65 protein-coding genes and 1 pseudogene (2 of these 66 only partly in view) are annotated in these 56074 nt (G+C 44.0%); 50 read left to right on the top strand and 16 right to left on the bottom strand.

The annotated features are described in order from the left end of the window. The 3 genes from F0229_RS10930 to F0229_RS10920 form a co-directional block, all read left to right on the top strand. A protein-coding gene (locus F0229_RS10930) for a putative 2-aminoethylphosphonate ABC transporter permease subunit (RefSeq protein ID WP_171732834.1) crosses the window boundary here: on the top strand, nucleotides 1-605 show its end. Its footprint begins 1120 nt before the window's first position; only the last 605 of its 1725 coding nucleotides appear in the window; the start codon falls outside the window, past its left edge; the stop codon is at nucleotides 603-605. 68 nt (nucleotides 606-673) lie between these two features. Then, nucleotides 674-1378, top strand: coding sequence for a phosphonate utilization transcriptional regulator PhnR (gene phnR / locus F0229_RS10925; protein WP_171732833.1), 705 nt, complete (start codon nucleotides 674-676; stop codon nucleotides 1376-1378). 160 nt (nucleotides 1379-1538) lie between these two features. Continuing rightward, the gene (locus F0229_RS10920) at nucleotides 1539-2441 is read left to right on the top strand and encodes a multidrug transporter (protein ID WP_171732832.1); all 903 of its coding nucleotides are present in this window, start codon (nucleotides 1539-1541) and stop codon (nucleotides 2439-2441) included. Nucleotides 2442-2575: 134 nt separating this feature from the next. Here the strand turns inward: F0229_RS10920 and F0229_RS10915 are convergent, their stop codons facing one another. The 3 genes from F0229_RS10915 to F0229_RS10905 all read right to left on the bottom strand — a co-directional run bounded on the left by F0229_RS10915 (nucleotide 2576) and on the right by F0229_RS10905 (nucleotide 6823). Continuing rightward, the gene (locus F0229_RS10915) at nucleotides 2576-3358 is read right to left on the bottom strand and encodes a siderophore-interacting protein (RefSeq protein WP_171732831.1); all 783 of its coding nucleotides are present in this window, start codon (nucleotides 3356-3358) and stop codon (nucleotides 2576-2578) included. Between the two features lie 200 nt (nucleotides 3359-3558). After that, entirely contained in the window at nucleotides 3559-5037 is a 1479-nt protein-coding gene (locus F0229_RS10910) for a peptide MFS transporter (protein WP_367613540.1), read from the bottom strand. A gap of 415 nt (nucleotides 5038-5452) precedes the next feature. Continuing rightward, nucleotides 5453-6823: an L-serine ammonia-lyase gene (locus F0229_RS10905; protein ID WP_171732830.1), complete on the bottom strand. Its 1371-nt coding sequence runs from the start codon at nucleotides 6821-6823 to the stop codon at nucleotides 5453-5455. 356 nt (nucleotides 6824-7179) lie between these two features. Here F0229_RS10905 and F0229_RS10900 point away from each other — a divergent pair, with 356 nt between their 5' ends. Beyond that, complete coding sequence (locus F0229_RS10900) at nucleotides 7180-8058, top strand: YdcF family protein (RefSeq protein ID WP_017064809.1); 879 nt, start codon at nucleotides 7180-7182, stop codon at nucleotides 8056-8058. 130 nt (nucleotides 8059-8188) lie between these two features. Here the strand turns inward: F0229_RS10900 and F0229_RS10895 are convergent, their stop codons facing one another. Beyond that, nucleotides 8189-8449, bottom strand: a complete 261-nt coding sequence (locus F0229_RS10895) for a DUF333 domain-containing protein (RefSeq protein ID WP_017059521.1) — start codon at nucleotides 8447-8449, stop codon at nucleotides 8189-8191. Between the two features lie 302 nt (nucleotides 8450-8751). Between F0229_RS10895 and F0229_RS10890 the strand changes: the two genes are divergently transcribed. Then, nucleotides 8752-9270: an NUDIX hydrolase gene (locus tag F0229_RS10890; RefSeq protein WP_017079685.1), complete on the top strand. Its 519-nt coding sequence runs from the start codon at nucleotides 8752-8754 to the stop codon at nucleotides 9268-9270. A 30-nt stretch (nucleotides 9271-9300) separates the two neighbouring features. Here the strand turns inward: F0229_RS10890 and F0229_RS10885 are convergent, their stop codons facing one another. After that, nucleotides 9301-10371 (bottom strand): tyrosine-type recombinase/integrase, encoded by a 1071-nt coding sequence (locus F0229_RS10885; protein WP_171732829.1) that lies wholly within the window; start codon nucleotides 10369-10371, stop codon nucleotides 9301-9303. 131 nt (nucleotides 10372-10502) lie between these two features. Here F0229_RS10885 and F0229_RS10880 point away from each other — a divergent pair, with 131 nt between their 5' ends. After that, on the top strand, nucleotides 10503-10883 hold the full coding sequence (locus F0229_RS10880) for a hypothetical protein (protein WP_171732842.1): 381 nt from the start codon (nucleotides 10503-10505) through the stop codon (nucleotides 10881-10883). 77 nt (nucleotides 10884-10960) lie between these two features. On the opposite strand, the gene F0229_RS10875 is transcribed toward F0229_RS10880, so the two are convergent. Both F0229_RS10875 and F0229_RS10870 read right to left on the bottom strand, forming a co-directional pair. Further along, complete coding sequence (locus F0229_RS10875; RefSeq protein ID WP_171732828.1) at nucleotides 10961-12220, bottom strand: LlaJI family restriction endonuclease; 1260 nt, start codon at nucleotides 12218-12220, stop codon at nucleotides 10961-10963. A gap of 9 nt (nucleotides 12221-12229) precedes the next feature. Then, a complete protein-coding gene (locus tag F0229_RS10870; protein ID WP_367613539.1) occupies nucleotides 12230-13906 on the bottom strand; it encodes an AAA family ATPase in 1677 nt (558 codons plus the stop codon). Nucleotides 13907-13979: 73 nt separating this feature from the next. Here F0229_RS10870 and dcm point away from each other — a divergent pair, with 73 nt between their 5' ends. Beyond that, nucleotides 13980-15275 (top strand): DNA (cytosine-5-)-methyltransferase, encoded by a 1296-nt coding sequence (dcm, locus tag F0229_RS10865; RefSeq protein ID WP_171732826.1) that lies wholly within the window; start codon nucleotides 13980-13982, stop codon nucleotides 15273-15275. Between the two features lie 308 nt (nucleotides 15276-15583). Then, nucleotides 15584-16291: an HAD family phosphatase gene (locus F0229_RS10860; RefSeq protein WP_171732825.1), complete on the top strand. Its 708-nt coding sequence runs from the start codon at nucleotides 15584-15586 to the stop codon at nucleotides 16289-16291. Here F0229_RS10860 and F0229_RS10855 read toward each other — a convergent pair. Both F0229_RS10855 and F0229_RS10850 read right to left on the bottom strand, forming a co-directional pair. Beyond that, on the bottom strand, nucleotides 16265-17233 hold the full coding sequence (locus F0229_RS10855) for a hypothetical protein (RefSeq protein ID WP_171732824.1): 969 nt from the start codon (nucleotides 17231-17233) through the stop codon (nucleotides 16265-16267). The two genes, F0229_RS10860 and F0229_RS10855, sit on opposite strands and share 27 nt — an antisense overlap. A 12-nt stretch (nucleotides 17234-17245) precedes the next feature. Next, a complete protein-coding gene (locus tag F0229_RS10850; RefSeq protein WP_171732823.1) occupies nucleotides 17246-17872 on the bottom strand; it encodes a phage repressor protein CI in 627 nt (208 codons plus the stop codon). 97 nt (nucleotides 17873-17969) lie between these two features. Here F0229_RS10850 and F0229_RS10845 point away from each other — a divergent pair, with 97 nt between their 5' ends. The 9 genes from F0229_RS10845 to F0229_RS10805 all read left to right on the top strand — a co-directional run bounded on the left by F0229_RS10845 (nucleotide 17970) and on the right by F0229_RS10805 (nucleotide 22510). Further along, nucleotides 17970-18182, top strand: a complete 213-nt coding sequence (locus F0229_RS10845; protein ID WP_076666784.1) for a hypothetical protein — start codon at nucleotides 17970-17972, stop codon at nucleotides 18180-18182. 114 nt (nucleotides 18183-18296) lie between these two features. Then, nucleotides 18297-18836, top strand: coding sequence for a phage regulatory CII family protein (locus F0229_RS10840; RefSeq protein WP_171732822.1), 540 nt, complete (start codon nucleotides 18297-18299; stop codon nucleotides 18834-18836). A gap of 11 nt (nucleotides 18837-18847) precedes the next feature. Beyond that, on the top strand, nucleotides 18848-19072 hold the full coding sequence (locus F0229_RS10835) for a hypothetical protein (RefSeq protein WP_171732821.1): 225 nt from the start codon (nucleotides 18848-18850) through the stop codon (nucleotides 19070-19072). A gap of 20 nt (nucleotides 19073-19092) precedes the next feature. Then, nucleotides 19093-19380 (top strand): hypothetical protein, encoded by a 288-nt coding sequence (locus tag F0229_RS10830; RefSeq protein WP_171732820.1) that lies wholly within the window; start codon nucleotides 19093-19095, stop codon nucleotides 19378-19380. Beyond that, complete coding sequence (locus tag F0229_RS10825; RefSeq protein ID WP_171732819.1) at nucleotides 19380-19607, top strand: hypothetical protein; 228 nt, start codon at nucleotides 19380-19382, stop codon at nucleotides 19605-19607. The genes F0229_RS10830 and F0229_RS10825 overlap by 1 nt, the downstream gene beginning before the upstream one ends. After that, nucleotides 19604-19789, top strand: a complete 186-nt coding sequence (locus F0229_RS10820) for a hypothetical protein (protein ID WP_065107088.1) — start codon at nucleotides 19604-19606, stop codon at nucleotides 19787-19789. Before F0229_RS10825 ends, F0229_RS10820 begins: the two co-directional genes overlap by 4 nt. A gap of 3 nt (nucleotides 19790-19792) precedes the next feature. Further along, a complete protein-coding gene (locus F0229_RS10815) occupies nucleotides 19793-21883 on the top strand; it encodes a hypothetical protein (protein WP_171732818.1) in 2091 nt (696 codons plus the stop codon). 105 nt (nucleotides 21884-21988) lie between these two features. Beyond that, nucleotides 21989-22207: a hypothetical protein gene (locus tag F0229_RS10810; protein WP_171732817.1), complete on the top strand. Its 219-nt coding sequence runs from the start codon at nucleotides 21989-21991 to the stop codon at nucleotides 22205-22207. A gap of 60 nt (nucleotides 22208-22267) precedes the next feature. Beyond that, nucleotides 22268-22510 (top strand): ogr/Delta-like zinc finger family protein, encoded by a 243-nt coding sequence (locus F0229_RS10805; protein WP_171732816.1) that lies wholly within the window; start codon nucleotides 22268-22270, stop codon nucleotides 22508-22510. A gap of 28 nt (nucleotides 22511-22538) precedes the next feature. Here F0229_RS10805 and F0229_RS10800 read toward each other — a convergent pair whose 3' ends face one another. Beyond that, nucleotides 22539-23657 carry a M35 family metallopeptidase gene (locus F0229_RS10800; protein ID WP_171732815.1) on the bottom strand — a complete coding sequence of 373 codons (1119 nt, stop codon included), beginning with the start codon at nucleotides 23655-23657 and terminating at the stop codon, nucleotides 22539-22541. A 348-nt stretch (nucleotides 23658-24005) separates the two neighbouring features. Here F0229_RS10800 and F0229_RS10795 point away from each other — a divergent pair, with 348 nt between their 5' ends. The 11 genes from F0229_RS10795 (at nucleotide 24006) to F0229_RS10745 (ending at nucleotide 31443) form a co-directional block, all read left to right on the top strand. Beyond that, complete coding sequence (locus F0229_RS10795; RefSeq protein ID WP_102371035.1) at nucleotides 24006-25196, top strand: DNA circularization N-terminal domain-containing protein; 1191 nt, start codon at nucleotides 24006-24008, stop codon at nucleotides 25194-25196. Further along, complete coding sequence (locus tag F0229_RS10790; RefSeq protein ID WP_171732814.1) at nucleotides 25193-26131, top strand: phage tail protein; 939 nt, start codon at nucleotides 25193-25195, stop codon at nucleotides 26129-26131. The genes F0229_RS10795 and F0229_RS10790 overlap by 4 nt, the downstream gene beginning before the upstream one ends. Further along, nucleotides 26124-26723, top strand: coding sequence for a phage baseplate assembly protein V (locus F0229_RS10785; RefSeq protein ID WP_102371037.1), 600 nt, complete (start codon nucleotides 26124-26126; stop codon nucleotides 26721-26723). The genes F0229_RS10790 and F0229_RS10785 overlap by 8 nt, the downstream gene beginning before the upstream one ends. Further along, complete coding sequence (locus tag F0229_RS10780; RefSeq protein ID WP_102371038.1) at nucleotides 26720-27121, top strand: phage GP46 family protein; 402 nt, start codon at nucleotides 26720-26722, stop codon at nucleotides 27119-27121. Before F0229_RS10785 ends, F0229_RS10780 begins: the two co-directional genes overlap by 4 nt. Then, entirely contained in the window at nucleotides 27118-28161 is a 1044-nt protein-coding gene (locus tag F0229_RS10775; RefSeq protein WP_171732813.1) for a baseplate J/gp47 family protein, read from the top strand. The genes F0229_RS10780 and F0229_RS10775 overlap by 4 nt, the downstream gene beginning before the upstream one ends. After that, nucleotides 28143-28673: a hypothetical protein gene (locus F0229_RS10770; RefSeq protein ID WP_171732812.1), complete on the top strand. Its 531-nt coding sequence runs from the start codon at nucleotides 28143-28145 to the stop codon at nucleotides 28671-28673. The genes F0229_RS10775 and F0229_RS10770 overlap by 19 nt, the downstream gene beginning before the upstream one ends. After that, on the top strand, nucleotides 28670-29536 hold the full coding sequence (locus F0229_RS21775) for a hypothetical protein (RefSeq protein WP_216606111.1): 867 nt from the start codon (nucleotides 28670-28672) through the stop codon (nucleotides 29534-29536). Before F0229_RS10770 ends, F0229_RS21775 begins: the two co-directional genes overlap by 4 nt. Next, entirely contained in the window at nucleotides 29533-29985 is a 453-nt protein-coding gene (locus tag F0229_RS10760; protein WP_102371041.1) for a hypothetical protein, read from the top strand. Before F0229_RS21775 ends, F0229_RS10760 begins: the two co-directional genes overlap by 4 nt. A 158-nt stretch (nucleotides 29986-30143) precedes the next feature. Further along, nucleotides 30144-30386 carry a hypothetical protein gene (locus F0229_RS10755; protein ID WP_102371042.1) on the top strand — a complete coding sequence of 81 codons (243 nt, stop codon included), beginning with the start codon at nucleotides 30144-30146 and terminating at the stop codon, nucleotides 30384-30386. Next, entirely contained in the window at nucleotides 30383-30919 is a 537-nt protein-coding gene (locus F0229_RS10750) for a lysozyme (protein ID WP_171732811.1), read from the top strand. Before F0229_RS10755 ends, F0229_RS10750 begins: the two co-directional genes overlap by 4 nt. A 2-nt stretch (nucleotides 30920-30921) precedes the next feature. Next, nucleotides 30922-31443 (top strand): hypothetical protein, encoded by a 522-nt coding sequence (locus tag F0229_RS10745; RefSeq protein ID WP_171732810.1) that lies wholly within the window; start codon nucleotides 30922-30924, stop codon nucleotides 31441-31443. A gap of 24 nt (nucleotides 31444-31467) precedes the next feature. On the opposite strand, the gene F0229_RS10740 is transcribed toward F0229_RS10745, so the two are convergent. Beyond that, complete coding sequence (locus F0229_RS10740) at nucleotides 31468-32436, bottom strand: phage portal protein (RefSeq protein ID WP_171732809.1); 969 nt, start codon at nucleotides 32434-32436, stop codon at nucleotides 31468-31470. A gap of 20 nt (nucleotides 32437-32456) precedes the next feature. Then, a complete protein-coding gene (locus tag F0229_RS10735) occupies nucleotides 32457-34208 on the bottom strand; it encodes a terminase family protein (protein ID WP_171732808.1) in 1752 nt (583 codons plus the stop codon). Between the two features lie 134 nt (nucleotides 34209-34342). Between F0229_RS10735 and F0229_RS10730 the strand changes: the two genes are divergently transcribed. The 19 genes and pseudogenes from F0229_RS10730 (at nucleotide 34343) to F0229_RS10645 (ending at nucleotide 48786) form a co-directional block, all read left to right on the top strand. After that, on the top strand, nucleotides 34343-35176 hold the full coding sequence (locus tag F0229_RS10730; protein WP_171732807.1) for a GPO family capsid scaffolding protein: 834 nt from the start codon (nucleotides 34343-34345) through the stop codon (nucleotides 35174-35176). Nucleotides 35177-35222: 46 nt separating this feature from the next. Continuing rightward, the gene (locus tag F0229_RS10725; RefSeq protein ID WP_171732806.1) at nucleotides 35223-36260 is read left to right on the top strand and encodes a phage major capsid protein, P2 family; all 1038 of its coding nucleotides are present in this window, start codon (nucleotides 35223-35225) and stop codon (nucleotides 36258-36260) included. 121 nt (nucleotides 36261-36381) lie between these two features. Continuing rightward, complete coding sequence (locus F0229_RS10720) at nucleotides 36382-36831, top strand: head completion/stabilization protein (protein ID WP_171732805.1); 450 nt, start codon at nucleotides 36382-36384, stop codon at nucleotides 36829-36831. Beyond that, nucleotides 36831-37295 carry a phage tail protein gene (locus F0229_RS10715; protein ID WP_171732804.1) on the top strand — a complete coding sequence of 155 codons (465 nt, stop codon included), beginning with the start codon at nucleotides 36831-36833 and terminating at the stop codon, nucleotides 37293-37295. The genes F0229_RS10720 and F0229_RS10715 overlap by 1 nt, the downstream gene beginning before the upstream one ends. Beyond that, on the top strand, nucleotides 37292-37831 hold the full coding sequence (locus tag F0229_RS10710) for a phage virion morphogenesis protein (protein ID WP_171732803.1): 540 nt from the start codon (nucleotides 37292-37294) through the stop codon (nucleotides 37829-37831). The genes F0229_RS10715 and F0229_RS10710 overlap by 4 nt, the downstream gene beginning before the upstream one ends. Further along, a complete protein-coding gene (locus F0229_RS10705; RefSeq protein ID WP_102512733.1) occupies nucleotides 37831-38049 on the top strand; it encodes a DUF2635 domain-containing protein in 219 nt (72 codons plus the stop codon). Before F0229_RS10710 ends, F0229_RS10705 begins: the two co-directional genes overlap by 1 nt. After that, complete coding sequence (locus F0229_RS10700) at nucleotides 38049-39185, top strand: phage tail sheath subtilisin-like domain-containing protein (RefSeq protein WP_102371051.1); 1137 nt, start codon at nucleotides 38049-38051, stop codon at nucleotides 39183-39185. The genes F0229_RS10705 and F0229_RS10700 overlap by 1 nt, the downstream gene beginning before the upstream one ends. Before the next feature lie 3 nt (nucleotides 39186-39188). After that, nucleotides 39189-39554, top strand: coding sequence for a phage tail tube protein (locus F0229_RS10695; protein WP_017109406.1), 366 nt, complete (start codon nucleotides 39189-39191; stop codon nucleotides 39552-39554). Between the two features lie 11 nt (nucleotides 39555-39565). Next, nucleotides 39566-40291, top strand: coding sequence for a phage terminase small subunit (gene gpM / locus F0229_RS10690; RefSeq protein WP_171732802.1), 726 nt, complete (start codon nucleotides 39566-39568; stop codon nucleotides 40289-40291). Further along, nucleotides 40275-40559, top strand: coding sequence for a phage tail assembly protein (locus tag F0229_RS10685; RefSeq protein WP_004737238.1), 285 nt, complete (start codon nucleotides 40275-40277; stop codon nucleotides 40557-40559). The genes gpM and F0229_RS10685 overlap by 17 nt, the downstream gene beginning before the upstream one ends. Further along, nucleotides 40559-40711, top strand: coding sequence for a GpE family phage tail protein (locus F0229_RS21985; protein WP_241910101.1), 153 nt, complete (start codon nucleotides 40559-40561; stop codon nucleotides 40709-40711). Before F0229_RS10685 ends, F0229_RS21985 begins: the two co-directional genes overlap by 1 nt. A 36-nt stretch (nucleotides 40712-40747) precedes the next feature. Next, a complete protein-coding gene (locus F0229_RS10675; protein ID WP_171732801.1) occupies nucleotides 40748-42643 on the top strand; it encodes a hypothetical protein in 1896 nt (631 codons plus the stop codon). A 132-nt stretch (nucleotides 42644-42775) separates the two neighbouring features. Then, a complete protein-coding gene (locus F0229_RS10670; RefSeq protein ID WP_102371054.1) occupies nucleotides 42776-43060 on the top strand; it encodes a hypothetical protein in 285 nt (94 codons plus the stop codon). Nucleotides 43061-43132: 72 nt separating this feature from the next. Continuing rightward, nucleotides 43133-43663: a hypothetical protein gene (locus F0229_RS10665; protein ID WP_102312054.1), complete on the top strand. Its 531-nt coding sequence runs from the start codon at nucleotides 43133-43135 to the stop codon at nucleotides 43661-43663. A 219-nt stretch (nucleotides 43664-43882) separates the two neighbouring features. Further along, nucleotides 43883-44005: pseudogene (locus tag F0229_RS21765) on the top strand (DNA mismatch repair protein MutT); the annotation flags it as partial. A 228-nt stretch (nucleotides 44006-44233) separates the two neighbouring features. Further along, nucleotides 44234-45997 carry an ABC transporter ATP-binding protein gene (locus tag F0229_RS10660; RefSeq protein WP_171732800.1) on the top strand — a complete coding sequence of 588 codons (1764 nt, stop codon included), beginning with the start codon at nucleotides 44234-44236 and terminating at the stop codon, nucleotides 45995-45997. Beyond that, entirely contained in the window at nucleotides 45991-47775 is a 1785-nt protein-coding gene (locus F0229_RS10655) for an ABC transporter ATP-binding protein (protein ID WP_017059524.1), read from the top strand. The genes F0229_RS10660 and F0229_RS10655 overlap by 7 nt, the downstream gene beginning before the upstream one ends. Before the next feature lie 235 nt (nucleotides 47776-48010). Continuing rightward, nucleotides 48011-48277 (top strand): hypothetical protein, encoded by a 267-nt coding sequence (locus tag F0229_RS10650; protein WP_017059525.1) that lies wholly within the window; start codon nucleotides 48011-48013, stop codon nucleotides 48275-48277. 74 nt (nucleotides 48278-48351) lie between these two features. Next, complete coding sequence (locus F0229_RS10645; RefSeq protein WP_102319749.1) at nucleotides 48352-48786, top strand: hypothetical protein; 435 nt, start codon at nucleotides 48352-48354, stop codon at nucleotides 48784-48786. Nucleotides 48787-48863: 77 nt separating this feature from the next. Here F0229_RS10645 and F0229_RS10640 read toward each other — a convergent pair whose 3' ends face one another. After that, complete coding sequence (locus F0229_RS10640) at nucleotides 48864-49379, bottom strand: cytochrome b (RefSeq protein WP_171732799.1); 516 nt, start codon at nucleotides 49377-49379, stop codon at nucleotides 48864-48866. Nucleotides 49380-49655: 276 nt separating this feature from the next. On the opposite strand from F0229_RS10640, the gene F0229_RS10635 reads away from it, so the two are divergent. Together F0229_RS10635 and F0229_RS10630 are read left to right on the top strand one after the other, a co-directional pair. After that, on the top strand, nucleotides 49656-50495 hold the full coding sequence (locus F0229_RS10635) for a tetratricopeptide repeat protein (RefSeq protein WP_171732798.1): 840 nt from the start codon (nucleotides 49656-49658) through the stop codon (nucleotides 50493-50495). A 161-nt stretch (nucleotides 50496-50656) separates the two neighbouring features. Then, a complete protein-coding gene (locus F0229_RS10630; RefSeq protein WP_017064801.1) occupies nucleotides 50657-51913 on the top strand; it encodes a peptidoglycan DD-metalloendopeptidase family protein in 1257 nt (418 codons plus the stop codon). Nucleotides 51914-52019: 106 nt separating this feature from the next. Here F0229_RS10630 and F0229_RS10625 read toward each other — a convergent pair whose 3' ends face one another. Beyond that, entirely contained in the window at nucleotides 52020-52340 is a 321-nt protein-coding gene (locus F0229_RS10625) for a heavy metal-binding domain-containing protein (RefSeq protein WP_004730185.1), read from the bottom strand. A 36-nt stretch (nucleotides 52341-52376) separates the two neighbouring features. Then, entirely contained in the window at nucleotides 52377-53324 is a 948-nt protein-coding gene (locus F0229_RS10620; protein ID WP_102428808.1) for a LysR substrate-binding domain-containing protein, read from the bottom strand. A 91-nt stretch (nucleotides 53325-53415) separates the two neighbouring features. Here F0229_RS10620 and F0229_RS10615 point away from each other — a divergent pair, with 91 nt between their 5' ends. Next, the gene (locus F0229_RS10615; protein ID WP_171732797.1) at nucleotides 53416-54441 is read left to right on the top strand and encodes a DMT family transporter; all 1026 of its coding nucleotides are present in this window, start codon (nucleotides 53416-53418) and stop codon (nucleotides 54439-54441) included. Between the two features lie 42 nt (nucleotides 54442-54483). Here the strand turns inward: F0229_RS10615 and F0229_RS10610 are convergent, their stop codons facing one another. After that, a protein-coding gene (locus tag F0229_RS10610) for an HD domain-containing phosphohydrolase (RefSeq protein ID WP_171732796.1) crosses the window boundary here: on the bottom strand, nucleotides 54484-56074 show its 3' portion. The gene runs 1433 nt beyond the window's last position; 1591 of the gene's 3024 nt are visible here — the last part of the coding sequence; its start codon lies beyond the right edge, outside the window; it ends in the stop codon at nucleotides 54484-54486.

Raw genomic sequence — 56074 nt, 5'->3', positions numbered from 1 at the left:
TTATCGGTACCGTATTGATTTTCTTAGGCGCCTATTGCATTGAGAAAGGCCGCGCATTTGGTCCTGTTCGTCAGGCAATGCAAATGCTCAGTGTGGTACCGATGGCCGTTCCGGGTATGGTGTTGGGTTTGGGCTATATCTTCTACTTTAATGATTTGAGTAACCCACTCAACTTCTTGTATGGCACGATGGCGTTCTTGGTGATTAATACGGTGGTTCACTACTACACAGTCGGCCACATGACAGCGTTAACCGCATTAAAACAGCTGCCTGAGGAAATAGAAGCGACGGCGGCTTCGGTTAACCTACCGCAATACAAGCTGTTCTTTAAAGTGACGGTGCCGGTTTGTTTGCCTGCGATTTTAGATATTGCGACATACCTGTTTATTAATGCACTTACCACGACATCTGCGGTAGTATTCTTGTATTCTACCGATACGATACCTGCGTCAGTTTCAGTACTGAATATGGATGATGCGGGACAAACGGGTGCAGCAGCTGCCATGGCGGTGATGATCATGATATCGGCAGCGAGCGCGAAGTTGATTCATATGTTAATCAACAAGTTATTCGAGAAGCGCACCCAGGCTTGGCGTAAACGCTAACGAACTATTTTATATTGCAGTTGGCCAAGGAGTGGCTGACGACAAGAACAAGAATAAAAGGAAATGAAGTGCAGTACGTAAAAATCAAAGATGTCATCGTAGAGCAGATAGAGTCGGGGATGTTAACACCACGACAGAAGCTGCCTGCGGAACGTAAGCTGGCTGAATCGTTTGATACGACTCGAGTTACCTTACGCGAAGCCTTGTCTTCACTTGAAGCGGAAGGGCGCATGTATCGAGAAGACCGACGTGGTTGGTTTATCTCTCCCGAGCCGCTTCGTTACGATCCAACACAAACGCTGAACTTCACCAATATGGCTCTATCGCAGAATCGACAGCCGAAAACTGAGTTGGTGGCGGCGAAAGGAATGTTAGCAACCAAGGAGGCGACTCGGCTTCTTGAGTTACAACCTTTCTCGGACGTTTATCGAGTAGACAGAGTTCGTTATCTTGAAGATAGGCCGGTTGTGTATGTGACCAACTACATTCGACCAGAGTTGTTCCCTAACTTGCTTGATTATGACTTGTCTAAATCGTTGACGGACATCTACCGCGAACACTTTGGTGTGGTGTATCAGAAGATCCGTTACCGAGTGAGCACAACGTCTTTACTTGGCGAGACAGCGCAAGCCTTGCGTGCGACTTCTGGCTCACCTGCAATGGTTGTTGAGCGTGTTAACTACAATCAAAACGGCGATCTGATTGACTGTGATATTGAGTATTGGCGTCATGACGCGATCAGTATTGAGTCAATCGCGCAGCTAGAGCGCTAGTCATACGTTAGAACGTTAGAACGTTAGAACGTTAGAACGTTAGCATATCTGCAATTATGCAGGATTGCCCAATTGAAAAGTTCAAAGGTCTCTTATTCGGAGGCCTTTTTATCACCTGTTGTCAGCCGTTGTGCTAATTCATCTATAATTTAGGAATGAAATGGAATTCTCTGCCATCGTCATCGTGACTATTTCGGCTTTGCTTCACGCGGGTTGGAACGTTCTAGGTAAATCGAATCAAGGATCGGGCTCGTCTTTCTTCTTAGCCTCTGGCTTTGCCGCTGCTGCGATATTGACTCCCTATTTGATTTGGTTCATTTACAGTGTCGGCTTTGTGGATATCACGCTTTTATTCTGGAAGCTACTTCTTTTAAGTGGTATTTGCCAAATCATCTATTTAATCGGCTTAGGTGTAGCCTACAAGCAGGCCGATATTGGGGTGATTTACCCGATGGCACGAGCGCTGCCCGTGTTGATGGTGGGTTTAGGCACGGTGTTGATAGGCTATGAGCTGTCACCTAATCAATGGTTTGGCTTCACCTTGATTACCTTGGGTTGTTTGTTTGTACCACTTAAGAAGTTTTCAGATCTTAGGTTAAAAGCGTATCTCAACCTTGGCGTACTGTGGGCGTTAATCGTGGCCATTGGTACCACGGGCTATTCCATCATTGATAAAGAAGCGCTTCTGTTACTCGATCCTTTGAGCACACCAGTTATAACTAACAAGCACACCGCGATTTTCTACCTAGGTATCCAGTTCTGGGCAATTGTGATTCCGTTGAGTGTTTGGTTATTCGTAACCAACCAAAGAATCGAGTTTACTAATGCTTGGATACTGCGAAAGAAAGCCACGCTTGCAGGCATTATGATGGCTTCGACCTATGGCTTAGTGCTGTTTGCGATGACCATGACTGAAAATGTCAGCTTGGTTGTTGCTCTTAGGCAAGTGAGTATCATTTTCGGCGTAGTGATGGGGATCTACTTTTTAAAGGAAAAGTGGCACGCGACTCGCGGTGTAGGCGTATCTCTAATTATTGCTGGCTTAGTTATCTCATTGACTTAAAAGATCGCCTGAGTGATTGGGGATTTGTGAATAGGTATCTCTATTAAGTTAAATGAAAAAACGCCCTTAGCGAAACAAACTTCGTTAAGGGCGTTTTCTCTTTATCTAGTAAGAAGCTGTAGGTAGTAAAAGACTTACCCCGCTAAATCTTGAGCATCTTGCTGTTTCAACACTTTGTGGCCATCTTCAGTGACACCACGTTTCCAGTAGCTGCTGATGTAGATGTTCTCTTTCGCGACTTCTTTTTCGTTGCGGAAGTATTGTCTTAGCTCACGCATGCTTTCAAATTCACACGCTGTCCATATTGAAACCTGACCTTCTAACCATTCTGTGTTGCGCACGGTTTGTGAAAGTGACTCTGAGGTTTCATCTTCAATCAACCAGGTTACTTTGATACCTTGAGGAGTCTCAAGTACCTGCTTATCTGCTGCTGAGTTGATCTGAATGATAGCGTGACCAGTCGCTGTTTCTGGGAGCGTTTTTACTTTTGCAGAAAGCGCAGGTAGGGACGTCATGTCTGCAACTAAGAAGAACCAGTCTGACTCTAGGTTAAGCCCCTGAATTAAACCAGGACCAGCCACTGAAATAGTGTCACCCACTTTCGCGTTCATTGCCCACCTTGCAGCAAAGCCACACTGTAAATCTTTAGTGATGTGACGAACGAAATCGACTTCAATCCACTGCTCTACAGGATTGTACTGACGAATGGTGTAGGTACGCATGGTTGGGCGCTCACCTTCGTTTAGCAGGCTTAAATCAGTCGTGCCAAGTGGCGAGAATAAAAGCTTGATGTAGCCGCCGGCACATTCTGTTGGGTATTTACTTAATCCCTCACCGCTAAGCGTTATGCGCTGCATGTTTGGAGTAATTGTTGAGGTTTGAGTAACGGTTAATGTGATAGGGCTAGGCTTGCTCATATAAGGCTCTCTTAGATTTGGATTTCCACATCATAATCCTGAACTAAAAAACACTCAATACTAATAGTTATCATTTACTTTTATTTACACATGTACTACCTAACTTATACGACAGATCCTATTGAGAAACGGATCCTACAAAAAAGAGCCCTTTAGAAAACTAAAGGGCTCTTAGGATTGGTTTGACTCAGCGAACAGAATTAGCTGTTTGCTTGCTCTAGTTCAATCGTTTCTTCAGCGGCTTTCGCAGCTTCTAGCATCTTACGAATAATGAACGATGCTGCCATTGCGATACCTACCATCACGACGGCAAGAACAGTCAGCATTTGGAAGTAATCACCGTAAACCGTTTGCACGATCTCTTGTGTGATCTCTTGACCTTTCTCTAGTGCAATAGACGTTGAGAATACCGCGCCAACAATGCCTGATAGTGCGATAGCAACAGAGAACAAGCTTACTGAGAAGTTTTCAATGTGCTTAGGTGCAACAGACAGGATGAAGGCTACAACCATTGAACCTACAATCACTTCACCGAATGCTAGGAAGAAGTGAATCGCTAGGAAGACTTCTGGGCGGATCAGAACATCGTCACCAACGGTCGTTACTGCCATCGTAAGGATACCGAAAGCGATAGCCGTAAGGATGAAAGAGAAACCGACTTTGGTTGCAGTTGAGAAGTTAATGTTTTTCTTTTCTAGGCTAGAGAAGATACCCGCGATGATAGGACCAGCAACCATACACCATAGTGGGTTCATTGCCATTGAAGCTTCAGGTGCAACAGGGATAAAACCAAATAGATCGCCACGCATTGTGTTGATCGCTACCATTGTCATCGAAGTCATCATCTGACCGTAGTACACGAAGAAACATGTCGTCAGGAATGTGATGATTAAAATAGTGCCCATTTTCAGCATGTCTGATTTCTTCGATTTCAACATCAAAGAAACAAAGTAGATGATCGCTGCACCACCGATTGCGTACACGATGTTTTGGCCAATATCCATGTTCGAGAACATGAAGAATACCAAGCCAATCATAGCGGCAGAAAGACCAAGGAACGCTGCCCAGTTTTTAGTGCTTACTGGTTTTTGGTCGATTTCAGCACTTGCTTCAACAAGGCCTTTGCGAACAAAGGTCATCATCAGAAGCGCAGCACCGGCTAGAACCGCTGAAAGAAGGAAACCACCGTGGAAACCAACAACAAGTACTAGCATTGGGAACAGGTATTGGCCTAACAGAGCACCAATATTGTTTACTGAGTAGTTGATTGGGTAGCAGTTCTCAAAATCTTCTTGAGTTTTGAACGTGCGTTTGTAAAGACTTGGGTAAGAAGGGGACATCAAACCACGTGCATAACTTGCTAACGCAATACCACATAATGCCATCGGAACATTGGTTGCTGCTGCACCAAGTACCAGTAGAACGTAACCACTTGCGAACCCTAGGAAGGCAATGGTTAAAGATCGGTAAGCGCCTAAAAACTTGTCGGCGATAAAGCCACCTGCGATAGCAAATAGCGGTCCGATTGCAGAGAAAGCACCAACAACCATCATGGTGTCGGCTTCATTGTAGTTCAGATCTTCAAGGAAGAAACGAGTCAAGATCACCATGACGCCATAGAACGAAAGTCCGAACATCATTTGGCAGAACATCATTGATTTGTTTAATCTATTCCACATTATTTTATTCTCACGTTTGTATTAATATGTAGTGTAATTACCCGATTATAATATCATTAGTAGTAATACATAAACTGAAACATCTGTCCCAAACAGAACTTTACTCGATATATCTTTTCTTATGAGTGCATTCATATTTCTCATGAATGAGATTTGCAACGTTAGATTTTGCAAGTGGATGCATGGCGGTATGAAATTTAGCCATCATCATTTGTGGCTAAGTAATGAACTAATAAAGGGAAAGTTAGAGGTAGTCATTCTGTAAGTTATTTTGAGTGAGTATCACTTTCAATTAGCTGTTGGGCTTTAGCCAATAAAAAAGCCAGCTTGGTGGCTGGCTTTGTTGAGATATTGAAAACTAAGTTTACAAGAATACTGTCTCTATAGAGGCTTTCTCCACTCGTGTTCCTGTCTTTTATTCACAAGGTGGTGCCATGTGGATCACGGCTAGGCCGCCTAGAGAAGTTTCACGGTACTTCTTGTTCATGTCTTTACCTGTTTGATACATGGTCTCGATAACCTTGTCTAACGAGATAAGACACTTGCTGGTACGTTTCAACGCCATGCGCGATGCATTGATGGCTTTCATTGCACCCATTGCGTTACGTTCGATACATGGCACCTGAACAAGGCCACCGATCGGATCGCATGTCATGCCCAGTGAGTGTTCCATCGCGATCTCAGCTGCAATACAAATCTGTTCGTTGCTACCACCACGTAGGGCAGTTAGGCCTGCTGCGGCCATTGATGAAGAAACGCCGACTTCACCCTGACAACCTACCTCTGCGCCAGAAATCGAAGCGTTGGTTTTGTATAAGATGCCGATTGCGCCAGAGACTGCCAAGAAGTCTTTAAGCTGCTTAGTGTCTAGCTCTTTGATGAAGCGATGGTAGTACATTAATACCGCAGGAATAACCCCAGCCGCACCGTTGGTCGGTGATGTCACGACCTGACCGCCCGCTGCGTTTTCTTCACTTACAGCAAAGGCAAATAGGTTAATCCAATCCATGATCTCCATTGGATCGTTTTCAATCGAGGCATTTGCTTCCAGCTTTTTAAGCAGAGCAGGTGCTCGACGAGTGACTTCTAGACCGCCATCAAGAATGCCTTCCGTGTCAAAGCCACGCTGCATACACAGAGACATCACCTTCCAAATTTGGTCGGCTTTCTGGTCAATCACATCCATACCTTGGAAAGACACTTCGTTACGCAGAATTAAGCCACCAAGGCTCAGTCCTTGTTGTTCGGATAGTTCAATTAACTGATCAGCGGAAGAGAAAGGGAACTCAACTTGTGTTTCTGCTTCCTGTTTGCCGTTTTGTAGCTCATCAGCGGTTGCGATAAAGCCACCACCAATCGAGTAGTAGGTTTCCATATCCAGAAGGCTGCCGCTTTCGTTAAAGGCAGAGATAGTCATACCATTTTCATGCAGCGGAAGGTTGGTCTTGTGGAAGAGCAGATCGCTTTCTACATCGAAATAAATTTCATGGTTACCGCTAACCAATAGAGATTTATCTTCAATCGCCTTACGCATTGCTTGGTTAGCACTGGTGATTTTAATGGTGTCGGGGCGGTTACCTAGCAAACCTAACAAGGTCGCTCTGTCTGTGTGGTGACCAATACCCGTCAATGATAACGAGCCGTATAAGTCGATTTGAATACGCTTCACTTGCTTAAGCTGAGCATCAATTTTTTGGGTAAAGTTAAACCCAGCGATCATTGGTCCATTTGTGTGGGAGCTGGATGGTCCAACCCCAATTTTGTAGATATCAAAAATAGACAGCATAGTAACTTCCTGTGAAGACGGTTCGATGGACGAACTCTGTGTAAAATTTGTATTTGGTTAGTTGCACTTCTTTGAGTGAACCTGTTCTGTGGGTGAAACAGTTATGCGATAGAGCGTATTCATTGATTGAAAGGGCTCTTTTATCGACTAGTGCTAACAAGCATAGAGCGATGAAATACAAGAGCGTGCTATGTTTGCTGTAAAGCGACACGTTTATTCTTGTATTACCTAAGATGTCGCTATCAATAGTGAGCATTATTGCGAGCAACATATAAGAATTTCAAAATACTTTTGTTAACAAGTATTGTATACATAATTCACTCCATCTAATCCCCAAAACGAGACTTGAACATAAAATGAGCATTAATCACCTCCTTATTGTGCTGGGTAAGCGACTTAATGAGAATAAATTGACTGATGAAGGAATCAGTCGAGTTGATGCTTTGGTTGAGTATCTGGCGGAGCCTTTGGTAGAAGAGTCGAATCAGCAAACTGCGGTAGCATTTTGTGGTGGGCTAACAAAAGGGCAAACACTGTCTGAAGCCGACGCGATGCACCAGTACTTTAGAAAGCTTGAAAAGCAGCGTGAACATCCGTTTTCTTTAGGGGCGATTTTGCTCGAGCAGCACTCGACCAACACTGTCGAGAACATACAGAACTTGGCCTCAGAGATGATTGCAAGCGGGCTGTTTACTCGCGGGCAAAGTGTGCAAGTGACATTCGTTTCGAATGACTACCATTTACAACGTATATTCGAGATTCAATCGCTCATGGGCGAGCAAGGTTTGCTTAAAGTTCTCATCGAGAAGTGTTCCGCACTTGGGGTAGAGCAGCAAATAGATCGCAGGTTGGAGGCTCATGTTGCGGTGCCATACCCACATCAAAGTGCTCAGGGGCAATTGTTTCTGTTGATGGACGTTCTGACGACCTACCGAGTTTATCTTGAAGGTGTTTGTGCGGGCGCATTTAAGCGAGATTTAGAGTTGGTTAGACGAGAGCCAGAAAGACTGTCTTTGGAAGCATTGATCACTGCCAAAGAGCTCGTTGGACGTTCATCTGACTTTGACATTGTGGAGAGTTTACTCCCAGCATTGGAGCGCTGTATCCAGCAGACTTCAGTGGGTACCGATGTAAAAAAAGTCAGGGAATACCTAGCTCTACTAGATACTAACCTGACTTTATTGAATCGTTATTTAGATCCGGAATCGGATCACACACATCGCTGGTGGCGATAGGTGATTATTTCTTTCTCGTGATGCCAAAAGCTAGAAGTTCAGTGCCTTCTTCAGCGATGTTTTTAACCGCTCGAACGTAATCATCGCCCATAACATTGTGCCAGAAGGCTCATGTGTTTTTTTACAGTGATTAACTTTGGTTTTCTGAATCTTGCTCATGGTTATTGCGGTAGTACTCCCACTGTTCAATGCGCTCGCCGTCATCGAATACACAGTAAGTTGTACGCTGATTGTTTTCAGTAACCGTGTCTAATTCACCGTCTTGTTGAACACAATAAACCGCTGCTGGGTTAGCGACTGAAACACGTTGGCCCTCGCTATATTCTGCATAGTCGTTTGCACAACCGCCTAATACAACGGCACATACAGCCATCAAACCAATTTTCTTCATGTCTATCTCCTACGTGATAACTCTATAATCGAATGCGTTAAGTTCTACAGAACCAAATGAGAAGCTCTATGAAATTAGTATATTTTAGATTTCAGAAAAGGTTGTCCTAATTTGGTCAAGATATTGAAATAGGTTGATATTTCTTCATGTTTAACGACTTTTTGAGTGTTAGATCAAGCTAAGTGGATTCAAGTTACCGTAGGAATATCCCCGTCCGATCCGTTCTGGTTAGCGGTTGTGAACCTCGAATCTATTGATGATTATGATATGATGCCGCCAAATTCAGTAGAGCAGTCAGAATCATGAGACACCTAAAAACAACCATCCATCCTGATATCGACCATCTAGACAATAAAACGGTCTATAAGCGCAACGCTGCCCGTGCCATTGTGTTAGATGGTGAAGACATTCTGATGCTGTATACAGAGCGTTATCACGACTACACCATTCCTGGTGGTGGTTTGGATGAAGGGGAAGATGTGATCGCAGGTATGGTTCGTGAACTCGAAGAAGAGACTGGCGCGAAGAATATCCATAGCATCAAGCCGTTCGGCATTTTTGAAGAGTTTCGTCCTTGGTACAAAGACGATGCAGACATGATGCACATGATTTCTTACTGCTACTCATGCAAGATCGATCGTGAGCTTGGTGAAACGGCTTACGAAGATTATGAAGTGAAAAACGGGATGAAACCGGTGTGGATTAACATTCATGACGCAATTGCTCATAACGAGAAGACTATGGCCGAGAGCCCTAAAAAGGGCATGAGCATTGAGCGGGAAACGTTTCTGCTGCATTTAGTAGCGAAGGAAATGCTGTAGGCTAAAAACGTTTGAAAGCCCTTTTAAACGCTAAATAACATTCTCTGTCGCCACTTTGTCGCCACTTTTTGGCGGCAAGGAATTCAGAGGATTAAAGTGAATAGCATCGCTCAGATGGCTCGGTGCAAAATGAGAATAACGCATCGTCATTGAAATATCGGTGTGACCTAAAATGTTCTGCAATACCAAAATATTCCCTCCATTCATCATAAAATGACTTGCAAAGGTATGGCGTAAAACATGCGTTCCTTGCCCTTTGGGTAAATTAGGCAATGCTCGAGTAAGCCATTTATAGACAGTGCTATATGCACAGCTAAATAAACGACCTGATGTGTCTTTGTGAATCAGTTGATAAAGTTCTTCTGATATAGGCACTGTTCTATTTCGTTTTCCCTTGGTGTTGATGTAGGTCACTTTGAATTTAGAGAGTTGAGCTCCTTTTATCTCGATAGCTTCTCGAATCCTCGCCCCTGTTGCTAGGCACAGTTTTATTATGGCAGTGAGATCTTCACTCATTGGGCTACTTTTTACTTCATCAAGTAGGTGATTGATCTGATCGACGGTTAGAAACGCTAATTCCGGCTCTGAAGTTTTAAGTTTTCGGAGATCAGCAATAGGGTTTAGGCCTTTCCACTCCTTCAAGCGAATAAGTTCGCTAAACATACTTTTAAGCCAGATAAGGTCATGGTTATGTGTGGCAATAGAGATAGGTTGATTTGTTGCGAGTTTATCTTTGTTACGACCTTTATAGATGCGTTTTGCGCGGTAATGAGCAAGCATTCGTTCATTCAGCTGATTCGCGATAGGGTCATTTAAAGCTTCGCATACGATTTCCATTCTTCGCTTCGCCCTAAGTCCTGATTTGGTGTTTACACCATGTAGTTGGTACCAAAGCTCAATAAGTTGAGAAAGCCTGCGATGATCCGGCTTGTCACCCATCCAGGGCTTATCGTCAATCTCCTTCATTGTGTGAAGCTCAAAAGCCTTGGCTTCACCCTTAGTTGCGAACTTTTTACGAACACGCTTCCCCGATCGCCCGTTTGGGTAACATTCGCAGATCCAAGGTTTGGTTGAGGCATCTTTTAAATTGCGGATAGTCATAATAAAGCCTAAAGTAACTGTATATAAAAACAGTATAATCCGAGCTAAAACGTAGAACAATGTTTTATATCGGACAAAAGGCACAGGTTAGACACCTTTCTCAAAGTGCTAAGAAAGTTAATAGGTTTGCTATGTATCAATCAATTCATGTGACTGCTGGTTACAGTCATTTAAAAATCAACAGTGATGGTCCAATTGGGATTAGTAAGAAGAACCAAGGAGTGATTGATGCGCTTTTGAAGCTTGGTAACCGTTTTACGGCGCCATTTGGTGGGTTTATAGAAGCCGAAAACGTGATCGGCTTGAAGTGGGTGAAACTGGTCGATATTAAGTATCTGTGCACAGATGAGGAAGCCGAAACTATCGAATACGTGATACAAAAAGACCACTATGTAGTGGGGACGTATCAAGACCGGAAGTTATACATTTTGTTGTTTGGTGGGGAGCCAAAGCACCATCAGATCAAAGGCCTTGAACAAGATGGGAAAAACAATGTGTTTGGGTTGTTTTGAACTGTAGCTTTGAGTGTCGTCTCATAAGAATAAAGCCTAGTTTATTACTAGGCTTTATATGGGTAGTTTGATGATTTTTAAAACAAATCTTCACTGAGTTGAGTGAGCTTTTTGCCTTTGATGTAGTGCTGAATTACTTGTCTTGGGCAAACATATAAGCATTTGATAGCTGGGTATTCAGTGTCTTCAAGAGTGCCAGTTTGTCTATTTTTCATATGTGCGCTCGTTATTACTCCACTTTCACCAGGGAAAATAAAAGCATTACTTACTTGCGCTGAATCGCTATAAACACCTAATGCTTTAGCATAAAAAAACTGCTTCACTAGATCGGGCCAACCAGGTGCACTCTTGGTACTTTTTCTTGTTTCGTAGTACTTTGCATCCGCAACCGCGAATTGGTCTGTATTTGGTCTTCGTAGTACTATGTCAGTTCTTTGTCCTTTCGATGGTGCTTCAACTATGCTTCCGTCATTTAACTTATAAGCTGGAATTGGTAGTTCACTGTTAACTTTGACTGTCCAGCTCAAAGTCTCATTGAGCATTGCCTCCCACATGCCATGAAAATGCTTCATTCCCATAGCAAAGTTGTTGTTACCTTTCCCTCTAATCTCTTCAAGCAACACTATTAAATAGTTAATAAGCTCAATATCTCGTGTAGCGTAATGTGAGTGACGTTGAGCTTTCAAATGTGCAATTTGAGCCTGTGTTTTTCCTGATGGCTTAGGAACTGATTGAAGAGAACTTGAGATATGGGATTTTTTTGGGGAAATAAGCCAACTGAACTGGTCATCGAGCGTTCCGATGACATCAGCGTGAATTCTAGATATCTCATCACCAATAAATCTGTAACTTAATTCACTATCTATGTCTAAGTAAATGGGACCATTGCTGCTCAAGAATGCTGTTCGTCGGCTGATGGTTTTTTTCCAGTCAGCTTTACCACTATTCACAACCTTTCTTTGTTTGCGTTTACAAAATAGCCCGTTAATTCGAAAGTCGTTTAATAGCCATAAGACAGCGCTAAGCCGATTTAGACCTGAGAAGTCGCTGCCTTCATCATTGGCGTTAACTTGGTTATTCTTCGTTGTTGAATATCGGTGAACTGCAGCCATCATTTCTGATGCGAGCAAAATCTTTTCTTCTTGGGTAGTTAAAGCTATGGAAGTGGCTCTAGGCAAAAAAGCATGTAGCTTTCCATCTGAATAGATTAATCCACAGAAAGAAACATTCTTTCCGCCTACGGTAACCAAGCCTCTTTCTTTTAACTCAATTTGCAATTCTTTGCTGAGAGTTCTTAACGGATCTCTATCGTTATGTAGAGTTAAGCATAACTTCATATGTTACCTTTATGCTTGTGCTTCATTTGACAAAGTAAGTTTATATAACTTCTCTGAAATACTGTCTCTAAGAACGTTGTTCCCAGCATCATAAGCTTTAATTAGCTGGCCATATGTTGTGAGCTCTACATCACCTCCATCTTCATCAGTGATGTACTCCGCAAACACAGCTCCACGCTGGCCGTGACGTAGAACGTCATCCCACAAGTACATAAATAGTTTTCCTTTGAGGGCGCTAGCACCGTTCTCATTGAGCTCTGAGTCATCAAGGAAGCGGTGACCTAATAATTTATCTTCAGGGATATGGTCTTCTGCTAATGCTTCGTTAACGGTTTTAGCGAAATCACTCCATTTGACGTGTTTTATTTCTACATCATCGGTAGATGTTTCAAGTGGTAGAGGCAAAGTACCGTTAGCAGCATTATCGTAGTCTAGTGGGAGGTACTCAAATAACCATCTGCGTTTAAACGCTGTATCTAGTGGCATTACTGCTTGGTCACTGCTGTTCATTGTAGCCAGAAGCGCAAGATTCGAAGGGATGTAGAGCTTACCATTTGAGAAAAAGTTATCCGTTTGATTATTTAAATAGTTAAACCAATCAGGATCTGAAATGTCGATTGGGTATTTACTTTCTTTGGTAACCGTGCGGTCGAGTAGTTGAAAAATTTCTCCGAATGCTGCCGCTGCCGCTGCTCGGTTAATTTCCTCAATGATAAGAGTGCATTCTTCACCAGGGTTTTTTATCGCATGGATAATAGCGTTGGTAAAACTACCTGGTCTGAAATCATAGCTGATGTCACCATTAATCATTGCTGGCTTCAAGCTGCCAATAAAGTCGCTGTATTGTGTGTCGGGGTGAAAAACAGTTCGAATAGTGTGTTCGTCACTTGTTTCATTGTCTATTCGATAGCTTTTACCTGTTCCGGGAGCTCCATAATAAATCTTATTGCAGCCTGATTTCACTCTTGATTTATCATCTAAAGAAACGCTTGAGTTCGAAGTATTAGTGGGTAGGGAGTGGTCTATAGTTAAATCTAAATTATCAAAATAGTTAGATAATTTAGGTTCTTTTAAAAAGGCTTCCACAACCGTTGGTATTCTATCTGAGTTTGCAACGATTACTTTACAAGCTAGGTAAAGTGACGATTTAAAAATATCGCCTCTATCTAGTGTTTTCCCTGATGTTTGCTTGGTTTTCTTTAGTGGAATGAACCACCAATCTCGGTTTGTCAAAAACTCAGTAATTAGTGGTTGCTCTATTTCGGAATAATTAGTTTCAAGGAAACTTTTAAAGCTTTCTAGTATGGTACTGTCCCCATCTAGGCTTCCTTCGTTAGGAAACTTTTTAAGTAGAGAATCAGTTTCTGTTTTTGTGTGTCCAGCTTCTTTGAGGTGGGCTCTAGCATTCTTAACTAGCAAGCTGTATTCATTCAGAGCTAACTTTAACTCTGAAAATGCATGGCCATACCATAGCCATGATGATGGAAGGTCAGTTCTCAAGCCATCTTCAGTAGTAAGTTCGATTGCGTAGCTGCGTATATTGAATGTTGAGCTGCCCTCTGCTTGCAAGAGAGCATTGTGTAGTATTTCTTTTAGCTCAGCATTAATGTAAATATCTGAGTGCGACGGAAGAATATCGAACACATCTCGACATTCATGAATAAGGTGATTTAAATTTTTAAGCACTTGGTAACCTTGCCTGTCCATATACACAGTGTTATTATCGCCCGGACTAAAACCGGATAAGTTGTGTATTTAAATGACTGTTGTGACTGAATCGAAAGCTGAATATATCAAAAAAACGCGTAAAAACCTTGGCTTAGGGCGAACAGAGTTCGCAAATTTGCTAGGAATGAATTCTACAGGCGAAAGAACCGTCAGAGGTTGGGAGGAAGGCGAGCATCATCCGTCTCCACTAAAACTAAAGTCTATTTCACAATTGGAAGATACATTACGTGAGAGTTATGAGAATGCGCCGTTTCGCCATGATGAAAAGATTCCACATAAATTCGAGTTTATAGACTTATTTGCAGGTATCGGCGGCATTCGGTTACCTTTTCAAAACCTTGGTGGTAAGTGTGTATTTACTTCTGAGTGGGATAAGTTTGCCCAAAAGACATATCTTGCCAATTACGGTGAAATGCCTAATGGTGACATAACTCAGATTCCTTCAAAAAAGATCCCTCCACATGATGTGTTACTTGGTGGCTTTCCTTGTCAAGCATTCTCTCAAGCTGGCTTGAGACAGGGTTTCAGTGATACTCGCGGTACAATGTTTTTCGAGATTCAGCGTATTTTAGCTGAAAAACGGCCAAAAGCTTTTCTACTTGAAAACGTTAAGCAGCTTCAAGGGCATAATAAAGGCGAAACGTTAAAAACGATCCTTTCAATCCTCCGAGGAGAGTTCGAGCAAGAGATACCTGAAGATGTCCCTATGAGTGAAGATGCTCGTCATGCATTGTCTCAAAATCTGAATTATTGTGTTGATGTTAAAGTACTTCGAGCAGGTGACTTTGGTATTCCTCAAAACCGTGAACGTGTATTCATTATTGGTTTCGATAGAGATCACTATGGTTTAGAGCAATCGGTTAAACTTGAAGATATCTTCCATTGGCCAGTAGGTAGTAAGGAAAAAACTAGAGTAGGTGATATTCTTTTGAAGCCAGAAGAATTTGCAGCTCTTGAAGATAAGTACACCATTTCAGACAAGCTTTGGGCTGGTCATAGAAAGCGTAAGGAAGGCCATAAAACTAAAGGTAATGGTTTTGGTTACTCTTTGTTTAAGGCCGACGATGCCTACACTAACACCATTAGTGCTAGATATTATAAAGATGGCTCTGAGATTTTGATTGATCAAGGTGAGGGTGAGAACCCTAGGAAGTTAACACCAAGAGAGTGTGCAAATTTACAAGGCTTCCCTAAGAACTTCATTGTAGATGCTGTGTCACATGGGCAAATTTATAAACAGTTTGGCAACTCTGTTTGTATGACTGTTATTGAAGCATTAGCTGAAGAAATTACGAAGACGATGACGAATAACGCATCGACGAAGTAGAGTTGACTAGACACAAAAAAAGCCACGTTAGTGGCTTTTTTATTGAGTAACCGAAGCCACTCTTCTTTAATTTGGCCGATAAACTATAGCACTCTGAGCTGAGTATGGCTACGCAACACAGCATAAAAGCAGTAAGCGCGCAGTTAATAAGCTATTTCGGTGTTTTGTAACCAAGTAAGCTCTTACGTTTGGGATACTGCTTATATGCTCTTGGTTTGCATGATAGAAATTAGTCCAGCAAGCCAGTAAATCATGGTACTGTAAATAGATAAACGAACGGAAGTTAGACGTTAAAAAATGAGTCAATTATGAAAGATATCAAGATGTTCTTCTTTGATATGGAAGGTACGCTATTCAAGAAAAATCATGCGTTGGATAACGGAAAGGTAGCCCCTAGTGCTTGGACAGTTTTAGCTAAAGTAATTAGCCATAACTGTTACCTCGAAGAGGAAGAGAGCAAAGATAAATGGCTTCGTGGAGAGTACCCCAGTTATACGGCTTGGATGGCTGATACTATAAGAATTCAAATCAAATACGAGATGCGAAAAGAACATCTGGATAGAGTTCTAGAGTCATCTGAAATGCATAAGGGTGCAAAGGAGCTTCTAGAGTATTTGAAGTCAGAAGGGGTTGTAACAGCTTTGATTTCCGGCGGATTTAAACAATTAGCAGATATAGCTCAAGTAGAGCTGGGTATTGATCATTCATATAGTGCTTGTGAATACTTTTTTGATAATAATGGAAGAGTAAAACATTTCAATCTCCTGCCTACAGATGAACAAGGAAAGCTTATATTTATGCAGCATTTGGCGGATGAATATAATGTATCTCTGGCTCAGTGTGCATTTATTGGCGATGGAAAGAATGATGTGTTTCTAGCGAAAGCATGTGGTACATCAATAGCCTTTAATGCACAAAGTGAGTTAAAGGCTATTAGTACTTATTGTTTAGATCAAGGTAATGAAACCGACTTGGGAGCTGTTATTGAGTTACTTGGCAAAAATATTGTCAAATAGTTCTTCTTTTAGGACTTCATGATCTATCTGAGGTGAGGCTGTTATATTAAGGTGCTGGACCAGCACTGGTTCAGTCCTACCATCGTCCGGCGTACTACTTTCATTAACTTTGCTTATCTGAGCTTTTAGGCCAGTGATTTCAGCTTCCAAAGTTTGTATTTGTGTAGTTAATTTTTCCATAGAGTTTTGGTTTTCAATGACTTGGTGTGAGTAATCTTTCAAATCAAACTTCCAAGTGAAGTAATAATCTTTTAGTGCTGGTAATAAAGTAAATACTACGGCTAATAGCGCTAAGTAAACAGATAACTTTCGTATTGAAAAGTCACCAGCCTTTTTCTCTATTTCGTTTTGTAGCCTGTCTTCTAATGCTGCAGTGTTTAAAAAATTTTCCGGATAATCTCTTAGTTTAGACTTACATCCACCAAGATATTGGTCGTAGCTATGGGGAGAGTTAGAGAAATCTAAGTCGTCTTCTGAAGTTTCACTGATAAGTTTACAGTTATCATTCGAGTCAAATTTATGGAAAACAACTCTAAAAAAAGAACGATCATTAGGAAAGTTGTCATTTGGTATGGAAGCATGTTTCTTTGACAGATTAATAACTAATGTCGAGATTGGTCCATAATAACCCTGATCAATAATACCAGTGTTAAGAGCGAGTAAACCTCTTTGGCACATCCTATTTTTTAAGAAAACGTACGCAATGTAGCCTTTTGGAATTCTGATAAACTGCTTAGAAACTAAATACGCACACTGTTGTGGCTTTAAGTTTTCGATGCTGTCAGACGATACAATAGTCTGGCTTTTCTCATCTAAAGTAAGAATAGTTTTAAACTCTAAATCAAAAGAAGCTTTATCATTAAACAGAGAGTGATCTAAGTTTGTTCTGTTTTCATCTTGTACAAACCCCAACCTTACTGCATCTTGAGTACTAATTTGCATTGCTTGATTCCATCACTTCTTCTCCATAACTAACGCAACTCTACCCACAACTCTCACTTCATCTTCTTCGACTGTTAGAGTTGAGCCGTTAAAGCTGATCGCTAGCTTCTTGCCTGGTAAACGCTGAATGTCGTTTAGAGACAGTAGGCCGTCCATATCCACTAGGTAAGTGCCGCTTACTGCTTGGTGAACTTCTTTGTCGACAATGAATGTAGTCCCATCGTGCTCGATGCCCATTACATTCAGAACCCCAAGTTTGTCTAAGTAGCTCTTATCAAAAGCTAACGTTTCATTTCCCACAAGCTTTCCATTCGCCAGAGTGAAGTAATCGACATCAAAAAGTGTCTTAGCTTCATTTTTTTTAGACGTATGTTCTTGGACTACTTGATCAGGGAAAGCTTCACCTTCTCCTAAAGCCAGATATTTGATTGATGCGCCAGTCTTCAAATGAAGTCTCAAAATCACTTCAAAGGGAGTTAACTCTCGCTGGTGCCACGTAGATATTGTCCCTTTCGAAATGCCAAGTACGTCTCCAAGGGACTTGAAGTCTCTCGTTTTCGTGACTTCCTTCATCCTTTCTGTAACTTCTCGGCCGCCAATGTATTCAAAAGGTGGTATTTTCTCTTGTAATTCACTCATAAGAAGACTATATTTTCACTCAAATGATGACTGGACAATGCGGGGTGCGACCCTATTGTCCGAAATGAAACACTCAATAACATAACAGGATATCACTATGCTCTCATATCAAGTAGTCCTAAATACGCCTTTCATGACGTACGACCAATACTCTCAGTTCTCTGGAATGCCAAAACGCACCATTATGGATTGGGTCGCTGATGGTCGCTTACCTATTAAAAAGAAAGCAAAAGGTAAAGAAACCCCTCTCATCAACATGATCGCCTTAGTGGAAATGGCGACTCGTGAAGCTATGGAAAAGTTGGGGTAGGCCGTCATGCGTTTATCTTCCCTAATTCCAACTAAAGAGTATTGCCCGCTATGGCTCAATGTTCTTGGTTGGGGCTTCATTTTCGTCCCGTTTGTCTTCAATTGAGTATTGGTTATGAACGAAATTGACTCAATGTGCGAATTCCGTGGCTCTAAACAAAAGGCATTTAACGAAGCGTGTTGTGCATTTGCGAACTCGGAGAACATGACCAAGTTAGCAAAGGCCGTAGATATGAATGCCACTATGCTTCGCAATAAGCTCAACCCAGAGCAGCCGCACATCCTTACCAGTGTAGAACTTGTGATGCTCACAAAGGCGAGTGGCAACTTCACCATTCTTAATAGCCTTTTGCTTGGCCTCGGTGTGGTGACCGCACAAATCCCCAACGATGCGAGTGAAGAAACTTTCATTAAGCGTGCATTGGAGAACGCGATGCACTCTGGTGACCTGTCTCGTATGGCTTTAGAACATGCAGGGAATGCCCGCTTAACCCGTTCGCATAAACAGAAAATCATTCAGAAAGCTCAAAGTGGTATCAGCAACTTAGTGCTGCTGATCGCGGATGTAGAAAACCGCACAACTGGCGTAACCCCGTTCTTAAGTATGGGAGTCGACTTTATCGCCAACGGTGCACCTATTCCAGGACTTACATAGGAGAAACCTAGATGGAATCGACCAACCCAATCCATAGGCCTTGCCCAGATTTACCTGCATACAGCCTTAACCAAGAGCAGAAAGCGAGAGGCTTAGAAATGCTTAAACAAGTCAAAGCTCAAGTTCGCGAAGGTGTACTTAGCAAGCTGAGAACAGAATACGAAGAAACGGAGAACCCTACGTTGAAGACGGCGATTAGCCGTAGAGCGAGAAGTATTAAACGTAACTGGTCATAACATTAAGTTAAGGATTAAGCATGAGTACCGAGACGCAAGAAGTCGCTAATAAGCGCGCTATTCAACATACCGTGAATTCTATTTTCAATTTGGTATTTGAAAACAGTGAAGAGATTGACTTACGGATTGAGTTTTCAACCAAACGTAAGTACTTCGGTGTATTTCACTTTGAAGGGAATCGTACTAAAGAGCTTTATTTAATCGTTCTGCTTGATAGTGAGTCAGCACTGGCGGAGCTACTCGAAGTAGAAGATACGTTAATCGACTGTATAGCTGATTTGAAAGAACAAAAAGGGAAGGCAGCATAATGGAATATTCAGCAGTCTTTCTTTGCCCAAGCGGCGGCATTATTCGTCATGAAGAAACTCAACAAGTCGCTAATGTTCAGGTTGGTGATTTCGAATCGCTGGACGATGCAGTTAATCAGGCTTGCTTAACACTTGAGTGTTCCCATTTACACAAAGGGGTTATCTCAAAAGGAGAAGGAAAAAGTGGTTTTATGGTGATCACTAATCAGGAGTTGGATGAAATATGAGTGAAGCATTAAAAGTTGCCGCTGAAGCACCTGATTATATCGAAACCTTATTAGTAGAAATGCTGCAAGGTGATTATCCCGATAATGAAGTGCTGTTAGGCACTTTACTTTCTGGTGACGAGTCTATTCAAATTCAATTGAAGATTACCCGCAAACCAGAAGACTTCTTGGATGAGTGTTGATGTATGGAATTGAATGATCTCCTCTATAGCGCAGGGGCTGTAATGCCCCTCGATAAAATCCGTAGAAACGACGCCAGCTATAACGCTGGTTTTTTAGTATCCAAAATTTACACCGACCAAGAACAAGCACTTTTAGATTCTGGTTTAGTGAAGAAAATCCCAATTTACGATCGCGTTTTCAATCAAAAATCTAAGAGAGAGTTGGAGCTACAGAAGTCGACTGATCTTTTTAAAGCGCTTAATCATCGAACAGAACATGACCGCGAAGCGGCGGCGAGAATCGCCGGAGACAATAGGCTAGTCAAAGGGCGCAAAAGTCCGACAGAGAAATATAGGCATCGAATTGAGCGAAATCGCCAAACTATACGACTGTTAAATAGGGTAGTTAATCCGTCGGAAGTTTTGCAAAGCCCAGAGTCGTATTTCAACCACGACTCGCTATACGCCTCTACAGAGCGAAATGTACCTGCAGTTTTGCGTGATAAGGGGAGAGTGAATCGCTGTGAACCACAGATTACTCCAACTTCGATACAACTACAGCAGCGTAAGTGCTTTAACCAATATCGGATTCAACACATTACACAAACGCCAGCTAGTAAAGCACCAACAGCAAATAGTGGTGAGAGGTATACCGATAAACTTACCAAGCGTGCGGTGACTCAGATATTCGAAAGCGCTGCATATTCGGCGGTAAGTAACGAAGGTTTTACAACATTTTTGACGCTTACTTTTACTCAGGCTCAGCGCTTGGCCATCTTCGGTGGGATGGCTAGTAAATCTGAAATTGGTGGGTTAGGGGCCCGGCATCCCATTCGCTATCGAAGAAACATGGTGACTTACTCGAGTAGCGCAAGGGAAAAGCGGGTTGCGTTGCCGGTCATGGACATTGGCGGTCCATATTCGACGGTCCCATTTGAAAATAGACTTAGAATTAAGTTGATGAATATAAAGGGAGAGATTGCTGGTGATTATTGTCGCTTGGAAGATAAGCCTGCCACTGAATTTACGTTAGAAAAAACAATTGAAACCACTATGGGAAAAGAGGTGTCTCGGATTCTTGATGCGATGAAGAAGATGTACCAAAGAGGGTGGGTAGCTGATCATACTTTGCAAATAGACACTGATAGCGGGCAGAAATACTGTGATTTAAAAGCTGAAAAAGTTCTCCCTCATATTGGTAAATCCAGCGAAGTTGGCCCAACCAATAAACCTCTCGATTTCCATTACATTTGGGTCGCTGAGTGCCCTGCGAATGAAGACGGCGAACCTAATCCTCACGTACATGTTCTTTTAAAATGGAATGTTAAACCTAGGTTTTTTAGTGCTTGGGCAAAACGATTGGAGAAAATCTGGGGACATGGTTTTGCAAAGCTTGAGCGAATCAAAAAGCCTAAAGCTGCAGGTTCTTACATCATCAAAGCGGTGGGTTATGCCGCAAAGGGAGAAAATGCTGAACAAGGGTTGATAAGAGGTAATCGCTATAACATATCGAAATGTACGCGAGCGCCAAAGTGGGAATGCTTGGCCTCTTTTGAAGCTGACAATATGACAGCGGTGATTAAGGAGCTTGGCTATAAGCTAGAACAGTGGAAAAAGCCATTAAAACGACAGGTATCCAAGCTGATTGCTGCTAAAGCTCAAACGATTAAGGCTAAGTCGATAGCAATCCAACAAGGTAAACCGAAAGAACTAACGGACAAGATGCAGAGTCGCATTATCCGCTTAGAAAAGCAGGCTGAGAACGTGAATCGAGAGATCCGTGAACGAGGTGTGCATGTTTCTAGCAGTAACCGGTTTTCGGTGACATTCGAAGGTGATGAGTCACGAACCAAGGTTGATAAGTTTCTATTTTGGGCTGCCGGAGCTCGCGGCTGGTCGTTAGAATGCCGAGATGTTGATATGAGCGACATTAAGCAGGTTGCTACTTCAATGTATGCAGAGACTTATAAGAAGTTTGTCGATCGGCAATTTTACTGGAAGTCTGTCCTCTTCGACTCAATCGTACCACTTGAACCTGATGACGCAGAGATGAATTATTGGAACAATATTACAGTGGATTATTTGGAAGGACGGTTGGAACCAATGTTGAGTTGAATAATATTTGATCTTTATCCCTGATATGACACTAGGTAAGTATTTTTATTTGTTACCTGTATGGATATACAGTATATTCACATTGTCGTTGTTAAGGATATTGATATGTCGGATAAAAGCCAATTATTCCAGCAAGCTCTGGAGTTGATCATTGACGGAGTTGCGTTAAGTACGGAATCGGAGAGCAGAGCTCGGATTGGTACGTATTTGATGGGATTAGTCATAGTAGATAACCAAGGTAAATTAGACAGCGATAAGATTGATGCCATTCAGATGATCATCCAAATGGCTGATGATTCAGATAGCCCTAAGTTCAAGATTTAGATAAGGGAAGTCAGTTCATAAATCTAGCGCTGTAACTAAATCAACGTTAGGAGTAGATTTATGCTAATCACTTGCCCTGTTTGCGAAAGCAAAGCTCGAATCGCCACTTCACGTGCTATGACAAAAGAAACACGTGAAGCTTACTGCCAATGTCTAAACCTCAACTGTGGACTTGCGTTCACCACACTTACAACTGTTCACAAGATCATCGAACCTACAGGCGCAAAGCCAAACCCCGAATTGCAGCCAGAATTATGCAAAGGTGATTCAAGTCAGATCGATATTTTTGAAAGCGTCCAGTGATTACTGAACGCGAATTGAAACAGAGGCTTTAGAAGCCTATTTTCTCCTCCAAGTAATACTGGTAATTATCAGCATTCTGTATTGCAGAGTCAGGATTTCTCTTCGCGAGATTTAAACAATCTCTATGGCCGTATGCGGAGTCATTAGTTCGACCATAAGCATGTGAAAACTCGTGGGCTAAAGTTCCAAGTTTTGAGTCTGTACCACCATGAGGAGCTTTGAAGTAAAGCTTGGTTAGTCCCAAAACGCTCAACTCTCGCGGGTCATTGCTTTGACGCCAGTAAGCAATAGTGTCACCGTCACTCCAGTCAAAATAAATGTGGAAGCCAAGGCAGCTTTTTATTGAAGCGATAGAGCGTAAAACTTGAGCGACGTGTAATGCTCTAGTCTTGTTATATGCCCCAAACCACTTACGGTATGTCGGGTCTTTATGAAAATCCCATTTATTTGGATGCCAAGTTGTCGATTGACGCAAACATGCTTTATGCATATCAGCGTATTGCTTTATAACGCCTTTGTCATTTTGAAGCTTAGTTAACTTTGGGTATGCTAAGTAGTTTAAATGTACACATTCGCCCCCGTTTTTATATGCAGGAGGAAAGCAAAAATAATTCGGTGTGCAAACTGGAGCACCACTCATTAACTCATCTTCAAATGCATCGATCTCTATGTTATCAAAAGGAGCAATTTCAATATGGGTTAGCCATTCTTTAATTTTTGGCTTCAATAACACTTTTACCTTTAATGACTCCACAGCCATATCAGATAAACTGTCATACTGTACATTTTCAGTTTCATTTTTGACTTCGCAAACTTTGATTTTTTTGTTTGCTAGTTCGATCGTGTATACAGCATATGTATTTATATCCCAGGACTCTTCAATTGTAACCTCTGATGAGATAGTTCCTTTCGGTGGTATGTAAAGAGTACTGTGCTTGAAATCGTAAATTCTTTTTGCTCGAACTCCTATGAAGTTTGCCTCAGCATAGTCATTGAGTCTAATAATCAAACTATCATTTATTACGTTGTCGAAGGGGGTTTTCCACTTCAACATACGTAAAGGTATATGAGTGTTATTAGTTAGAGTGACCTTTACTACATTTGTATCTTTTTGATGTTGCTCAATGTGTATTGTTATCCTAGCCATAATTATCTCCTTATAGAAACAAAGAACATACTTACTCTAGACGTATTGTTTGGCTTATATCAAATGGCTAACTCATATCTTCGACGATTTAATCAATAAGTGAACAAAAACGATCTCGAAGGATCTCTAAATCCCCAATCTAAAACAGCCCTCGATGTAGATACATCGGGGGCTGTGTTCCAATACAACTACCGAAATGAAATGCGGTTCTAAGATCGCATAATTGCAGTGCGGAATTTTGGTGCGGAGGGGTGGGTGAGTCCGAACAGGGCCTGAGCGTCCAACTCCATCACTCACTTTATTCTCGCTGCCTAATTCTGATTTTCTTCTGTAGTTGGTGGCTTTTTGATGTGGGAACGACAGTACGAGCACGCTAGATGGAATGGGCTTAAGCTCAACATCCTTTCGACCGCCTTTGATGGTGGTAAGCGCTTGCAAGTGAGCGAAATCCCCTACGCGGACCTACCACACATCAAAGTCATGGGAACAAAAGCCCGTACCTACACAATTGAAGCGGTGTTCGTTGGCTCCAGTTCTCTGGCCGATGCCAATTCGCTCATTGAAAACCTAGAAGCAAAACCAACAGGCGAGCTCGAACACCCTTGGTTGGGTGAATTGCCGCTTGTCTTTGAAGACATATCTCAAAGCATCAGTACCAAAAAAGGCTTAGTCACGCTGAGCCTGAAGTTTGCTCGCGCTGGCTCTTCCCCTTCAATCACTGCTCCTACTTCAGTTCGTACAAAAACACAGGCCAACATAGTCGAGAGCTTGTCGAAACGTTCTTTCGTAAAAGAAGTAAACGGCTTGGATGTATCGGACATTCACAGGGTTCAAAGTGATGTCACAAGCGCATTGAACGTTTTGGTCGACATCACCAACCGTTTGAACCTTGAAGATGAAAACCTTCAAGACATTAACTACGCCATCAATAAAGCATTTTCGGCAGTGAGTAGCCTCAGCACCAACCCAACTGAGTTCGCTGACCTATTTTCTGCGTCAGTGAATGCGGTGGCCGATGGTGTTCAAGCTGAGCCTAATTCAAGTAATGAAGCGGTAGATAATTCACGCAGTGCTCAAGCTTTACTACTAGGTGAAGTGAAACCGGACACGCCAACTCAGCACCACAATGTACAAATGGTGACGGGCGCAGTGAAGATGAACAAAGACATCACACACCTAGAGAAAGGCGATCGTTTTGATATTACGCAGTCGGCTAAGCAGCCTGAAACCATCAATAATGATCTATCTACGTTGATTGTCGGTATCGATGAGCGCATCAAAGAGACCACCCAAGTATCGACGCTTGAAAGCATTGAGTTGTTCGACGCAGTCACGACATTAAAAAGTAATGTAAAGGTTCAGCAGGATAAGGTGGTCAGCGGCACTGCGCCTCATAGAACGGTGCAATCACCACGCTTTCAATCCGCGCTGACGATTGCGCACGATGAGTTCACTCAAGAAAAAATCATCACCAAAATGAATGCGCTGCAGCACCCGCTCTTCATTCGTGGTGACATTGCCGTGAGGGATGTGTCATGAATACGCTAACGATGCACATTGATGGCAAGCCGCGCACCTTCTATCAAGCGAATATCAACTACTCCATTGAACAGCTGGCCCACACGTTCAGCTGCTCAATTGAGCCTATGAGTATTGAAAGCCCGTTATCGGTCGAGTTCTTCCTTAACGACAAGTCGATTCTGATTGGTCAGATTGATGGTGTGTATCCCAATACCGATCCAAGCGCTCACGCTGTTTCCATTTCTGGCCGCTCGAAGAGTGCCAACATGATTGATTCACGCATCACGATGGATGCACTTTATAACTTGAACGTGGAAGAGCTACTTCGCCATGTCGCCAAGCCATATGGTTTGAAAGTGAAAAGCCTGGTGAAGAGTATGCCGGTCATCCCCGAGTTTCAGATAAATGCCGAATCACCGGTAGAGAACGTGGCGCAGCTCATTCGAGAGCAAGGCTTTATGTTGGTTGAGCGCAATGGCATGTTGATCATTGAAAACACCGCGCATGCAACTATCAGCAACATTGGCCTAGAAACGGGCAACAACATCGACAGCCTGAACATCAAGCGCACCTTCAATCAGCAATTTCACACCATTGATGTGCAAGGCCAGTGGGATGACGCAAGCTCACAGGTCGTCAATCCAAACGTCGATAGCTCACGCACCATGGTGATCACCTGTGACCAATTACAAAACCGAGAAGCTTGCCTGTCTCGTGCTAAATACGAGCACAACCTCGCCATTGCTCAAAGCCTGACAGCATCAAGCACAATTGCCGACATATTCCCTGAGTTGGCCATTGATGGATTAAACCGAGTGATTCGAGTCGCTGACCAAGAGCAAAGCTTCAGTGAGATGTTGGTGATCAAGTCGCTTGGCCTATCAGTGTCTGAAAGCTCTACAGAAACATCGGTTGAGCTGTTTAGGCCGTTTAAGGAGCAAAGCTATGTCTAGTGCTCTGCAGCAACAACAGCGATTAATGGCCAGAATCAAAAACGTAATTGGTACCGGCACTGTCACAGGGGCAACCACAGGCCGGCTACAAATCAAAACCGCGACAGGCCGAACCAACGACAAGATAAAACGCGTGCACAACTACGGGTTTATGAGCCGTCCATTACCAGGGGCGAAAACTTACAACCTGTTCATTGGTGGAACCACATCTCGCGGCATTACCGTGAACGTAGAAGACGAACGTCACCAAATAGAGTTGCAGCCTGGTGAAGTCGCGATACTTGACGACAAAGGCAACCTTGTTCATTTCACGCAGCAAGGCATCAAGATACACGCCTGCGCAAAATTAGAAGTGATATCGGCGCAAGAAACCACAGTGAACGCAACGGCTGTGAACGTTACCGCACCTAAATCCACGTTTTCCGGTGATGTAGAAATCGGCGGTAATCTGAAAGTCACCAAGAACGCTGATGTCACCGGTTCTGTGGGTGGCGCGTCCGGTACGTTCGGCGGTGTCAAAGTTGAAAAGCATGACCACGACTACACCGACGATGGGACAACAAGAATAACCAAGGGGCCAAATAAAGGATGAGTCATTTCAACTTAACCGCCCTGACAGCGCCGCTCAGCTCTACAGAGGGATTAACCCACGCCGTTCTGCAGAGTGTTTATAACTACGCCGAATCCACTCAAAACGATCGCGCCCGTATGGCAAGCAATAAGCGTGGCGGCACTTGGAGCAATGAGTTGATAAACGTGGTCGGCTCTCGTGATTGGACGCTCAAGCGAGCAAAGCTGACAGACGAAACGCTCAGCCTCGCTAAACGGTTTTGTGAAGAGTCGCTCGCTTGGCTCATTACAGACGGCCACGCTAAAGCGGTTGAGGTTTCAGTATGGCGAGAGAAGCCAAATCAGATGGGGCGTAATGTGATGATCACCTTAGCCGATGGCTCTCAGTTTGATGTTCCACTTTCAAAGGTTAACCAATGAGTACACAACGAAGCCTAGACAGTTTAATTGCACGCGCAGAAGCTAATCTGGTATCTACTACAGGGCAAAACAACCCCGCAACCAAAGCGATAGCCGCGGCCATTGCAGGCGTTAGCTATGGACAATATGGTTATCAAGATTTGCTTTTCAGGCAACTGCATCCAGAGACCTGCTCTGAAGAGTGGTTATACCTACACGCCAATCGCCATAAAGCCCCTCGATTGTTGCCCACGTTCGCAACGGGCCGAGTACAGTTCATTGAGCTTGATGGCACGGTGGTGATCAAGAAAGGCACCCGTTTAACACATGCTAATCATGAGTACGAAACCACCAAAGAACAATACAGCAACGTCCCCGTTGACGTTATTGCGCTTGAATCTGGTGTGGAGAGTAACCTCTCCGAAGGGACCGTGCTTACGTTAAGCGAAGGACTAAGCGGTATTGACCCAAACCGTGTGCTTTCACTTGGCATTGGCGGAGGCGCCAATATTGAAGAGCTCGAGCACTGGCGAGCGCGTGTCATCGTGGCATTTGAAAAGAACGAGCTGATTGGCAAAGCGGCAGATTACGAGGTGTGGGCGGTATCGGCTCACTCGGATGTGGATTTTGCTTGGGCGCTTGATAACACCCCAGAGCGAGGCATGGTTGAAGTGTATATCGGTGCTCGAGAAAACACCCCGACTTTAAGCGCCGAAGTGGTCAAGTTGGTGCAAAACACGTTTGAACAAAATCGACTCGCAGGTTGCCACCCATTGGCTCACCTACCAGAGCAAGCGCCAATCAATATCGAGATCCAAGGTATTGAAGACCAAGTGGTGCGAGACGATGTGGTCACTGCACTCGAAAACTTAGTGAAAGAGAAAATGGGCAACATCGACCGGACAACCCAAAAGCCAGAGTCCATCACCAACACCGAAATTGTTTTAACTGTCTCTACTGTGACCAACAACTTTATTGTTCGCTCTCCGGTTGGAGAAGTCGCCATTGAGAACAATCAGATACATGTATTAGGAGACGTGACGTGGACACCTCCGACTTAATTATTGAATACAGTGTCGGTGATTTTGAAGGCGCCTATCGAGGGTTATTACCCAAAGGTGAATATTGGCAAGACATCGAGAACCTAGAGCTTGCCAGCACCATTCAAGGCATTGCCAAAGACTTCAAGCAAACCCATGACGATATTGAACTGTCGCTATTAACCGAGTTTGAAGAGCAGCAGTTTGGTTGGAAGATTTCCGACTATCAACGGCTCTTGATGACTATGGGTTCAAACGGTTTTGTGTATGACGAAGCCGAAAGCCCAAACCTCATCAAAATAGACCTGTATAGCTACAACAATGAGGCGGCCTTTAAAGCACTAGAAGAAAAACGACTTCCTCACACCGAGTTTCATTGGATTTATCCTCTCGATGCAGAAACAAAGTTTGAACAGGTCACAGCCTTAACCATTAAGCCAGAATTTAGCTCTCAGCTTGAACTAGAAACTGAAGCACCATTCCTGTGCTGCACCGCCATTACATGGCAACTTGAAATAGGAGACACCGTATGAGCGCACTGCAAGCCATCCCTACTCAGCACGGGATAGACGTTTTAAACAGTGAGTTGAAAAATACTGTAACCAAGTACCGGCTCATTGGCTCGCTAACCCATGAGACACCAAGTGAAACACTGTATTCATTCTATGAAAACACCATTGAGACCAGTTACTACGATGACAATGGCGTTTTAACTTTCATCTTGAATTTGCCTATTGAGCAGCACTTTGATGAGTACCTATACCAAATCCATGTGCTTGATAGCAGCAATCAATCCGTGGTCGAGTGCTCGACGCCCAAAGTCGCCCTACCGAAAGGCATTGGCGGTATGGTCACACTCAAAGCGGCGATATCGGGTGAAGCTGGCGATGTTATCTTTAAGCACGGAGAGTTTGTGACTGAAACTGAGTTAAATGAATTGCACTTAGCGCCTATTCAATCTGATTTAAATCAGCTCAAAAATGTTTCAACTCAAGAGGTATTCGCAGTGGGGTTTATTGATAATGCAGCATACCAAGTGTTTCACCCTATACCAGGTGCAGTCTTAACCGTTCCGGAAACGGGGAAGTATCTTCTTAATGCAGCAACACGTTGCTGGGAGAAATTAAGAACAGGCGACTTTGCATTTTGGTCAATGGCTGTGTTTGTTAATGGCCAACAACGTTCCGAGCTAAAAGCTTTCGGTGTGAACATTCTTCCAACATATTCAAATAAAGATACAACCGCATCACTCAGTCATCCTGTTGAATTAAACAAAGATGATGTTCTTCAGATTCATGTCTTTATTTTTGGAGCCAATGGCTCACTGTCATTTTTTTATGGTGATAACGACAACGGTGGAGCCTGCATGTCATTAATTAAATTGGGGGCGTCATGAAGATAATTTTTGAATATGATTACCCTGTTGCCTTTGGAACCCATGGTATAGACACCGACATTCCATTTGAACACGCACGTAAAGTGGGCGGGGAAATCGTTGATGTGAGTATGGATACCACGTTTTTCATTGATAGTGGTGGTAGGAAGCATGTGCTCAATATAGATAACTATCAACAGTTGGATTGTCATATTAACGATGAATTGATTTTAGATAACGGCATTTGGCGAATAGAAACGGCGAGTGATGTGTATCAAATCAAACGAACCGATATAGCGCAGCAGCGGCAGTTAGAGTACACACAAAGAGTACGTCCATATTTTGAAGAAGCTGAAATCAAAAAGCACATGGGAGATCAATCTGAATATAATCGACTCATGGACTTAGCGGTTGAAGAAAGAGAAAAAGTTCAAACAGAAAACCCGTGGCCTACACCACCAACTAACTAATCCGAAACATATTCAAACCCAGCTCCATGCTGGGTTTTCTCTTCCTGCTCTCTGAACTTCTATATCTCGACACTAGAAATGCCATCAGTCCCCTTTAAAACTCAACGAGATACACTGCTTATGGGGGAACTAATCATCTAGCTATAAGAGAGAAATCCATGAATGAATCAGAGGCAAAGGCACTCGTCGTATCACTACTCGATGTCACTGGCCTAAAGAAAATCTTAGCCTCCGTTAGTGCAACCCTAATCAGTTTTGGCGTGAATGACGCACTCCAAATTTTGTCTGTTGCGGTCGGTATTGGCGCAGGCATTATGGCTATTCGTCACTACGCTATTGCAACCAAACTCAGCCAAGCGCAGCTGGACAAGTTGAACTCAAAAAAAGAGGGTTCAGCATGAGCATAAAAACCAAAGCAGTACAGACTGTGGTGTGCTCTGTTGCCTCCGTTCTTGCCATTGTTTTTACCATTGATTCAGAGCTTACTACCAGTGAGCAAGGCCTCAGCCATGTCGCGAATGAAGAAGGTTGCAGGCTCAAACCCTACCAATGCAGTGCCGATGTGTGGACTGCGGGGCTTGGGCATACAAGCGGCGTCACACCAGAGATGGTGTTTACCGAGCAACAAGCGGCTGAGTATTTTGTTGAAGATATCTCAGCTGCCGAACAAGTGGTAAACAAACACATCACCCAAACCGCTAGCCAGGGCGAATACGACATGATGGTGAGCTTTGTCTTTAACCTTGGCGCCGGCAATTTCACGCGTTCGACCTTACTGAAGAAGTTTAACCAAGGTGATCATCAAGGCGCTTGTAAGGAGTACCCAAGATGGGGGTTTGTGAATGGTAAAGACTGCCGACTCAAGCAAAGCAACTGTGCCGGCATTCCTAAACGCCGAACCAAAGAACAACACGTTTGTTTGAATGGGTGGTGATCATGCTAAATCAATATCTAACTTTGTTTAAAGCCATTGCCTTTGCTGCCGTCCTTAGCGGTGTCGCTTATTGTTCGTATGACTACGGCGTAACCACCACTGAGGTCAAAGCCTTAAAAGCACAAAATGCCCTATGGGACAAAGTAGAGCAAAAACAAAACGAGGCTTTTCAGCTCGCCGTGAAGCTCGCGAACCAAAAGCCAGATATTCGAATTGAGTTTCGAGAGATAGAAAAAGAGGTGATCAAGTATGCTCAAAAGAGCAGTGATAAGCAGTGCGTTGTTAACGATCCTGACTGGATGCACATCCGCGCCCAATCAGTGCGAGCGCATAATCGAGCAATCGGTATTCAGCAACCCTCCACCATCCCTGATGGTGCCGCCAAAACCGCTACAGGTTACGAGCGAGACGCCGAAGTCTTAGCGGAAGACGTGGCGAACCTGCAAACCTGTGCTGAAAATGCTCAGAAGCTCTTATCGCTGCAAACTTGGATAAGAGCGCAGCTTCAACACGAGCTGCAGTAAAGACAAACCTATCAGTACTCAATACTAAGCCGCATCCAAACGTTTATATTCTTTAGGGGTGATGACCGGTTGCCCCACAACATCATTCAACTCTTGCATCATATCAATGAGCGGTAGCAGTTCGTTCTTGTGGAACAGCCAATCCACTTTGTTCAAATCCAGTGACGTAATACTCTCGCGTCGAATGCTCATCAACTCGATTGGCACACGGTGAACCGAAAGCACCTCGTTCATGGTTTGGTTCTTCACTTCTTTGTATGAGTCTTTAGCTTCTACTTGACCAATTGGCTTAAGTTCTGGAGCTTTGGTGTCTTTACCTTTGGCATTTACAAATAAGTTTTTAAACGCCATGCCTTCTTGAGCCTGCAGTTGTTTTTTTATGGCCTTTTCTTGTTTCTCTGTCATGGTTGGCTCATTCATATACAGCAAGTAACCTGCATGGTTACCGTTACGGTAGTACTGACGACGAAACAAGGTGGCATCATCGTTCAACCAGATAGAAGTCAAAGAGCTAATGTGACTAGGCAAACCATACAGCTCTTGCGCTACATCGTAATCGCCCAAGTGGAACACTTGGCCTTTCTTGTAGTCGATACGCCCGTCATCATCGTAAGCTCTTGGCTTATACGTCCAACCTAAGTCTTCACGTCTACGCATATACAAAGCAGGTATGTGTTTGAGCTTAATAGGCTCACCCAGCCCTCCATAGCCTCGAATGACCTGTAAGTAGGCATTGCCAAAGGTTAAGTAGTCTTGAATAAAGCGCTTTGCATCTTGGCGTGAAAGTAATCCAATCAGCGCAATGGCATGCATTAACGTATTGCGCTTAAACTCAATCGCACTCGAATGCATCGGGTTCGTGCGCAGTGCCTTGGCTAAGGTATCGAGTGCAACCGGCGGTTCGTACAAACCATCAACCAACGCCACTTCTAAATAGCTCAGAATGTCGCTGTTCATCACGCTCACGGGGTTAGAAAATTCAATCTCTATCACTTGGCCTCTCCAAAATTAGGCTAGAAGAACTCGACACTGGTGTTGGTGTCATTGTTTATATCAATCGGCTCCCAACGCATTACATGCATCGAAGCCCAAGCTAAATCGGCATGAGAGCCAATTTTGCTGCGGTTGGAAACAAAGGTAATTTGGTTACTCACCTTAGTGGTCTGCTGGCGAATCATTAAGAACGAGTGAACGAGATCATCCCATTCCGCTTCAAACTGTAAGCGGCCACTGTTAATGATTTCTCTCGACTTATAGGCCATCAGTCGTTTCACTTCAGGTGAGTAATCCAGCTCGACCAGAGCTGGGTAAAATTTACGAACCAGCTCAGCGGTAGCCGAGCCTACGCCACTGGTATCCATGGCCATGTACACCACATTGTATTTCTCAGTAATGCCGCGAATGGTGTCGGCTTGTTGCTCATAGCTGGAGCCTTTAAGGCGAACCCGCTCGATGAATCGGAAAATCCCACCTTTGCGCTTTGGCTTCAACGCCACCACTAAGCCCGCATCATCCGAGCTTTCACCCGTACCGCCACCTCGTGGGTCATAACCGACCAAAACTTCTGCGTTACCCACTGGCCTTGCTTTCTCGTGGTCGACATCTTTCCAAAGTGAACTGTCTGCCTTACACGCCAGTAGTGCTTTCAGTGAGAAGAATGAAGCGCTGTCGTCCAAAAATTTACAACGCAATAGATTGTCGAAAATCTCTTTAACCGGATATTTACGCTTGAGCTTATCCATGTTGAAGAAGGTCGCGCCTTTCTTAATCGCATCATCCACCGTGATCATTTGACGGAAGATAAAATCAACACCTAAAGCACCGGCTTTTAGCGCCTTGTGGCTAATATCAATGCCGTGCTCTTTCTTGCCTTGCCATTTCGGGTAGGCTTCATGGGCCATGGTAGAAGGTGTCGAAATGTAAGTGGTGCGGAACTGCGATTGCATCGACATACCGCCCGCGTAATTATCTAAATCCGCAAAGCCTGGGATCCAGAACACCTCGTCCCAATACATGTGGCCGTTAAAACCTTGAGAGGTCGCTACGTTAGTGGACATAAAACCAAGGTTCGCGCCGTTGCTAAGCTCGATGTCGTCTTTACCTTTTAGGTCAACGTCGCCAATCTCTAGCGCAAACTTACGAATGTAGTTTTTGAAGATATAAGACTGCTTTTTCGACGCAGAGATAAACACCTGGTTGTCGCCAGTCAGCACCGCATCTTCAAACGCTTCAAAGGCAAAATAGAACGTAAGACCAATCTGGCGCGACTTAAGATAAAAGCGCACTTCATTGATCTCATCGTTTTGCTTGTGGCCGTGAATGTCCTTTTGGTATTCGAAGAAGGTTTTCTCGCGATATTCGTCCAACATCTCTTTGGTGATGTGGGACACACCGTTCTTCGTCTTATTTGGCTTACGACCACGCTTTTGCTCGCCATCGTTTCGGCCAGCTGGTCGGTTGCGCCTTTGCTCTGCTTCATCACGTTTGAATTGCTGTTCGAGTAACATCTTGAGCTCACGCTCTTGGCTCTCAAGCTTTTGATCAACCCACATCAAGTAAGCAATGCGCTGTCTCATCATTAATTCGACGGGCGCGTCATCCCTCAGCGTTTTCCAATCAAACTGAGTTATCCATTTTTGAACCGTGCGTGTGGCTACGCTAACCGTTTCTGCAATTTCAGCAGGCTTACGTTGGCGTAAAAACAATCCCAAAGCTTTCGTTTGGTCGGCGGTATAGAGCGGTTCGCTAACAACATTATTTTCCATGTTTGCATAGTGCTACAGCGCTTGTGATTACTCAGCTTGAACGATTTCTATATCAAGTGTTTAGAACTAGGACAAATACAAAAAGGCGGAGGCATTGGGTAAATTGGAATCATCGAATTTAGGAGAGTTTAGGCATGTTCCAATCAGAGCTAATTTGTATTTTACAGGCAGGAGCAACCATTGATGGTCGAGTCATTGAGCAAAAAATCATTGATGAGATTGCAGAAACTTACAACCCAGACGTTTATACAGCTCGAATCAATGCAGACCATTACCCGTGGAGCAGCAAGTATGGCTCTGTCCTCTCTGTCGAAAAGAAAGAAGACAAGCTATTCGCTGTACTGAAACCAAACTCAATGCTTTTACGTATGGCTGAGCAAGGACAGCTTTTACATACCTCATGTGAGTTCTATGAAAAGTTTGCAGATACAGGGAAAGCTTACCTGACCGGATTGGCCCTGACTGATGAGCCAGCATCGTTAGGTACGACGCAGATTCAATTGTCGGCTAACAGTAAAGATAAAGCGTGCGTTCCAACGAGCTTTCAAATTACCCCAGAACAACTCTCGAAAGACACCGAGGAAGAAGCCTCGATACTCCATACATTTAAACGCTGGCTTAAGGGCGAAGGTGAACTTGAGCAGCTCTCACAACAACAGGAAGAAGACGACATGAGTAAAGAACTTGAAGAGCTACTCAAGCAAAGCATTGAGCAAGGTAAAGAAAATCAGCAACAACTCAGCCAGTTAAATGAACAAGTTGAAAAGCTAAACACCAATGGTAAGCCGCCGGAGCAACCTGCTGAAGCTGAAGAAAGTACGGATGTCACCGAACTAAAAGATCAGGTAGAGACTCTGTCTTCACAGGTAGAAAACCTAACCGGTCAAATTGAAAAGTTCAGTAAGTTAACCGATGAAGAGCAGCGCAAGTTAGCCGGCGAAGGTAATGACGAAGAGCGCTACTTATAGGCTTCGACACGCCCTCAACCCATAACGAATTGAATTAGGTAAAAACATGCAAAAGCAGACCAAAATAAAACTCAGCGCCTACGTGAAAGCCGTGGCAGCGCAAAACGATGTAGATGATGCGACCGAGAAGTTTAACGTGAGCCCTAATGGTACTCAGCGCATTATCGCGGCTATCCGTGAAAGCAACTGGTTTCTAAGCAAAATCAACATCATCTCAGTGAAAAACCAAAAAGGTGAATCTATTGGTCTTGGCGCTACGGGCATGATTGCCAGTCGTACCGATACGTCGGGCTCGGGCAAACGTACACCTAAAGATCATTCAAGCATGGGGGCAATGCCTTACATGTGTGAGCAAACGAACTTTGATACCGCACTTCGTTACGCAAAACTGGACGCGTGGGCGCATCATAAGAACTTCAACGCATTGATTAGTAAAGCCACCCGAGAGCAGATTGACGCCAATAAAATCACGATTGGTTGGTATGGCGTAAGTGTCGCTAAAAATACCGATGCTAGCGCCAACCCGAACGGTGAAGACGTGAATAAAGGTTGGTTCCAAGCCATGCGTGACCATAACGCAGAGCGCTTAATTACCACGGGACAAAAAGCGGATGGTGAAATTCGTATCGGTGAAGGTGGTGACTTCATCAACCTAGACCTAGCTGTGCTAGAAACGAAAAACCTACTGCATGACGCCTGTGAAAATGATTCAAACCTTGTGGCCATCATCGGCTCCGACTTGCTCGCTTATGACAAAGCCAAGTTCTACGAAGCGCACGGTAATACGCCAAGCGAAAAAGGCAAAATTCAAGAGCTGCAAGTCATCGGTACCTATGGCGGTCTGCCTGCAGTGAAAGTACCAGGTTTCCCATCAACGGGCATCATGGTGACCAGTTACGACAACCTATCCATTTACATTCAAGAAGGTTCAGTTCGCCGCTCTGCAGGTAAGAAGAACGATGAAAAAGACCAAATTGAAAACTTCGAGTCGATGAACATGGCTTACGTGCTCGAAGAAGTTGGTAAGGCCGCAGCCATTGAATTCAAAAACGTGAAGCTATGGATTAACGAGGCTTGGCATTAAGCCTGCCATTACAAACTAACACCCCCTCAATGCAGGCTCTATTGCTGTTTCAGGTGCGCTTTGGCGCCAACTGTTATTCGCGATTGTCGGCCTGCATTCCCTAACACGGTAAGGATACATCATGGAATTTGTCGGTGATAAAAACGAGTGCTATGAATCTGAGTTGCCAGCCTCGGGCAAATATCCAGCCCTGAAAATTTCAGAGTTTCAGTCTCTGTTCCATTTCCAAAGCAATGAAACAGAGGCAGGCATTCTGCACCACGCTACGGTGTCACGCATTAAAGTGCATTCTGAACTTAAAGACACCTTCGCGCCTTTTGCTAGCTTGACGGAATTATCTCAAGAGCGCTTTGGTGATGATGACTCGGCCGAAACACTTTATAAGCAGGCCGTATTCGCACTGACCGCCGCTCAACTGATTAGCGTGCAAATGAGTGGTGACGCCACCGCTGAAGCGGCAGACCGACAAGAAGCGCTCACCATTAAGAAAGAAGAGTGCGAAGTTCAGTCCCGCCAAGCTATAGACATGTTGATTCACGCAGAAGAAACCTACTGCTTTGAGAGGGTGTAATGAAAGCGCTGCAAAGCTTAACGGACTTATTCAAAAGCCATGTCACTGACGCGGCCAAAATGGATGTGTGGGCGGAAGATGGCGCCTTATTCTGTGGTCAGGGTGCGGATGTCGATGGGTTTGAAATTGAATATACCGCCATCGTTTTCTTGCAAAGCGCCAAGTTAGAGCCGCAAGTGTTGTTTATGCATTTAGTCAGCTGGCTCAACAAGTACGACCCTGAGCGAGCGGAAAAAGGCTTACCTATGCCGACGTTCGCGCTAGAGCCTCTCGATAAAGGTGCGTTTGATCTCAAGCTGAAAATTGATATTCGTGAAGAGTTCGACCTTCAAGAAAACGAACAAGGCAATTGGAAGCAAGGTGATACCCGTTATGAATGTATCAGTGGTTTTGAAGCGCGAGCCGATGAAGACCAACTTGGTGAATTGGTCTACTTTGTCGGCCACTTAAATGATTTGCCATGAGTGAATTAACCCTCGCGACGCCTGAGCAACTGACTCAAGTTTTGGAAAGTTTAGTGCTGACGGCCAGTGATAAGTTTGAGCTGAATAAACGCATGGCCAACCGCGCAAGGCAGTTCTTTCGTCAGCAAATTCGAGCTCAGCGAGATATAGACAACAACCCGTACCAAAGCCGAACGCGGAGAAAAACAACCCAACTATGGGATGGCACTCAAGCGCAGAACACCGTGAACAATAAAAACATGTTGCTTGGTTTTGGCCAGGCGTTAAGAACTCGCGTTACAGACGATAGCTTTGAGGTTGGCCTAAAAGGCGTCGCAGGTCGCATTGGCCAAGAGCACAACCAAGGCGCTCAAGTATCATTTACGACTCGTGTTAATGGTCACTACAACAGTAAAACAGGTCGATGGACAGGTGGCGTAAAAACCAAGCGCAATTACCAAATGCCCAAGCGAACCTTCATTGGTTGGACGCCTGCTCTAGAGCGAGAGTTACTCGCCATGGCAGCAGAACACTTTGCACTAGAGGATGCAGCGTAATGGATAAACAAGAAGTAGAGAAAACGGCGCTACCCACTTTCAAGATTAAGCCAGCGAAAACAAGTTTGATCGTGAAAGACCCAACAACCCGAGAGCCACTGAAAGCGGCAGGTGAAGATAAACCTCGTAACGCTTACTGGCTACGTCGACTTGCTGAAAAAAGTATCGTGGTCATCGATAAAACAGCCAAGCCCACAGCCCAAAAGGAAACTAAATAATGAGTATTGGTTTTGCTGAAGTACCCAGCACCGCTCGCGTTCCCGGTGTCTACATTGAAATTGATAATAGCCTGGCAAACAGCGCAGAAGACTTGCAAGTTATCTTGGCGATCGGTAATGCGGTCAGTGATGCAACGGTCGCGCCAAACAAAGTTACGCTTTGTATGGATGAGACGATTGCGGCAGCTTCGTTTGGTGCCAATAGCGACATAGTGGAAATGATCACCTATTTCCGTAAACAAGATAAGACCATGCCTATCTTTGCGGTCAGTGTTGAGGATAGTGATACCGCAAGCGCCTTAGCTACATTGGGTGATGTTCAATATCACCACATCATGTGCTCATTGAATGACAGCACCACCATTCGTGAGTTAGGGACTTTTCTTGAAGAGCGATATGGCGCATTAGAGCAAGTACCAGGTATCGCGTATCTACCCAAGAAAGGCACACACGCAGAGCTCATCACCTTTGCACCAACAAGCAATTGCGCGTTGATCAACTTTCTGCCCATCAATAACTTGGGTGACTCTGCAGAAGCGCCACTGTCTGACGCGGCAGCGATTGGCGCATGGGTTGGGCAAATCGCCCCGTCACTGGCGATTGACCCTTGCAGGCCACTGCAAACACTCAAGTTGAACGGTGTTTATTCACTGGCAGCACAAGAATGGGACTGGGCTGAACGTAACCTCTTTTTGTATGAAGGGTTGAGTACGTACACGGTGAACTCAGCGAATGAAGTGTTAGTCGAACGTGCCGTTACCGCTTACACAGAAAACGCAGCTGGCGTAACGGACAACAGTTACCTCGATGTCATGACACCGGCAACCGCCATGTATTTTCGTCAGAAACAACGTTCGTTGATCTTAAGTGTCTACCCTCGCCACAAGGTAGCGAAAGACGGAACCAAGTTCGCCAAAGGTCAGCCGATTGTTACGCCGACTATGTTCAAAGCCAAGCTGTTGACCTTGTATCGAGATTTGGAATACCAAGGCATCGTGCAAGATTTCGATGGCTACAAAAAGTCGCTCATTGTCGAGCTAGATGAAACCAACAAGCAGCGCGTCAACTACCAAGATTCACCGCAGTTCGTGAACGGTTTGATTATCGTTGCAGGCAAAATTCAATTTAGGAAGTAAGTCATGGGAACAAAAATTACTAGCCGTGCTGTCCTTAACGCCGGTTCATTGGGACGCCTTCCCATCAAAGAAGGGGCGGAATATGGCCTCGGCAACATGAAGCGCGAGACCATAATGGGTGACGATGGACCTTTGGGTTTCTCTGAACAGTTCTCGGATGCGCCTTTTATCAAATGCACCATCATTCACGCTCAAGACACCGATGAGAAAGCCATTGCTGATTTTGTGGGTGAAGATATCACCTTAGAAACCAACACAAACCGCGCTTACACCCTGAAAGGCGCGTGGACAGTCGACCCGCTTACCGTTGCGGTAAAAGATGGCCAGCTTGAAGTGCTCTTTAACGGTGACGAGCTCATCCCACAGTAAGGAGAAAGAACATGTTATCCATACTGATGAAACGAGAGGCTCAGAAGGCAAAGCCAGAACCGGTTAAAGCCTTTGAAGCTATCGACAGTGTTGACGCTATAAACGAGTCAACAGTAAGCCAAGCCGTTCGCACCGCTTTTGCTGATAGACCCTGGGAAGAAACGCAACTCGTGTTTAAGCAAGACCAAAGTTACCTGCGCACTTTGTCTGGCTCGAAAGAGAAAGATCCGTACAAGCAAGAGCTCATTAACAAGTACCGTCCATTGGTTGAAAAGCTATTGGACACTCATAAAGGCGATTACGGCAACCTCGATGTGATGTGGTGCTTTTATATGTGGCACTTTGACCTTGGCCAGTTTGACGAGATCCACGATGACTTTCGAGCGGCCATCGATGGCGGATTAGAAACACCGGCTAATTTCAAAGTGAATGGTCAAACGGGGTTTTGTGATTACGTCTTTAAGTACACGCACAAAGCGCACACCGAAAAGAAAGCGTACAAGCGTGAATACCTACTCAAAGCCGTGAGTGACTTACTGGCTGGCGAACTTGCTACTAACGCCCCACTCAAAGTGAAGATGTTCCGCCTAGTCGGTGATTGGCACTTTGAAGCTGGTGAAAAAGAAAAGGCGCACAACCTGTTTGAGCTAGTGATGAAGCTAGACCCGCAGAAAGGCGGCGTGAAGAAGAAACTAGAAGCATTACAAAAGGAGCTTGGCTATGACCAACCCCATTAAAGACGAGTCACAAGTCAAGGTCGCGGAGTTGGCCTCGCCTATTGAAAAAGACGGCAAAGCGCTTACGCATATTGATATCAGCAAGCCACACTCTGGGCATTTGCGCGGGTTGAGCTTGATAGATGTGTGCGGAATGAAGTTTGAGGCAGGACAAACCCTATTACCTCGAATCTCTTGCTTGAACGAGCGTGACATTATCAATATGCCTCCAGAGAACTGGGCGCCATTGCTCACGACGCTTGCCTCTTTTTTCGTCGCGACGGAATAGTGATAGAGCGAGTTGAAGACTATTACGCAGATATCGCCCTTGTGTTTCATTGGCCCCCAAGTGAAATAGACAAACTCAGCTACGACGATCTATTACTGTTTCGAGAGCTTGCCCGAGAGAGGCACGAACAAACACCACAAGAGAGCGAATGAGCTCTCTTTTTTTGTATCAACAAAAGGCTATCCAGAATGAAAATGAAACTGTCTGTTCTCATGGATATGAAAGATAAAACTTCAGCCGTTCTCAAAGGGATGAGTGGCGAGAGCGATTATTACGCCAAATCTATCAAGAAGGTACAGAAGACACAGGCTGATGACTCGGCCGTAATGGGGATGATTGACTCTTTAAAAACGTCACGAAAAGCGATGGACAAGAACGCGATTGCGGTTGCTGCGGTCAGCGAAAAGCTTGAAGAGTTAAAAGTAAAAGCGGCAGGCGTTGAATCCCCAAGTGCGGCGCTAACGGAGAAAATTACAAAGCAGCAAGCCAAGCTGAGCAAACTGAATACCGAGCAAGAGGGTTACAAATCCCATTTAGAGAAGCTCGATACCCAGTTAAAAAAGACAGGGGTAAATACAGGAAATCTTGATGATGAATACGACCGACTGAATCGAAGTTATAAGAAACACGGTAAGGAAATTGGAAGGCTTAGTAAGCGTTATACCACCTTACAAAGAGTCATGAGCCCGATTCAAAAGCTGAACCGTTCCATCAAGTTTCCCAAGGTCGGCGCTGCAGCGGCAGGAAAAGGGGCAGCGCTTTTAAGTGGTTTGAGCTTTGCTGGGTTAGTAACACAAGTGAATGGCGCAGCAGGTGAAATGGACAACCTGGCAAAGACATCGGCGACCCTAACCCTACCCATTCAAGAACTCCAAGCTATGCAATCTCAAGCTGAACATGCGGGGGTAAGCTCTGACGCACTGTCTAACTCCATGCTTCGCTTCACCAAACGACTTGGCGTGCTGCAAAAAACAGGCTCAGGTGCGTTAGGCTCTTACCTCAAGAAGAGTGAGAACGCGCTGCATAAAGATTTACAGGGAGCGAAAGACACTAAGCAGGCTTATGAAATGCTCCTTGAAGAGTTCTCTCAGCTTGAAACGCCGCAAGAACAAATGGCCTTTGCCGATGCAGCCTTTGGCCAAGACGGTCGCAAAATGCTGATCATGTTGCGTGAAGGCACTGAAGGATTAACGGCGGCGAGAAAAGAACTCAATGCATTGGGTGGCGGTGCGACTGCAGAAGATGCGGCGAAAGCGGAAGCCTACAACGATGCTCTGCAAAAAATCGAAGAAAGCGTTCGCTCTATGAAGTTTGCAGCACTTGCACCCATCATGGAAAAAGCAACCAAAGCATTCACCCAGTTTTCTGAGAAGTTTAAGAACGCTGCTTGGCGAACCGATTTTATCGAAAAGCTAATCCAAACCGTGGACGGTCTTTATCAAGGCTTTGAACTGCTAGGCAAAGGGCTTATTTGGTTAGCGCAAAACTTCAAAGGGATTCTCGCGACGGTCGCCATTCTAAAAGTGGCTCTGATAGCTTTAAATGCGGCTGTTCTGGCAAACCCAATAGGGCTTATGGTGGCTGCTGTTGCTGCTGCGTTAATCGCGATTACTTATTTAATCGATAAGTTCATTGGTTTAGATAAAGTCATTAAATGGATTGGTGACGGCGTTGGTTGGTTATGGGATAAATTCAAAGCCCTAATCAACAAGCTGCCGGATGCGCTCATCCCCGATGGGTGGAAAATTCAAACCGATGAAGCTGGCCAAGAAGTCGATAACTTAGCAGCCAAACTCAATCGTATTGAAGATAAGAGCGCGACGCTTGGCATTACGACCAATGAAACCCAAAACAAAACTGAGCGAACCCAAACCGAGCAGGGATACCACGCTTATCAAGCTGGAGGGATTCAGCCTATTAAGCAGAGCACAGCGTATAGCCCACTGGGTAACCAAACTGTCAAAAGTAAATCTGAAGTGTCATTGACCATCAAATCTGATAAGCCAGTCGCAATAGATAAAGCGAAAGCAGAAAAAGGCACAGATTTGAATTTGGATGTGGGGAATATGGCGACAAGCTTTTAATTTATAGAACTTGTCAGGGAAGCATTAGGAAAGGCTTATTAGTTGTTAACTGGCTCGATGTTGTAAGCAACGGTGATTGTAGTTCTTACAAGCTTTGTTAAAAAATGAAGCTTGAATGAGGGAGGAGTATATATGGTTGTTAACCCACCAGAGCTAGATCCGTTTTTTCGATTCGTTCGAGTGGCTATCGTTAAGGCTCTTGGAGGTAAAGAGTACGCTTGTTTACCAAACGAGAGCCTTGAGCAATATATATCAACAGTAAACCCTAATATCATGCCTTTGCTTTACGACTTCTTTGTAAAGTTCGATTACTTATACGTACTACGCCTGTCTAATTCCACATTAAATGATGAAGAGTCAGAAGTGTTGTTATCTGTTGAAAACTTAATTTATGAAGTGCAACTTACAATTATGTAGCCCTATCTTTTACTTGACTGATTGTTTAGTGTCAGTGGTACAAGTAATTTTTCGATTAGTTTGGAGTTGTATATGTTGTCAATTGGTTGGTCATTAGAATCGGAACAACGGAGAAAGGATCTAGAGCAAAATGGCTTGTCTATTGATGAAGCTCAATCATGCTTAGGTATGTACCGAACCTCAGTTTATCCAATAGCAACAGAAGTCGCTGATTTTATATTCTCCAATTGGGGGGCTCGAATGGTTGCTAGGCTAGATAAAGAATCCCGAGACATCCTTTTTGAGATTTATGATTCTAGTGAGAAAACGAAAAGTGAACAGAGCTTAGTTACAATTAAGGGTACCCCGTTTTATCTTGGGACTAAACTCAGGTTGAAGAGTAATCATAGAGTTGGCGCGGTTATTAATTCTGAAGGGATTTCTTTAAATGGTAAGGTGTTTACTTCTTTCTCTTCGGCAGGAACTGAAGTGACCAAAACGAGCGTGAATGGTTGGTTGTGCTGGGAGTATTATTGTACGAAATCTTCTTGCTGGTTGATTGTAGACAATCGCAGGAAAGAATACAGTGATGAAATTTTGAATGGAATTCTAAATCAAGTGTGACAAGTTTTGTATAACCCTATAACAACTGATATTGAGCAACAATACCAGACGATTTGTTTGGGTAAAGAATCTAGATTGGAAATAAGACGGAAAATAGGTTTATCGTTACCTTGTTTTATCTTAGAGTTCAAAAGTTGTCGCCATTTTGTCGCCATTTGATTTTTTGCTTCTATCTAATGTACTGATTTTTAAGTGTTAATTTTGGTAGGGAATATTATGTGGATTAATATTCATGACGCAATTGCTCATAACGAGAAGACGATGGCCGAGAGCCCTAAAAAGGGCATGAGCATTGAGCGGGAAACGTTTCTGCTGCATTTGATTGCCAAAGAGATGCTTTAGCCGTTATCAATACTAGCCTGCTAAGCTATTTATTTGCCGCCACTTTTGGCGGCAAAGTTGTTTCTAGCAATGCTAAAACTTAATACCCGAAACTAATTATTGAATATGGTTGATATTGTCAACTAAGTGTTTTTGATGTATCTTTACCTCAGCGATGAACCTATCTAGCTTAACTGCCCGGTTATATCGTTAAATCTCGCTGTGAGCCTGCCCTAAACAAAGAATACTATGAATAAAAGACAGTTTATTGCCCATTATCTGCGCATGAATCGCACCTCGTACTTATTGGCGATTGTGTTCATCTTTCTCGTCAACTGGTTACAAGTAGAGATCCCTCGCTATATCCAATTGGCGATAGATTTGATTGATGATGCCTCTTCAACTGGCCACCAACAGCTTCAAACCTATGTTTGGATTGTGGTCGGGATGTCGGTTGCCATGGTGGTGGTGAGAATTCTGTCTCGTATCTATGCGCTTAATCCGGGGCGAATTACAGAGGCCGCACTTAAAAGTACACTTCTACAAAAGTTGAATCGCTTACCGAGCAGCTTTCACGAACGCTTTGCTTCGGGTCGACTGATCTCGATTATCAACAATGACCTTAGTGGCATTCGACTGCTGTTTGGTGTCGGCTTCTTGCAGTTCTTCAATGCCTTGCTTGCGTTGTCGTTGACGCCTCTTTACATGTGGCGCATATCGCCAGCACTCACACTGTATTCGATCATTCCTATCTCAATCGCTTTTGTGATTTTCCGTGTGGGCTTCAAGCGTATGAAAGCGCTGCATTTAGAGCACATGAAGCGCCTACAAAATCTGTCTGCTCAGCTAATGAGTTACCTGTCTGGGATTGATCTCATTAAGAGCCAGCAGATGTCACCTTGGGTGAAAGCTGAAACTGAAAAACTGAACCAGTTATTGCTTGAATGCCGCCTTAAAATTACACGCATTCAAGTCTTCTTTATGCCGGTACTCGACTACGCCAATGACCTGATGAAAATCATCATTCTTGGGCTTGGTGGCTACATGTTAATGAGACAGGAACTCACACTTGGTGAGATTACCGCCTTTCTGACTTACTCAGTTTTGCTCGCTATGCCATTGATGCAACTTGGCAGAATCGCGACCATTTATCAGCGTGGCATGGTAGGTATTCAAAGTGCACAAACCATTCTTAATGCCAAAGTCCCAGAGCTAGATGAAGATAAGCTTACTGAATTAGATGTTGAATCGCTGAAGGGAAAAACGTTTTCCGTTCGCAATCTCAGCTTCAGCTATTCAGGTGAAGAACGCGTGATTCTCGATGACATCAGCTTTGATATTCCAACAGGTAAGAAAGTGGGTGTGTTAGGCGGGATCGGAGCGGGTAAAACGACATTAGTGAACTGCTTAAACCACCACTTGGATGTACCACAAGGTTCTGTTTTCCTTGGTGAAAGAGATGTCACTAGCTTCTCACGCAGTGACTTACGCCGTTACGTGAAAACCGTGACTCAAGACCCTTACCTGTTTTCAGCAACCGTCGAAGACAATATCCGCTTTGGTAGCCTAGATACCGATTTGGCAAAGAGTCAGGTTGATGAAGTGCTAGAGCTCAGCCAGTTGGCTAGTGATGTGACACGTTTTGAACACGGCGATCAAACCTTAGTCGGTGAGAAAGGGATCATGTTGTCAGGTGGTCAGAAGCAGCGCTTAAGTATTGCGCGTGCTTTATTGCAACCCACCGACCTGATCATCATGGATAACGTTCTATCGGCTGTCGACTATGAAACAGAACGTAAGATCTTGGAAGGTTTGTTTAAACGTTTGGAAAATCAATCGGTTCTTGTGGTTTCACACCGCGTTAATGCCCTTGAATATATGGATGAAGTCATCGTGTTGAACGAAGGTAAAGTGATCGCGAAGGGCGACCACGCCACGTTATTGAAAACCTGTGATTACTATTACGATACATGGCAACTACAGCAGAATGAAACGGAGGCAGCAGCATGTTAAAACGTGTTGATCTCAAGTACCTCAAGCACTTTTTTAAGTTTGCTAAGAAATACAAAGGCTCTGCGATTCTGGGCATCGCTATGCTTCCTCTTTCTGTCATCACGAGCTTGTTGTTCCCTTGGCTGATCATTCAAGTGATCGATGTTCACCTGAGTCACGGGGATATGGATGGTCTGCTCGAATACGTCTTCTATCTCGTTGCCGTGCTGGTGGCGAGTTATGTGGTGGATACCACCTATTCGTACAATCTGCGTAAAACTGGTCAATACACGATAACTGACATGCGCTCAGTATTGTTTGCTCGCGTGCTCAAACTACCGCGCAGCTATTTTGATAACACACCGATTGGGGTAACGCTTTCACGATTAACCAGTGACTTGGAAACCATCGGCGAGACGTTTGTTCAGTCGGTTGTCGGGCTAGTTAAAGACAGCATCAATACCATTGCTCTGTTAGTGATGATGTTCTTTATTGATTGGCAGTTAACGATGATTGTATTGATCATTATGCCACCAGTGATGTATTTGACGGTTTATGTACGAAACCGACTTCGTGCTCTCTATAAGGTGACTCGTTCTTCTCTCGCTCGCGGTATTGGCTTTTTACAAGAAGTCTTATTTGGCATGAAAACCGTTCAGATGTACCGAGCGGAAGAGCAAGTCGAGCAACGCTACCAAGGCTATACCGATGAGTTTTTAAGAGCGCAGAAGAAGATCAATAAATACGATGCGATTTTGTTCTCGTTTATCTCTGGCATCACCTCCATCACTATCGCGATTATGATCTGGTATGGCTCTGAGCAAGTGTTAGAAGGGGCGCTCACCTTGGGTGTGCTGATTGCGTTCATCAACACCTTAGAGAAAGTGTTTGTTCCGATTCGTGACTTTACTTCGCAGATCGCTTCGATTCAGAGTTCATTTGCAGCGTTTGACCATATTGAAGAGCTGTTTGTTGAGCCGACTGAAGAAGAAGGGCGCAACCTGTTGTCATCTAACAAGGTTGAGAAGCAGCTTGAACAGTTTGTGAGCCTAGAGTTTAAGAACGTAAGCTTCCGCTACAAAGACGACTCTCCCTACGTTCTAAAGAATGTCTCGTTTGTATTGGAGAAAGGGCATCAAATCGCGCTTGTGGGTTCGACGGGCTCGGGCAAGTCGACGATTCTGCGTCTGATCTCTAAAGCCTACCAAGACTATGAAGGCAGCATTTTGTTGAATGGAATAGAGCTGTCACAGATCTCAAGTGAAGACTCTGCTCATTTGTTCTCAATGATGATGCAAGACGTGCACTTATTTGAAGAGACCATCCAATTCAATATCGCGCTGGGCAAAACGCATCTATCTAGAACTGAGGTTGAACAGGCGGCGCGCTATGTTTATGCCGATAAGTTTATTGAACAATTGCCACAAGGTTATGACTTCCACTTGGAAAAGAACGGCTCTAACTTGTCTGTAGGGCAAACGCAGCTTATCTCGTTCGCTCGAGCGGTTGCACAGGGTGGTCAATTGATGATGCTTGATGAGGCGACCAGTTCGGTAGATTCAATCACTGAAGACCTGATTCAAAAAGCAATGCAGCGCCTTTTCAAGGAAAAAACCGTGATTGCGATTGCACACCGTTTGAGTACCGTTCGTCACTCAGATACGATTTTGGTGTTGGAAAAGGGTGAAATTGTTGAGCAAGGTAATCATCAACAGCTGGTGGCACACAATGGTATTTATGCTGGCTTGTTACAAGAATCGATTGTAGAAACGGGCGATTCTCAAGTAACGGTTGCCTGATCACCTCAAATCAGGTTTACCGTTATCGATACTATGAATTGGTGTTGCTTATGTTTCACCAATTTCTATTCTTTTCTAGTATTCCCAGTAGCTTAGGGAAAATAAAACATATTTTACGATTATTAATATGTTATGATCTCCCTACTACTAAAGGGGTGTCTTAGGGCATCGGGATGTATGCAAGCAAAAAGAACCGGCTTGTGTCAGTCACTTTCTGGCGAATATGGAATCGAAAATGTTGTTGGAAGAAGTTGTAGAAATTATCGAATTAACCGACTCAGACCATTTATCTCAAGCAATGGAACTGTTTAACGAGCATGGTTTTGTTGATGCTGAGTCTTTACCTTTTATGAATGTTGTTTTTGAAACAGCACCAGATCAACTTGCGAAGAAGCTGTCGCAAATTGGTTTTAAAGGTTTAGTGCAAGTCGAAAAGAATGAAGATGCATCAGGCTTCACCATTATTGATGCTGACCGTGTTCTGCTAAAAGATTCTGCTTAGCTGCAAGATTCAGCTTAGTGAAAAGACTCTATCCAGTTCAGTAACACCCGTTATGATTATTTGAGGTTAACACAGTGACAACAGCAACCGTTTCATCAACAGAGCAACACATTTCCAATGAACATGCGCTTTTAGGTGCATCGTTATTAGCGTCTCAAAAAGTTGAGTTGGCTCTGTTCAGTGTGATCTCTAAATTAGTTAAAACCCTATCAAAAGATCAGCAACAGGCATTAGGTCTGGATTTGGATACCTTTTTAAGGGAGAAGCCAAGTGAACAAGCCTCGACTCTGAGCCGCTACGAAAATACGTTTGGTGAACAACTTCCTTTGAAGGCTAATGAACTCAACGATTTTATTTATCATCGAAACTTGGTCACTCGTGGCTTTTGGCGTGTGACTGGTGCTGATGTTAAAGGCGGTGAGAAACTTGCTAACCCAGAGCTTTATTTAAAAGAGTTCTTGGCTAAATGTGAATACTGGCAAGTGATGATTGATACTCAAACCAAGTAATCAAATTGAAATAAGAAAGCCATAGCGAACATGCTATGGCTTTTTTGTTTGTGCAAACCGTGTTGAATTCTCTGAATCTAGAGCATCATCTTCAATACATAGTTCCTAGAGACAAAGTGATGTTTAAGTGCGGCACTGATATGCAGCACAATTAAACAGGCTAGGGCAATACAACTGGCACGATGTAAATAGAAAAAGAAGCCGTTGATTGCAGAGTCGGTAATTAGATTATTTACGCTCACTAACCAAAATAAAGAGTACGGTTCTTTTAGCATTAAGTAGCCGGTGCTGAAAACCATAAACATCACAAGATACATCAAAGAGTGTGCAAGCTTGGCAACGCATTTTTGCCCTTCAGGCACAGAGGTTGGCATGCTTGGCGACGAGCGAAAGTGGCTCCAGATATAACGAACCACAAGCAGTGGCGTCGCAACGGTCGCCAATGACATGTTGAGCACTGACAGAAAAGAAAACAGCTCTGGATGACTGGTGACATAGTGCATCACATACCCTACGATCGTTGCATAGATGATTACAGAAGCCATTACCCAGTGCAGTACACGGCTTACTAAATCGTATCGTGGATTATTCAAATTAACCTCGTTCTGATCGTTATTAATATAAGATTCATCTCGATGCAATAAACCATTTTTCGGTATATTCGCATCGCGAATTAATCATATAGAACAGTATTACGCGGTATTTTTATAATTTAGAAATTAATGATGTTGCTTCAGGTGTTTTATAATTATCAATGATGTTTTAGAGTGTTAATTCCAATATGGACATAGCAAACTTGTCGACTTCCTAGCTTGTATGCCTATTACGAGATACAGTTAGTCTAAATATAAACATATAAGGAATGTATAATGCTTCGAATCTTATTGATTACAGTTATCTCGGTGTTTAGCTCGATGAGTTTTGCAAGCGAAGAGGATAAATACTCTGAACAGGAGTATTTGGATAGACCGCTGATGGAACGCTATATATTGGATGAGCTGAAGCAACTGCGAATGGAACAGCAGGATCTTGAAAGACGCTTGACCATTCAGATGACTGACCGGGAACTGACTGTGGCAGACAAGTCTCTGAATTACGCCAATGTAACCGTAACCTACTTCTTCTACATTATTGCTGGTGTGGCCTCTCTTATCGCGCTGGTGGGTTGGCAATCCATCAAAGAGCTTAAACACACAACTCAAGACATGGCTGATAAGCGACTTAATTCTATCGCTCAAGACTATGAGAAGAAGTTTAATGTTCTTGAACGGGATCTTAAGCGCAAGACCAGAATCATTTCCGACAACAACCGCGAAATTGAAATTATCAATGAGATTCATAACCTATGGTTGAGAGCACAGAACGCACAAACGGCAGAGCAAAAAATTGAAATCTACGATGAAATACTGAAGGTTCGTCCTGGAGATTTAGAAGCACTTACTGCCAAAGCTGACGCTGCTATGGATATACAGGAATACCACTGGGCAATGAGTCTTTGTAACCGTGTATTAGAAGTCGATGACCAAAATGCTCATGCCTTGTATCAACGTGCTTGCGCCTATGCTCGATTAGGGGCAGAAGGTCAAGCTATCGATGACTTAGAGCGCGCTATTGAAGCCAGTGGGTCCATGAGAGAGCTGCTAACTGAAGAGCCGGACTTTGAGATGCTGCGAGGCTTAGAACGCTTCGAAGTACTTCGTGAAGAGTAATATGAGGTAAAGATCCGTGTTAACTAAGGTGGTGGGCTTTGCATGCTCACCATACTTTCACACCTATCGCGCTATGGTTTCTTACATTTCATTTATTTTTTTGATTTAATTGTTATGTTATAACACTTTCTAAGTTCCTCGTTATAACCGCTAAGTATTTTATGAAGTTCCTCCGTATTGGTCTGATCGTTACTGCGATCAGCGCATTTTCCCTTGCTGCTTTGCTCTCTTTTCACTCCAAACCAGCACCAGAAATCTCTATCAAAATAACACCTTACCAAGGTTCTCAACCTAATGATAAGGAAGTCATCGACTCGCAAGCGACTCCCAACTCTTTGGTTAAGGTCCATTATTTTGTGAAAGTTGGCGATACGCTAAGCAACATTTTTTCGTCATGGCAACTGCCATATGGAACCGTTCAAAAGGTGATGGAAGCGGATCTGGAGTCTTTGAAACTCGACACAATAAAACCTGGTGACCATCTAGAGTTGCTTTTGGATAGTGACTCAAAACAGCTTGTGGAGCTGATTTATCACGAGAGTTTGGTTGAGCAAGCAGCCTTTACTCGAAACGATGATGGTAGCTTCACCTATAAATTCCACGAGATCCCAGGCGAATGGAAAGAAAAACTCTATGCGGGTAGTGTTCACGGTAGCTTTTCAACGTCAGCCTACAAAGCGGGGTTAACTACTAACCAGATAGCCAATATCACCCGCACACTAAAAGACAAAGTCAACTTCGCTCGAGAGCTGAGAGCTGGTGATAGCTTCAATGTATTGGTCAAAGAGCAGTACACGGATGATCACCTAACGGGTAAAACAGAAATTCAAGGTATCTCAATTCAATTAAGAAACCGAGAAGTCGCAGCTTTTCTAGCACCAGATGGTCTTTTTTATGACAGAGAGGGAAATAGTCTAGAGCAAGCCTTTGATAGATACCCAGTCGACAGAAAATTCCGAAGAATCACTTCTTCGTTCAATCCGACACGAAGACACCCAGTAACTGGGCGAATCTCACCGCACAATGGTACCGACTTTGCGACACCTGTTGGTTCACCTATCTACTCAACTGGTGATGGTCGAGTGGTGGCACTTCGTGACCACCCGTATGCTGGTAAATATTTGGTGATTGAACACAACAGCGTATATACGACGCGTTATCTTCACTTGAGCCGCTTCTTAGTTAAGAAAGGTCAGCAAATTAAGCGAGGTCAGAAAATTGCGCTATCGGGTGCTACTGGTCGTATTACTGGCCCGCACTTGCACTTTGAGGTATTGGTTCGTGGTCGCGCCGTCGATGCGATGAAGGCGAACTTACCAATGGCAAGCTCAATTATGCCTAAAGATAGAAAAGAGTTTTTGGCTCGAATTGCCTCTTTTGATGCCATGATTTCTGAGCCAGAAGATCGTGCGAGTTAGAGATATTCAAGCCTAGTTTGGCAGCGAATACAATAACGCCCCTTAGCTAGCGATTCAGCTAAGGGGCGTTTTTCTAGGTAATCGCATGATTTAGCGAGTGATTCAGTTAAGCAACCACCACTGCCGTGCCACTAGCAGAGACCATCAACATGCCATTACCTGTTCCCAAGACTTCGTAATCAATATCTACGCCTACCACCGCGTTGGCACCCGCTTCAATCGCTTTCTGTTCTAACTCTTTGAACGCGTAGTTACGTGCTTTTTCCAGTTCTTTCTCGTAGGTGCCAGAACGTCCACCCACAAAGTCACGAATTCCTGAAAACATATCTTTGAAAACGTTCACCCCTAGAATGGCTTCTCCGGCAATAACCCCTTTGTAATCGACAATGCGCTTGCCTTCGACTGATTGTGTGGTGGTAATAATCATAATGGCCTCTTGTAAGCTTGCTGAGCTGTCACTCGCTTATTGATTGATAGTTTGGTCTTGCTCTTGAATGTCATCGTTCAGTGCTGTCTCTGAGCGTGTGAATTCATGTCTTAACCATGTTCTCAGTTTTAGCACACTTTCTTGTTTTAATTTGTTTTTTGGGCAAACAAAGTAAAAATCTTGGTGCGGGTTAGCAACCGGTTTACCCAGTTCGACAAGCATCCCGTGGCTGATGTCATCCTTCACAAACAAGCGATGTGTAACCAATACGCCTAGTGAACGAATCGCAGCTTGTACTGCTTGAATGGAGACATCGAATGTCAGGTTGCTATGGAATGTGGGCATTGGGATTTGGTAATTGTCGCACCACACTTGCCAGTCGTGTTGTCGCCTGAGGTTAAAAACGCCAATGGTCGGGTTTTGTTTGACGAGTTGTTCGACGCTCAATCCGGTCTGGTTTTTTAATATCGTAGGGCTACACACCAAGATTAGGTCATCGTCGCCCAGTTTCTCGCTGTAATATTGTTCCCACTCGTTGGGTTTGCCATGTACAAGCGCAACATCGACCCCTTCCTGCTCGATATCGAAAGGGCCAGTTAGCGTCGAAATGCGGATATCAAGTGAGGGAGCGAAGGCTTGGAAGTCGGGAACTCGTGGGATCCACCAGTGCATCGCGAGTGAGTTCACCATGTTGAGAGTAATGCGGTGATCGTTAGGTGTTCTGGCAAGCTCTTCGGTCGCCTCTATCACTTGCTCAAGTGCGGGAGCAACTTTGCGGTAATAACGCTTACCTGCGGCATTAAGAACAACACGACGGCCGACTCGTTGAAACAGAGGCTTGTTGACCAGTTGTTCTAACGACTTTATCGCTTGGCTTACCGCAGAGTGACTGACGTACAGCACCCGAGCGGCGTCGGTCATGCTGCCAGTCTCAGCGACAGCAATGAAAGCGTAAACGGATTTAAGCGGAACGAGTTTTTTCATTGGTAAGTTTTCCTTACAGTTATCGTTAATATTACTCGCTATTTTTCATTACGTCACGCCTCTAAAATAGATGTCATAGGAGGTGATAATTATGTCTGATATTACCAAGGCGACGACTTTCATGTTGTTGTCGACGTTCAGTTTGTCTTTAAGCGGCTTAATGGCCAAGTATCTATCTGAAGTGATGCCCACTTCGTTGCTCAGTTTTGTGCGTTTTTTGTTACCCAGTCTGTTTTTATTTCTTTTTCTGACTTTTTACAAAATCAGCAAGCCGACACGAGAAATGTGGAAACCTTTGGTGATGCGAGCGATCTTTATGGTGGCGTGTCAGTGGTGTTTCCTTACTTCACTGCAAACCTTAACGCTGGTTGAAGGGGTTGTGTTATTCAGTACGGGTCCTCTGTTTATTCCATTGTTAGAAAAGTTAATATTTAGAACCAAGATTCATACAACGACGATCGTGTGTTTAGCTGTCACTTTTGTTGGCGTAGTGATGATGGCGGGGGATTGGTCGCAGTTTGAGTTGGGTTCGGAGTTCTTTAGACCTGCGCTTCTGCTTGGGCTTCTCGCGGGGGTATTTAATTCTGGCTCGCAAGTGAGTTTGTACCGAGCGTCTAAAACCAGCCTGACTCCGGCAGAGCTTAACGCGTGGACCTTTTTAGTTGCGGCAATTATTGTGATACCAATGGTTGTGTTTACTTCTGTTTCTGCGGTGCCTGATGTACTTGAAAGTGCAGAGAAAGGAACCTTGTCGGCGTTGCTGTCTTTTGACGATTTACGCTGGATTGTTCTCGGATCACTTGGTCTTGCAATGTTTACCATCAATACCCAAATCTTCCGTTCCAAGGCGTATAAGCTTGCAGACAGTGGCTCCCAGTTGGCACCTCTGATTTTTACTAACATGCTGTTTAGCGCGCTTTGGCAGGGCTTGTTCTTTGATGATGTGTTTTCTACACAGCAGATGATTGGCATTAACCTGATTGTCGTGGCGAGCATCACCAATACATTGCTGGCAAAAAGACACAGCAAGGCGAAAGCCAAACAAAAACCGCACACCACAGTGGCTGTAGCGACTGTAGTGGACGTTGCGGTATTGGACTCGGCAGCTAAAAGCTAACCATTGAGTTATGGCTTATCCTCTGAATGGTTAATTTAAAACTTAGAACAATGAGCGTATGTATTCTTTTACTCGGTCGATGTGTTCGTGCGGGTCAATCTCGCAGCGTTGGTTCATTTCTAGGAATCGCTCAGCGTATTTATCGTAGATTTTGTTTTCCAAAAACAGCAGATACAACTTGGGATCGATATGACCGCTGGTGGCCATGTCGGTCATGATGTTGAGTGATTCGCTTAAGAGTTTACCTTTCTTATAAGGGCGATCACTAGAGGTGAGCGCTTCAAAGACATCAGCAATTGCCATTGCTCTGGACGGCAGAGGTAACTGGTCTTCGTTTAAGCCTCTTGGGTATCCCTTACCGTCGATACGTTCGTGGTGTCCGCTGGCGATATCCGGAATGTTTTGAAGGTAAGGCGGGTAAGGCAGCTTGTTGAGCATGGTGAAGGTTTGGATAATATGATCGTTGATCATGAAACGTTCTTCATCGTTTAGCGTACCACGGCGTACTTTCAAATTGTGCAGTTCACCTTGGTTGTATTTAACTTCTCCGGGCTTAAGTACAAACGCTTCTTGCCATACATCGGCAGGGTTAAAGCCATTGTCCCAAGGTATTTTATGCTCCGGTTTGTCTGCAAGCAGAGGCTCCATGACAGGCAAACCCTTTTCCTGACTTGTTGGCTCAGTTCTCTCTTTCTCAACCGACTCTTTTTGGGTGTTAAATCTCTCTTTTTCAGACCAAGACAAACCCAATTGATCATCCAGTGTACGTTTCCATTGGCGTTTGGCTATTTGATCTAAGCGTTCTAGCTGCTCTTCCGTCATAGATTCGCCGCCAAGATTACACTCAGCAACGAAGGCAAACTCCTCATCCAGTTCAGACAGGTTTTGTTCGAGTATTTTGAGTTGTTCTTCTTGTAGTGCACCGTTCGCCATCGCTTTCCAGTAATCGGTTTCCGCTTGCTGTTTCAACAACTCAAAACGCATTCGCACTTCGTGGATTCGGTCGTAAATGGTTTCCAGTTTTGTTGCCTTATCTACCACATATTCAGGCGTGGTCACCTTGCCGCAGTCATGAAGCCAAGCGGCGAGCATCAACTCTTCCCACTGTTTACTGTCCAATGAGAATTGCGGGTAATAGCGGTCATCATCTATGGTTGCTTGAGTTAGCCATTTGGTGAGCTCAGGCACTCGTTGGCAATGCCCGCCCGTATAAGGTGACTTGGTATCAATCGCCGATGCAATCAGCTCAATAAAGGCATTAAGCATGTCTTTTTGTTGCTGCATTTGGTCGATGTTGTCTTTCGCTATTTCCGCAAAGCTGAGCAACTCTCTTAAAAAGGCGTGCTTGTCTGCCTGCATCTTGGTAATTGGTCTCTCATAGCCAATTGCCACAATCCCTACCAACAGTTTCTCTCGGTTTAATAGTGGAAATAGGTACAGGTCTGAATTGAAGATCGAATCTTGGTAATAGTTGAGAACATTGTCTTCTCTGTTCAAATGGATCGTCTCACCAGATTTAAGCTGACACAGCAACCAAGGCGTGTGTTTGATGAAGTCATTGATGTCGGCCTTAAAAGGAAGAATGGCAAGGTTGGCTGCCGTATCAAACACGTCTTTCTCTTTGGATTGAGTG

The organism is Vibrio sp. AIC-3, assembly GCF_013114515.1.
Lineage (GTDB): Bacteria > Pseudomonadota > Gammaproteobacteria > Enterobacterales > Vibrionaceae > Vibrio > Vibrio crassostreae_C.
This window is presented reverse-complemented; position numbering and strand designations above follow the sequence as displayed.

Coding starts and splice junctions, on each gene's coding strand:
- F0229_RS10710 (WP_171732803.1), top strand. CDS start 37,292: ATGAGTGAATTAACCCTCGCGACGCCTGAGCAACTGACTCAAGTTTTG.
- F0229_RS10885 (WP_171732829.1), bottom strand. CDS start 10,371: ATGACTATCCGCAATTTAAAAGATGCCTCAACCAAACCTTGGATCTGC.
- F0229_RS10725 (WP_171732806.1), top strand. CDS start 35,223: ATGCAAAAGCAGACCAAAATAAAACTCAGCGCCTACGTGAAAGCCGTG.
- F0229_RS10755 (WP_102371042.1), top strand. CDS start 30,144: ATGAATGAATCAGAGGCAAAGGCACTCGTCGTATCACTACTCGATGTC.
- F0229_RS10660 (WP_171732800.1), top strand. CDS start 44,234: ATGAATAAAAGACAGTTTATTGCCCATTATCTGCGCATGAATCGCACC.
- F0229_RS10675 (WP_171732801.1), top strand. CDS start 40,748: ATGAAAATGAAACTGTCTGTTCTCATGGATATGAAAGATAAAACTTCA.
- F0229_RS10720 (WP_171732805.1), top strand. CDS start 36,382: ATGGAATTTGTCGGTGATAAAAACGAGTGCTATGAATCTGAGTTGCCA.
- F0229_RS10850 (WP_171732823.1), bottom strand. CDS start 17,872: ATGAGTGAATTACAAGAGAAAATACCACCTTTTGAATACATTGGCGGC.
- F0229_RS10655 (WP_017059524.1), top strand. CDS start 45,991: ATGTTAAAACGTGTTGATCTCAAGTACCTCAAGCACTTTTTTAAGTTT.
- F0229_RS10910 (WP_367613540.1), bottom strand. CDS start 5,037: ATGTGGAATAGATTAAACAAATCAATGATGTTCTGCCAAATGATGTTC.
- F0229_RS10705 (WP_102512733.1), top strand. CDS start 37,831: ATGGATAAACAAGAAGTAGAGAAAACGGCGCTACCCACTTTCAAGATT.
- dcm (WP_171732826.1), top strand. CDS start 13,980: ATGACTGTTGTGACTGAATCGAAAGCTGAATATATCAAAAAAACGCGT.
- F0229_RS10825 (WP_171732819.1), top strand. CDS start 19,380: ATGGAATATTCAGCAGTCTTTCTTTGCCCAAGCGGCGGCATTATTCGT.
- F0229_RS10805 (WP_171732816.1), top strand. CDS start 22,268: ATGCTAATCACTTGCCCTGTTTGCGAAAGCAAAGCTCGAATCGCCACT.
- F0229_RS10780 (WP_102371038.1), top strand. CDS start 26,720: ATGAGTCATTTCAACTTAACCGCCCTGACAGCGCCGCTCAGCTCTACA.
- gpM (WP_171732802.1), top strand. CDS start 39,566: ATGTTATCCATACTGATGAAACGAGAGGCTCAGAAGGCAAAGCCAGAA.
- F0229_RS10810 (WP_171732817.1), top strand. CDS start 21,989: ATGTCGGATAAAAGCCAATTATTCCAGCAAGCTCTGGAGTTGATCATT.
- F0229_RS10635 (WP_171732798.1), top strand. CDS start 49,656: ATGCTTCGAATCTTATTGATTACAGTTATCTCGGTGTTTAGCTCGATG.
- F0229_RS10895 (WP_017059521.1), bottom strand. CDS start 8,449: ATGAAGAAAATTGGTTTGATGGCTGTATGTGCCGTTGTATTAGGCGGT.
- F0229_RS10900 (WP_017064809.1), top strand. CDS start 7,180: ATGAGCATTAATCACCTCCTTATTGTGCTGGGTAAGCGACTTAATGAG.
- F0229_RS21775 (WP_216606111.1), top strand. CDS start 28,670: ATGAGCGCACTGCAAGCCATCCCTACTCAGCACGGGATAGACGTTTTA.
- F0229_RS10840 (WP_171732822.1), top strand. CDS start 18,297: ATGAACGAAATTGACTCAATGTGCGAATTCCGTGGCTCTAAACAAAAG.
- F0229_RS10795 (WP_102371035.1), top strand. CDS start 24,006: ATGTGGGAACGACAGTACGAGCACGCTAGATGGAATGGGCTTAAGCTC.
- F0229_RS10875 (WP_171732828.1), bottom strand. CDS start 12,220: ATGAAGTTATGCTTAACTCTACATAACGATAGAGATCCGTTAAGAACT.
- F0229_RS10800 (WP_171732815.1), bottom strand. CDS start 23,657: ATGGCTAGGATAACAATACACATTGAGCAACATCAAAAAGATACAAAT.
- F0229_RS10860 (WP_171732825.1), top strand. CDS start 15,584: ATGAAAGATATCAAGATGTTCTTCTTTGATATGGAAGGTACGCTATTC.
- F0229_RS10760 (WP_102371041.1), top strand. CDS start 29,533: ATGAAGATAATTTTTGAATATGATTACCCTGTTGCCTTTGGAACCCAT.
- F0229_RS10630 (WP_017064801.1), top strand. CDS start 50,657: ATGAAGTTCCTCCGTATTGGTCTGATCGTTACTGCGATCAGCGCATTT.
- F0229_RS10815 (WP_171732818.1), top strand. CDS start 19,793: ATGGAATTGAATGATCTCCTCTATAGCGCAGGGGCTGTAATGCCCCTC.
- F0229_RS10665 (WP_102312054.1), top strand. CDS start 43,133: ATGTTGTCAATTGGTTGGTCATTAGAATCGGAACAACGGAGAAAGGAT.
- F0229_RS10615 (WP_171732797.1), top strand. CDS start 53,416: ATGTCTGATATTACCAAGGCGACGACTTTCATGTTGTTGTCGACGTTC.
- F0229_RS10750 (WP_171732811.1), top strand. CDS start 30,383: ATGAGCATAAAAACCAAAGCAGTACAGACTGTGGTGTGCTCTGTTGCC.
- F0229_RS10775 (WP_171732813.1), top strand. CDS start 27,118: ATGAGTACACAACGAAGCCTAGACAGTTTAATTGCACGCGCAGAAGCT.
- F0229_RS10835 (WP_171732821.1), top strand. CDS start 18,848: ATGGAATCGACCAACCCAATCCATAGGCCTTGCCCAGATTTACCTGCA.
- F0229_RS10735 (WP_171732808.1), bottom strand. CDS start 34,208: ATGGAAAATAATGTTGTTAGCGAACCGCTCTATACCGCCGACCAAACG.
- F0229_RS10650 (WP_017059525.1), top strand. CDS start 48,011: ATGTTGTTGGAAGAAGTTGTAGAAATTATCGAATTAACCGACTCAGAC.
- F0229_RS10695 (WP_017109406.1), top strand. CDS start 39,189: ATGGGAACAAAAATTACTAGCCGTGCTGTCCTTAACGCCGGTTCATTG.
- F0229_RS10915 (WP_171732831.1), bottom strand. CDS start 3,358: ATGAGCAAGCCTAGCCCTATCACATTAACCGTTACTCAAACCTCAACA.
- F0229_RS10625 (WP_004730185.1), bottom strand. CDS start 52,340: ATGATTATTACCACCACACAATCAGTCGAAGGCAAGCGCATTGTCGAT.
- F0229_RS10890 (WP_017079685.1), top strand. CDS start 8,752: ATGAGACACCTAAAAACAACCATCCATCCTGATATCGACCATCTAGAC.
- F0229_RS10730 (WP_171732807.1), top strand. CDS start 34,343: ATGTTCCAATCAGAGCTAATTTGTATTTTACAGGCAGGAGCAACCATT.
- F0229_RS10920 (WP_171732832.1), top strand. CDS start 1,539: ATGGAATTCTCTGCCATCGTCATCGTGACTATTTCGGCTTTGCTTCAC.
- F0229_RS10715 (WP_171732804.1), top strand. CDS start 36,831: ATGAAAGCGCTGCAAAGCTTAACGGACTTATTCAAAAGCCATGTCACT.
- F0229_RS10785 (WP_102371037.1), top strand. CDS start 26,124: ATGTCTAGTGCTCTGCAGCAACAACAGCGATTAATGGCCAGAATCAAA.
- F0229_RS10845 (WP_076666784.1), top strand. CDS start 17,970: ATGCTCTCATATCAAGTAGTCCTAAATACGCCTTTCATGACGTACGAC.
- F0229_RS10620 (WP_102428808.1), bottom strand. CDS start 53,324: ATGAAAAAACTCGTTCCGCTTAAATCCGTTTACGCTTTCATTGCTGTC.
- F0229_RS10670 (WP_102371054.1), top strand. CDS start 42,776: ATGGTTGTTAACCCACCAGAGCTAGATCCGTTTTTTCGATTCGTTCGA.
- F0229_RS10880 (WP_171732842.1), top strand. CDS start 10,503: ATGTATCAATCAATTCATGTGACTGCTGGTTACAGTCATTTAAAAATC.
- F0229_RS10700 (WP_102371051.1), top strand. CDS start 38,049: ATGAGTATTGGTTTTGCTGAAGTACCCAGCACCGCTCGCGTTCCCGGT.
- F0229_RS10820 (WP_065107088.1), top strand. CDS start 19,604: ATGAGTGAAGCATTAAAAGTTGCCGCTGAAGCACCTGATTATATCGAA.
- F0229_RS10905 (WP_171732830.1), bottom strand. CDS start 6,823: ATGCTGTCTATTTTTGATATCTACAAAATTGGGGTTGGACCATCCAGC.
- F0229_RS10790 (WP_171732814.1), top strand. CDS start 25,193: ATGAATACGCTAACGATGCACATTGATGGCAAGCCGCGCACCTTCTAT.
- F0229_RS10830 (WP_171732820.1), top strand. CDS start 19,093: ATGAGTACCGAGACGCAAGAAGTCGCTAATAAGCGCGCTATTCAACAT.
- F0229_RS10745 (WP_171732810.1), top strand. CDS start 30,922: ATGCTAAATCAATATCTAACTTTGTTTAAAGCCATTGCCTTTGCTGCC.
- F0229_RS10855 (WP_171732824.1), bottom strand. CDS start 17,233: ATGCAAATTAGTACTCAAGATGCAGTAAGGTTGGGGTTTGTACAAGAT.
- F0229_RS10685 (WP_004737238.1), top strand. CDS start 40,275: ATGACCAACCCCATTAAAGACGAGTCACAAGTCAAGGTCGCGGAGTTG.